Here is a 53,010-nt window from a genome sequence, read left to right on the forward strand (position 1 = left end):
GGCCCGCCTCCTGCTCGTCTTTCCGCTCGACGACGACCACGTCGTACCCCGCGTTCGCGACCGTCGCGGCGGCGTAACAGCCGGCCGTCCCCGCGCCGACGACCACCACGTCGTACGACCGCGTCCCGCCGGTCGGCCCGGTCCCAGCACCGGCCTCGCTGCTTGTCATGCCTCCCTGTGTTCGGCGAACCGGCAAAACTCTTTATGTACCCCCGGCGGACGCCCGATGCCGCCCCCGGATCCGTCGGTCCAGTGGGGGACGGAAGTGGATAAAGAGTTTTGGGGCGATGTTTCGTACCCGAAGCCATGACCGAGTACACGGTGGAGTTCATCGGGACCGGCGAGGCGATCACGGTCTCCGACAAGGAGACGATCCTGAGCCGCTGCATCGAGGAGGGCATCGCTCAGGAGTACTCCTGCCGCGTCGGGATGTGTCTCGCCTGCTCGGCGAAGATCGAGTCGGGCGAGGTCACCCAGCCCGCGGCCCGCGGCCTCACCGACGAGGAGGCCGAGTCCTACGCCCTGACCTGCATGGCCCGCCCGCAGTCCGACCTCGAGCTCGACCGCGGGAAGTACCCGCCCAGCATCGAGACGGACGCGGCGGCGGGCGACGCGGCCGCCGACGACTAGCGGTTCTCCCCGAACCACTCGACCGCGAAGTCGACCAGCGCCCGCTGCGAGCAGAGCGTCGCCGTCCCCTCGCCGACCGGGCCGGTGGTCGCGCCGCCCTCGGTTTCGAACGCCGTGCCGACCGCCGGGAAGTCGTCGGTGTCCGTCTCGATGTCGTCGTACTCGACCCAGCGGCGCTCGCCGTCCGCAAGTACCGGGCCACCGCCCGTAGTCTCGACCTTCTCGAAGTCCGCGCGGTACTCCGCGAGGTGGAGCGACGTGTTGACGTCGTGGCCGACGCCGAGCAGGAGCACCCTCCCGTCGCGGTCGTAGACGCGGGCCAGCGGCGACCCCTCGCCGAGCGGGTAGTCGAACGAGTGTCCGTCGGTGATCGCCGCCGCGTCCGGCCCGTTTGCGGCGAAGGAGAGGGTCGGGTGCCGGCTCCGGACGGTGTCGGGGTAGTTCCGGAAGCATTCGGGGACCGCCCCCACTCCCCGCGTCGGGGTGACGGCGGGGCGGTAGGCCGGCGCTTGCTCGCGGATCGTCCCGTGCCAGGACTCGGGCACCGGCGGGTTCGACCAGTTCGACGGGTCCGAGCACTGAAAGCTATGCGTCGGTGTCACGAGCGTTCCGTCGTCGCCGACGGCGGCGAGCAGGGCATCGACGACCGCGGGCGCACCGCCGGGGACCCAGCCGAGGGAGGACAGCGACGCGTGGACGATCAGGGTGTCGCCGTCCGAGATGCCGAGGTCGCGCAGATCCGACTTGATGCGGTCGGGCGTCACGGGTTCGCCCGTCCGTTCGACGACCGTTTCGTCGGTCATAGACGTGGCTCTCCACGGGCCGGCAACTGCTTTGTGGTCCCGTGGTCGGCGTTCACACCCGTCGGGGGAGTCAGCCCGCCGCGCAGTTGTTCGGCCCGAGTTCGAGTTCGAACGCCGTCCCGTCGTCGGCCGCCTCGCGGCCGAGGTTGACCGCGATCACCCGTTCGTGGTTCGCCGGGGGATCGGGCAGGTTCCCGGTGACGTGCGCGACGAACTCGTCCTCGGCCATCGACAGCGCCGGGAGCGACTCGCGGAGGTCGCCGACCGTCGCGGCGTACGCGTCGCCCGTCCGGGGTCGTGCGTCGAGTTCGTAATGTCCCGGCGCGACGACCGTGTCGTCCGGCAGCGCGAGCAGGCGGTCGTGGAGTGTCCCGTACAGCGTCCGGGCTGCCGCCTCGGGATCGGCGGTCGCCTCCAGATCGGGCCGCGCGACGGCATCGAGAAAGAGGCTGTCGCCCGTCAACACCGCGTCGTCGACGCGGAACGCGGTCATCTCGGAGGTGTGCCCCGGCGCGGCCAGCGCCGAGAGCGTCGCGTCGCCGAGTGGGAGTTCGTCGCCGTCCCCGACAAGCGTCGCGTCGAACGCCAGTCCGCGGTCCGCCGCGCCCTCGGGCAGCACCGGCTCGGCGTCAGCCGTTTCGGCGACCGCGCGCACGCCGCTGACGTGGTCCGCGTGGACGTGCGTGTCGACGGCGTAGTCGATTTCGACCCCGCGTTCCGACGCATCGTCGACGTAGCGGTCGGCGAACGCCCGGAGCGGGTCGACGACCGCCGCCCGGTCGCCGTCGTGGACGAGGTAGCCCAGACAGCCGCTGGAGGGGCGCTGGTACTGGACGACGGTCGCCGGGCCGTCGGTCGGCACCGGCTCCGCCAGGAGAACGCGCGCCCACTCGTCCATCCCGCCGGCGAGGTTCACGGCGTCGACGCCGTCCTCGCGGAGCAGTTCGGCGGCGTAGTCGCTCGCCTCGCCGCGGCCGCAGACGGCCACGACCGGCTCGGCGAGACCGTCGACGAGGTCGGCCGCGCCGCCGGTGACCTCGGCCTGCACGAAGCGGTTCTCGGGCACCTGGGCCGCGTCGACGTTCGGCCCGTCCACGCGCCACGTCTCGAACTCGTCGCGGTCGCGCACGTCGACGACGGCAACGTGCTTCCCACTCCGGATGCGGGTCGCCAGCGCCCGCGGCATGATGGTGTGGTCGTCCATGTGCAGAGGGTACGCGCCGCGGGGGCAAAAGACGGCCGCCCGGGTCAGCGCCGTCGGGCGAGCCAGACCCCCAGTGCGGCGAGTGCGACGAGCGGACCGAAGCCGGGCTGACCGCCCGAGTCCGTCGACTCGCTCGGCTCGCCGTCAGTCGGCGTCGTGCCGTCCGTCGCCGTCGTCGGTTCCGGTGCGGTAGTCGTCGTCGACGCGACGCTCGTCGACGTGGTCGTCGACTCGGCGGCCGCGACCGACACCGTGCCGGCAGCGGTCCCGTCGACGCTCACGCCGACCTCGCCCAGCTCGTCAACCGCGACCGTCGCGGTCGCGGTCCGGGTCTCGCCGGGTGGCACGGTGACCTCGGCCGTCGTTACCGCCTCACCGTCGACCGTAACGGGGAGGGCCGCCGTGCCCGACGCCTCCCCGTCGTTGGTGACGGGGACGGAGACGGCGACGCTCTCGCCGGACTCGACGGCCGTCCGGTTCAGCGACGGTTCGCCCACGTCGAGCGCGGGCCGCTCGACGGTGACTGCGAACGCCGACAGCCCCGGCGACCGGGCGCGGACGACGTACCCCTCGACCGTCTCGCGCTCGACGTCTGTGGGGAGCGCTGTCCAGTTGCCGTTCGTGTAGCGCTCGACGGTCACCGCCTCGGGGTCGGCGTCCATCGCGTCGAGTCGGTCGCGCGAGACGGTAACCGTGAACGTCACGGACTCGACGGCGTCGTCCTCGAAGTCGTGGTCGACGACGACGTAGTCGATCGGTTCGCTTCTGCCCGTGTCCGGCGCGGGCACGTCCGCCGGGACCGAGGCTGTCCCGTTCACCGTCAGGTCGTAGTTTCCGCTCTCCGCCGGAACGACCTCGACCGCGGTCACCTCGGCGGCGTCCTCGCCGTCGGGGTCGGTTCCGTTCGTCTCGTTGTCGGATCCGGTGTCGTCCGTTCCGTCGGCCACGTTCAGGTCGACTGTCACCGTCTCGTTCGGCTGTGCCGCCTGCACTTCGACCCTCGTCCCGTCGCCTTCACCGCTCGGCTCGACCGAGACCGTCGTCACCGGGTCGGGGAGGTCGCCCCCGACGCCGCCGCCACCGCCGCCGCCGCCGGTGTCGCTCGACTCGTCACTGTCGTCGCTCGTCCCGTCGTCCTCGCCCTCGTCGGACTCCCTGGCGACGCTGACTGTCCGCGGCGTCGCGCCGCCGACGGCGACGGCGCGGTCTCCGCCCTCGTCGAGGCTCACCGTCCGCTCGACGGTCCGGTGTTCGCCGGGCGCGAGCGTGACGGAAACGGTGTCGACCGTCGCCCCGTCGACCGTCACGGGCACGTCGGTCGTCGTCGCGGTGTCCCCCTGATTCCCGACGGTGGCGTTGAGTGTGACCTCGTCGCCGGCGTCGACCTCGGTCGACGAGACGGTCAGGTCCGAGGCGACGACGCGTGCGGGCTCGGGGCCTGTGAGCGCCGCCATCGAATATCGCTCGGCGACGAACGCGGTGCCGCCGCCGCTGGCCCCGAGGAGGCCGCCGAGTTGCCGTGGCTGCTCGTAGGAGTAAGTCCCGTCGACGCTCCCGTCGGTGGCGTTCAACGAGACGAGCGCCCCGCCGTCGACGATTACCTGGCCGTCGGCGGCGAAGAGCCGCATCGGCCTATCCGTCGCCGTCGGCGTGGGCCGCCACCGCTCGTCGCCGGTGGTCGCGTTCAGCGCCACTACGCCGCCCGACCCGTTGAACGTGTACACGCCGTCGCCGTCGACCGCGATCCAGTCGAGTGGATCTACCACCGGCTGAATCTGTCCGTCGCCGTCCCGCTCTACGACCGTCGCGTTCCAGACGCGTTCACCGTCCGCGGTGTCGAGTGCGGTGACGCTCGGTCCGGCCCTGGCGTACAGCCGTTCGCCGCGCCACTGAACCCGTCCGAGCGATTCGACCGACGCGTTCCACGCCCGTTCCCCGGTCGCGGCGTCGAACGCCGTCAGCGTCCCGGCGTCCGAACGGTCGGGGAACGTCGGATGCGAGACGACCAGCGCGGTCCCGTTCCGAACGCGCAACCCGACCGAATCGGCGTCGACGGAGGCGTTCCAGACGCGCTCGCCGGTGGTCGCGTTCAGCGCCGTCACGTTGCCCAGGTCGCCGGCCACGTACAGCCGCCCGTCGTGGAGTCGAACCGTGGCCTCCGAACCCTTCACTGAGCGGTTCCACAGATCCTCCTCGTCAGCGGTGGTGGCGACGACCGTCGTCATGGGTGCGTAGACCAGTCGACCGTTCCTGCGTGACTCGACTTCGCTCGACGCCGCGTACACCCGATCGCCGTCGACGATCGGCCGGGCGTAGGACGATCCCGGGCCGACACTCAGGTTCCACTCGACTTCGCCGGTCTGCTTGTCGACCGCCAGCAGGTTCGTACTCGAATCGTCGTAGTCGCCGACCGTCGTTCCGACGTACACTCGGTCGCTTGCGGTCGTAGCTGCCGGCGAGAGTTCTGACCCGGCGGCCGCTCGCCAGTCCACCTCGCCGGTCCCCGCGTCGACGGCGACGATGTCGTAGGCCAGCGGTCCGATTCGTTCCTCCGGCGGTTGCCTGAAGTCGGTGACGTACAGCGTGCCGTTGCCGGCGATGGCGAACTGCGGGTAGTACAGTTCGTCGTCAGTCGACCACCTGGGTTCGAGTTCGCCGTCGGGTACGTCGACGTCCCGGCCGTCGCCAAGGAACAGATCCAATAGCGACGCTCCGTCCCGCGGCGCGACGTACACCCGCGTCGCGCTGGCGTCGGAGAGGCCCGACCCGTTCGTCACGCGCAGCCGAACGGGCTGGTAGCCGGCGTCGCCGTACGTCATCGTGACGCGCTCGCCCCGGCGCTCGTAGTTCCCGTCGCCGTCCGTGTCCCACTCGTAGGTCAGTCCAGTTCCGGCGGCGTCCGACGAGGCGCTCGCCTCCAGTTCGACTGCCTCGCCCGCGACCGGCGTGTCGTTGACCGTGACGGCTGCCTCGACGCGCTCGCGGACGGTCACGTTGACCGTCGTCGTGTTCGTCGTCCCGGCGTCGCTCGTCAGTCGGACCCCGACTGCGTACTCCCCGGGGTGGGCGTACGTCCGGTTCAGCGTCGGGCCGGTGGCCTCGTACGTGCCGTCGCCGTCCGGGTCCCACTCGTACGTCGTGACCGTCCCGCCCGGAGCCGTCGAGGCGCTCGCGTCGAGCGTCACCTCGCGGTCCTCGACGGCCGTCGTCGCGCCGTCGACGGTGATGATCGGAACCGACTCGCCGACTGCGACCAGTTCACCGTCGCCGGTCGTGAGGTACGCCCGTTCGTCGGCGACACTTGGCTGACTGCCGCCACTCCCGACTGCGAGCGTCCCGACCGTGGTCCCGTCCGAGCGGTCGTACACTTTCAGCGTCCCCTCGTCGTTGAAGTACACCGCCTCGTCGGTCGCCGCGGGCTGGCCGATTGGGTCACTGGGATCGAAAGTGTAATTCACGGGACGTTTCCAGCGGGCCCTCCCGTCTCCGTCGTACGCAACGAGTGTCTCCTGATCGAGGCCCGTGGGAGCGATGATCATCCGTTCACCGGGCCCGTCGACGACGGCCGGTCGACCGCGGATCGGGTCATCGACGATCGTTTTGCGATCTCCCGGAGTGCCGTTTCTCAGACCTCTGAACCCGCCGGTGAGTATCCCGTTTGAGACGACTGGCGGGGTGATATAGAGCCCCCCTCGAATCCATTCCCCGACGTAGTCGCCGGACTCGCGCTCGCTCACCGACACCTCCCCCATCCCTTGGTTGTTTACGTTGGAGAAATACACCAGGTTCTCGGACACCGCGGGTGTCCGAACCGCCGTCCCCTCCGTGCCGTCGGTCTGCACCCACCGGGTTTTTCCATGGGTCGCGTTGACCGCGTGAACTTCCTGTTCCCTGCCCAGGTTCGTCGCGAAGTAGACGGTCCCGTCGGCGACTACCGGCGAACTCGTCCGCTCGTCGTAGGTCGTGTAGGTCCACGCCGGCTCGCCCGTCGCCGCGTCGAACGCCGCCAGTCCCCCCGCGTTCGTCGTGACGAACACCGTTCCGTCGGCGACGGCCGGCGTCCCGGTCGCTCGGTCGACCGTACCGATCGCTTCGGTCCACTCCACCTCGCCGGTCGTCGCGTTCAGCGCCGTCAGGTTCTCCCCGTCGGCGAGGTACGTCGTCCCGTTCAGGACGGCCGGCGGCCCCTCGACGTCCGTGTCCGCGTCGTACGACCACGCCACGCCGAGGCTCGTTTGCGGTCCCTCGACGTCGGGCGCGTAGCCGGTGCCCCGCGCGTTGTACCCGGCCATCGGCCAGCCGTCGCCGTCGTCCTCGTTGCTCGCGGCGGCCGCGTCGTCGGCCACCGCCGTTCCGACGCCGGCCCCGACCGACACCATGGCGCCCCCGACGAGCAGCACCACCACCCAGAGCGTCGCCGTTCGCCGCCCGCTGTCATTCATTTCGTACTGATGTCAGATAATCATCTCATAAATAATTGGTTGGTGCGCCGGGCTTGCCGCTGGCCACCCGCGGGCAATCTTCAATGCCCTCCCCGCCGAACGTCGGGACATGAACGCCGCCGACCTCCGCGACGCCGTCGAGGACGACAAACGGACCGAACTCGACCGGATCGGTTCGTCGAAGTTCCTGATCGCCGCGACCGAGGCCGACTTAGAAGAGGAACCGGTCCTCCGTGCGGCCGCGAACAGCGAGCACGCCGCCGCGGAGACGTTCGCCGCGTGGGCCGACGACGAGGACGACGACGCCGCGGCCGACGCCTTCGCCGCAGTCGCCGAGCAGGAGCGGGAGCATTACGACCGCGTGGGCGACCTGCTTCCCGACGACTTCGAGCCGGCCGACGGCGGCCCGATGCACGCGTACCTGCGGGACCGCGAGGACACCGTCGCCCGCGTCGCCGGCGGACTCGTGGGCCGGCCGCTGGTCAGCGTCCGGAGCCACACGCAGGTGATCAGCTTCTTCGTCAACGAGGCCGACGAGGCGACGGCGAACCTGTTCCGGGAGCTGAAAACGGAGACGAACGAGGAACTGGACCGCGGACTGGAGCTGCTCGATGATATCTGCGAGACCGAGGACGACTGGGACCGGGCGCAGTCGGTCGCGGGCTACACGATCCAGGTGGCGTACGACGACTACGCCGACGCGCTGACCGAACTCGGCGTCGACGTGAAGCCCCTCTGCTGACGGCGATTGTGGTGCTGTCGTGGCCGCCCCGCCGGGAGGCCGGACGCTCGTGCGCCGGCCGTACACGCCGAGGGCAGGGTTAATCCGTCGCGCTCGAATATCATGGTATGACCCAGCACACCACCCGTCGGCGGTTCCTCGTCGCGGCGGGGGCCGCCGGACTCGCGGGCTGTCTCGGTGGCCCACTGTCCGGCGGTCCGGGGGCCGGCTCCGACGCGCCGCCGCCGACCGCCGAAGCTGAACTCCCGGTCGAGTACGACATCGCCCAGCTCCGCGATGAGGTCACCTCCGGCGGTGTCTCGAAGGACGGGATCCCGTCCATCGACGACCCTGATTTCGAGCGCGCGGACGACGCTGATGGCCGCCTCGACGACGGGGACGTGGTGTTCGGCGTCGTCCGGGACGGCGAGGCGAAAGCGTACCCGCAGTACGTGCTGGTTCACCACGAGATCGTCAACGACGAGGTCGGCGGCGACCCGGTCAGCGTCACGTACTGCCCGCTGACCGGGACCGCCCAGGGGTTCGAGCGCGGGGAGACGACGTTCGGCGTCTCGGGCGACCTGCTCAACAGCAACCTCGTGATGTACGACCGCGGCACCGACAGCCGATGGCCGCAGATGCTCGCCACCGCGATCCGGGGGGAACTCCAGTGGGAGCGCCTCCGGGAGTTCCCCGTCGCGTGGACGACGTGGGGGCGCTGGCGCGAGGCGCACCCCGAGACGGCGGTGCTGACGGAGGACACCGGCCACGTCCGGGACTACGGCGACGACCCCTACGGGAACTACAACCCCCGAAAGGGGTACTACGAGAGCGGCCTGTCGCTGTTCCCGACGCTCGCGACGGACGACCGCCTCGACGCCAAGTCGGTCGTCGTCGGGACGCGGACGACCGACGGCGTCCTCGCGGTGCGGAAGGCGTCGCTCCGCGAGGCGGGCGTCGTCGACGCGACGGCCGACGGAACGCGCTTCCTCGGGGTTCACGACCCCGAACTGGACGTTGGATACGTGTACCGCAACCCCGACGGGGCGACGTTCGAGCGCCGTGACGGCGCGGTCGTCGGGCCGGACGGGGACGAGTACGCCCCCGCCGACCTCCCGCTGGACCGGTCCCTCTCGTACCACGCCATGTGGTTCGCGTGGGCGGGGTTCTACCCGTCGACGGCGCTCCATGACTGACGCGCTCCGACACACGGCGGCGGTGGTCCGCCTGGCGCTCGGCCGCCGTGACGGCGCAGCCGTCGCCGCGACGACCGGCCTCGCCTATCTCCTCGCGTACCTGTACGCGCTCGGCGACCTGGCGGTCCGGCCGGGTCTCGGAACGGACCTCGTCGTCGCCCGGGAGCCGCTGACGACGGCGTTCCGCCGCGTCGGTCCGGCAACGTTCGAGGCGGTCGCGCTGGTCGACGTCCACGTCGTTCGGCTGCTGTTCTCGCCCGGCAACGTCCTCGTCGGCGGCGCGCTCGCCGCGCTCGTCGGGGCGAACCTCGCGCTCACCTACCTCGCGGTGCGACAGCCGCGGGCTTGCGGACTGTCCCCGACGGCGGGTCTCGCGGCGTCGCTCCCGGCGCTGCTCTCCGGCACGGCCTGCTGTGGCCCGGTCATCCTGCTGTTGCTCGGGATCCAGGCCAGCGGCCTCCTCCTGACGGCGTTCGCGTGGCTGGTCCCGGTCGGGGGGCTGTTGCTGCTCGGGACGCTGGTGCTCGCTGGCCGACGCGTCGACCCCGCGGCTCTGGCGGCCGGGGACGCGTGACCTCGTCAGTTACTACTCTCGGCTGTAGTGGCGGTCGCGTTCGCCGACACCTCGACGGTCGAGTCCTCGCGGATCGCCGCCCAGTCCGTGATCCCCGTGACGGTGCCGTTCGCCAGGTCGACGTCGACGCTGTATCGCAGGTCGCGGCGCTCGTCCGCGCTCGGCTGCCGGACCCTGACGACCGCACGGTCCTCGACGTAGGACGGGTCGCGCTCGACGACGACCGCGTCGTCCCGGTCCTCGGCGGAGACGTTGCCGGTGAAGACGTACGTCTGGTTGCCGCTGCCGTTCGTGACGCCGTCCGCGTCGATGGTGACGTTGTAACTCCGCATCCGGTCGGCGGTCACCCGGTAGACCGGATCGACGCCGAGTTCGTACCCGTCCAGCCGGTCGAGTTTCGCACGGACGGTGGCGTTGCTTCGGGCGATCTCGACGGCGCGGTCGCGTTCGGCGGCCGAGAGCGGCCGCTCGGCTTCCGTCTCGACCGTGAAGCGGCCGGGCGCGGTCTCTTCGACCCGGATCGCGGTGACGTTCGCCGTGTTCTCGACGACCGTCACGTTCCCCGCGCCGTCCGAGAACGTGACCGAATCGCCGGCGACGACGAACTCCCCGCTCGTGCCCCCGGCCCCGATCGGTTCGGTCACGCCGACCGCGGCTCCGACCCCCGCCAGCCCGACGCCGAGCGCGGCGAGACAGAGCAGGACAGCGAGGCGCACGCGGACGTGGCTTCCCATACTGACGTGTTCGCTGCAAGCCCCAATAACCGTTCATTGGAAACGCGTTCGGAAGCAGTTGGAAACGCGTTTCACGGCGTTTCACGGCCGCTGCGGGCCGTATAGACCAACACACTGAAGTCCTATTCAGCGGATACGTTCGCGCATGGACGCCCGAGCCCTCCGGACCGCCCACCTCGTTGCAGCCGCCGTCTTCGTCGCCGCCGTGCTCGTCCTCGCCGTGCAGTTGATCACGCCCTCTCCCGTTGTGGTGTCGGTCGGCGAGAGCGGCGCGGAGACGATGCAGGTCGGCCAGTACTTCACCTACGGCGAGGTAGCGGTCGTCGCCGCGGCGGCGCTGGCCGGCGGCGCGAGCGGGACGTACCTCGTGCTGGGCGGCCGAGACACCTCATCCGCGGATCCGCAACCGGCGAGCGCGCGTGACGGGACCGCGGGGCGGCCGGCCGCCACCGGCGGAGTCGACGCCAGCGACGACGTGTCCACCGCCCGTGACGGCGGAGACGACTCGCCCGACGACCAGCCTGTCGACCTCCGCGAACGCCGGGCGGAGACGCTCGACCGGCTGGCCGGCAACGAGGCGACCGTCTTCTCGAAGCTCCTCGATGCCGACGGGGAGATCCCACAGCGTGCGCTCGTCGAGGGGACCGACCTCTCGAAGGCGACGGTCAGCCGCACGCTGGACAACCTCGAACACCGGGGGCTGGTCGAGCGCAAACGCAGCGGGATCGGCAACACGGTCCACCTGCTGGAGCGCAGATCGCGGCCGTGAAACGGTTCCGAACCGGTTCCTGAGGGGTTTCCAATAAACGGCTTTGAGGGCTTTCGCACAACGGTGTACCGCGGCGAACGGGGCGACGGTGGCGCTGGTCCCCGCCGAACCCGCGCGGACGAATCGTCACCGTCGCCCCGGCAGCCGCCACGACACCCATGCAACGACAGCTACTCACCGTCGCGGTCGCGGCGCTGCTCGCGTTCGGCGCGGGCGGCGTCGCCGCCGCGGCACCGACGAGTCCGCAGCCGGCACCCGGCGACGGGTCGGCCGCGGACGTCGCACAGCCCTCCAACCACACCGTCGAAGTCGTCGACCCGGACGACGAACTGAGCGATCGGGACGTCGAGCGTGCGTGGCGAACCGCCTGGGACCACGACGCGGTCCGGGACCACTTCGACGGCGGTCCGGTTCACTTCCACGTCGAGGCCGTCGACGGCGACCTCGAAGTGTACGTCGCGCCCGACGAGGGCGCGCCGCCCGAGGTCGTCGCCGACGTGGCTCTCGACGACGGCACCGTGACCGAGGTCGAGGAACTGAACAACGTCCGGACGGCGTCGGAGTCGGAGACGAAACAGCTCCCCGCCGTCGACCTGTTGGACGGTGAGACGACTACCCTCACGCTCGGGAACGTCTCGACCGTCGAGGTCGAGGAGGTCGACCGGTCGGTCACCCTCACGCCGGTCGAGGCGACCGACGAGCTCGACGTCTCGGTGACCAACGGGACGGTCGACGAAGTCTTCACGGTCAACGCCACCGAGGCGTAAGCGACCCGGTTCCCCCGCTTCCGCATCGGTTCGGCTCCCCACAGGGAGCGACCGCACCCGGTTGAGGCCTCGTCGAACGCCGTGAAGCATAGCTTCACGTGTTTGACTTCGATTACGCCTCGTCAAACGCCGACGGACGAGCAGCGCCCCTCAGGACTGGGCGTCCGCGTCGGTCTCGGCGACGTAGTTTCGTAGCGCCTCGTCGTCGACGGCGTCGAGCACGCGCTCGGTGCCGAGCACCTCGACCAGCTTGCGGACGCCCCGGTCGGAACGGGCCTCGATTTCGGACTCGGACCGCCGGGTCCCGAACGCCCGGTCGATGTACGCCTCCCGGAGTTCAATGAACCGGTCGTCGTCCAGGTCGTGGTCGTCGCCGACCTCGTTCTCGAACCACTCGCGCCACCGGTCGCGGTCGTCCCACTCCCCGGAGAACTCCGTCTCCGGGCGGAGCCAGTCGTAGTGCGGGGCGACGCCCTCGGGGAACCCGCGCTCCCGCCGGCGGTCCTCGATCAGACACCGGGCGACGTGGCCCCCGTTGCCGGCGGCGACGACCGCCTGCGCGCTCCGCTGGCCGGCCGGCGACGCGACGTACAGCCCCGCGACCGGCGTCCGGCCGTCCGCGTCCGGGTAGTCGGGGTCGAAGCGCTCCTCGACCTCGCCGTGGTGCTCCTGCTGCTCGAACATCGTCGGCTCGTCAAGCGCCCGGAGGTAGGAGCCGTCGTACCACGCGGCCGCGACGACGTAGTCGGCCACGACTCGGCGTCCCTCGTCGGTTTCGACCGTGAACCGCGCGTCGCCGTCCGCTCGCTCGACCGACTCGACGAGCTCCGGGACGACGGTACTGCCGACTTCCTCGACGTGGGCGTGCATCAGCTCCTGGAACGCGTCCACGTCGACGCCCGCCGGGAAGCCGAGGTAGTTCTCCAGGTACGCACACCGCGGCAACGCCGCGTTTCCGCGGTCGAACACGACCGTGTCCAGCCCGTACCGGGCGGTGAACACGCCGGCCGAGCAGCCGGCCGGGCCGCCGCCGACGATAACGACGTCGTGGTCCGCGTCGTGTGACTGTCGGTCGTCCATCGCGGATCAGAACTCCCCGGTGACGATGTCTGCGACGCGCTGGCGGTCGAACAGCTGTTCCCCGCCGAACTCGTCGGGGTAGAGGCTCCCGGCGATCCGCTCGGTCTGGAACAGGTTGATGATCGGTCCCTGATAGGTCATCCCGCCGTAGACGACATCGTCGTTCCGGACCGCCCGCAGTTCGCTCGCCACGTCGTGGTTCCGCATGTGCGACACGAAGTCGGCCTCGAACCCCGCCTCGGTCACCTCGCCCTGCTGGCGGATGGCGATCACGTCCGGGTCGACCTCCAGCAGCGTCTCGTAGTCGATCGTCCCGCGGCTGGCGTGGAAGTCCGCCACGTCGCTCTCGGCCAGCGCGCGGTCGACTCCGAGGTCCCGCCAGTGCTTGGACTGGGTGCCCGAACCGATGACGTAGGGGTAGAACGCCTCCGGCGGGACGGATTTGGGGAACAGCACCGCGACGCTGGGCCGTTCGTCCGGAAGCCGGGAGTCCACGTCCGAGAGCACCTCGTCGTGCAGTTCGGCGAACGCCTCGTAGCGTTCTTGCTCCTGGAACACCTGGGCCACCTTCTCGAACGCCTCGTACAGCGTGTACTGCTCGTAGTCGTGCCACCCGTAGCTCCCCGAGAACACCGTGTTGCCGACGAAGGGGGCGACCCGCGAGCCGACCGTATCGACGTCATCCCGGTCCCACTGGATCCGGTTTATCATGAAGTTCGGGTCGATGAGGTGGACGTCGGCGTCGATGTCGTAGAACAGTTCCCTGTCGGTGCCGTCCTGCCAGAGCTGCGTGAGTTCGCCCTTGTCCACGGAGACGCCGGGCAGTTCGTCGTAGTGGTGCGAGCCGAAGCGGCGGCGGATCCCGATCGCTTCGAGGCCGTCGGCCTGCCCGAGCGCGACGCCCATGTCGGCGTAGTCGCCAGTGTAGGGGAACCAGGTCTCCGGCGGTTCGTCGAACTCGACGGTGCCGACCGGCTCCATCGTCACGGAGTGCGGACCGGTGTCCTCGCCCGTCGCCGTCGATCCATCGTCCCCCGTCGGGTCGTCGTCGGTACCGCTGTACGACGTGCAGCCGGCCGTCGCGCCGCCGGCCACGGCGGCGGCAGTCGCCCGGAGCGTGTCGCGTCGCGTCAGATCGCGTTCGACCATGTTTTTAGGCTCACCTAAAAACTGAAAAGCCTTCCGGAACGCCGCCGTTCGACACGGTACAGCGGCAGAACGCGGTATTCGGCTGTGGAGGGCGCTTCGCTACGCTTCGTCGAACGTGTCGAATCGAAGATTCGCCGGTTCGACGCGGCTTACGGAGCCGCGTCGAACAACGTCTCGCCCTCGACCATGTGCTCCTCGACGGTGTCGAGGTCGAGCGTCAGGCCGAGACCGGGCTTTTCGGGGATCTCGATGTAGCCGTCCTCGATGACCGTCTCCTCGACGAGGTCCGACCACCAGCCGAGCTCGTAGGAGTGGTACTCGACGGCCAGCGAGTTCGGGACGGCCGTGCCGACGTGGGCCGAGGCCATCGTGGCGATCGGCGAGGAGACGTTGTGCATCGCGACCGGGATGTAGTACTGGTTCGCAACGTCGGCGACCTTTCGGGTCTCGCGCATGCCGCCGACCTTCGGGAGGTCGGGCGCGATGATGTCGACCGCCTGGTCCTCGATCAGGCGGCGCTCCTCGGTGACGCGGTAGCGGTTCTCGCCGACGGTGATCGGCGTCGTCGTGGACTTCGTGACCTCCTCCTGCACTTCGAGGTTCTCCGGCGGCACGGGGTCCTCGAGCCACCACACGTCGTAGTCCTCGATCGCCTCGGCGAGGCGCTTGGCGCTGCCGCCCGAGAACGTCCAGTGGCAGTCGAACGCCACGTCGGCGCGGTCCTTCACGCGCTCGGTCACCTTCTCGACGATCTCCGCCTTGTGGCGGATCTCGCCGGGACGGAGGTGGCGGTTCGCGCGGTCCTTCTCGAAGCCGCTCGGCACGTCGAGGTCGAACTTCAGGGCGTCGTACCCCAGTTCCTCGACGACGCGCTCGGCCTCGTCGGCGCAGGCGTCCGGGTCGGCCTCCTCCTCGGTGTGGCAGTCACAGTAGACGCGCACCTCGTCGCGGTACTTGCCGCCGAGCAGCTGGTAGGCCGGCACCTCCAGGATCTTGCCCGCGAGGTCGTGCAGCGCCACCTCGATGCCGGCGATGGCCGAGACGGTGACGCCCTCGACGGAGCCCTCGCCGGACATCTTCTGGATGAGATGCTCGTAGAGGCGGTCGATGTCGAGCGGGTTCTCGCCGATCACGAACGGCGCCATCCGCTCGATGAGTTCGGGGACGCCCGCGCCCCAGTACGCTTCGCCGGTGCCGACGACGCCGGCGTCCGTGTAGATCCGGACGAGCGTCCACGGGAAGTTCCCGTCGACCATCGTCGTCTGAACGTCCGTGATCTCCACGTCGCGGCCGCCGCCGCGCTCGCGCGTGGCGTCCATCGTCTCCGCCGACAGCTCCCGCATCGTGTACTCCGCGTTGGGGTCGTGCAGGTCCGAGTAATCGATGCCCATGATAGCCAATTCACTCACTCCACAGTAAAGCTTTGAGATACCGTTCGGGGGTGAGAGACTTCCCGCGATGCCGAAAATACTGCCGGCGCTACGCCCGCCCGTCGAGCGCGGCGAGCCGGTTCAGCGCGTACGCGACGCGGAGCATTTCGGCGCTTTTCCCGCGGTCGAACACGAGTTCGTCGGTCGAGAGGACGTGGTCGAGCGTGTCCCGCGAGGCGTGCTCCGGCGCGGCGGCGATCCCGGCGTCGTTCGCCTCGGCCCACTCCATCACGCGCAGGTCGCTCTTGCTGTCGCCCATCACCAGCGCGAACGGGTCGTCGATGCCGAGCACGTCGTAGGCCGCCTCGACGCCGGCCACCTTGTTCAGTTCGAGGCTGCCGATCTCGGCGGCGTCGGCCTCGTAGTACGCCACGTCGATGCGCTCGAACACGTCGGCGACGGCCTCGGGCACGTCGTCGGCATCGAGCGTCGGGAACTCGCCCTGCCGTTCGAGGACGCCCCGGATCTCCGGGTCCTGGGCGGCGTAGAAGGCGCGTGCCCACTCGCCGGCGTCGGCGGCGTCGCCCTCAGTATCGCCGTCATCCGGCACTACCTCGCAGGCGACGGCGTCCCCGAGCAGGTCGAGTTCGTACACCAGCCCGTCGTCGATCACGTCGCGGGCCTCCGTGCTTCCGATCTCGAAGTTGGGCTTGAGCGTGACGTTGAACTCGTTGCCCTGGAGGTGGCAGCCGTGTCGGAGGTGTTCCGGCGCGTCCGGCAGGATCCGCGAGCGTACCGCGTCGAACACGGCGACGATCTCCGGGTCCAGGTTCTCGTACAGCAACTGCTTGGTGTCGGCCCCGTGGCCGGGCGTGAACACGCCGGTCCCCGCCTCGTACACGATGCTCAGGTCCCCGGAGTGGACGATCTCCGAGCCGAGTCCCTGGATCATGAACCCCTTGACGTTCTCCAGCGTCTGGCCCGTACAGATGACGATCGGCACGCCCGCCTCGTGGAGTTCGGTCAGCAGGTGGAGCGTTTCTCGTGGGATCTCGTTGTCGGTGCTGCCGGCCGAGCGGAGCGTCTCGTCCACGTCGAGCACGAGGGCGTTCACGGCCCGCCCGTACTTCGTGTGGAGGTCGAGCGCGGTGAACGCCTGGTCGCGGGTCGCGTGGCTGGCGACCTCCGCGAACGTTTCGCCCGCGGCGAACCCCTCCCGGATCTCGTCTTTCCGGTCGGCGAGTTCGTCGCTGGCGTTCTGCCAGTGTTCCAGGGCGACCCGCGAGTCGACCGGGGGGAACACGTCGACGAACTCCTGGTACTCGCGGAGCGTCGCCGCGTCGAACTCGTCGTACAGCCGATACAGCAGGTCGTACCGTTCCATACCCGAAGGCGTCGCGGGAGCGTCATAAGCGTGGCCGAAGGCGCAACGAGGCGACGCCCGGCGATGCGGGGACGCTGCCGGTCAGTTGCCCGAGCACGAGAGTGTTTACTCAATGTAGAATAAATCTTTTGCACCCCCGGTGTGTTGGCACGCTCATGAAGGCAGTCGCAGTACGGAAAGGCGAGACCAACCCGACGATCGTCGAGAAGCCCCGTCCCGACCCGGACGCGGGCGAGGCGCTGGTACGCACGCTCCGCGTCGGCGTCGACGGGACCGACCACGAGGTGCTAAGCGGCGCACACGGCGGGTTTCCGGACGGCGAGGACCACCTCGTGCTCGGCCACGAGGCCGTCGGCGTCGTCGCGGACCCGAACGGGACCGACCTGACGGAGGGGGAGGTCGTCGTCCCGACGGTCCGGCGCGCGCCCGACGGCGGCAACGAGTACTTCGAGCGCGGCGAACCCGACATGGCCCCGGAGGGGGAGTACCACGAGCGCGGCATCGTCGGTGCCCACGGGTTCATGGCGGAGTACTTCACCAGCCCGGCGGAGTCTCTCGTCTCCATCCCGCCGGAGCTGGCCGATCTGGGGTTTCTCGTCGAACCGGTCAGCATCACCGAGAAGGCACTGGAACACGCCTACGCCGCCCGGTCGGCGTTCGACTGGCAGCCCGAGTCGGCCATGGTGCTCGGCAACGGGAGCCTCGGCCTGCTCACGCTCGCGATGTTCGAACACACCGAGGGGTTCGACCGCACCTACTGCCTCGGCCGGCGCGACCGTCCCGACCCGACCATCGACATCATCGAGGACCTCGGGGCGACGTACGTCGACTCCCGGCGGACGCCGGTGGACGAGGTGGCTGACGCTCACGAGGGGATGGATCTGGTGTACGAGGCGACCGGCTACGCGAAACACGCCTACCAGACGATCGATGCGCTCGCGCCGAACGGCGTCGGGGCGCTGCTCGGCGTCCCCGAGTCGTGGGAGTTCGAAATCGACGGCGGCAAGCTCCACAACGAGTTCGTCCTCCACAACAAGGCGCTGGTCGGCAGCGTCAACTCCCACGTCGGCCACTTCGAGTCGGCCGTCGAGACGCTCGCCGCCCTGCCGGACCCGTTCCTCGACGACCTCGTCACCGGCGTCTACGGGCTGGACGACCTCGACCGCGCGTTTGACGACGACGACACGACTATAAAAACCGCGGTCGAACTGGCCGCATATGAAAAACGTTGACGACCTGATGGAGTCGGCCGCCGAACTGGCCGACCGGGGTCTCTCGAAGGGCGAGATCGCCGACGAACTGAACGTCTCCCGCGAGACGGCGAGCTGGCTGGTCGAGCGCAGCGGCACGACCGCGACGGCCAAACCCACGTCGTCCGACGCCGATTCCGGCGGCCCCCACGACATCCACGTCGACTGGAGCGCCGTCGGCCGCGACAGCGCCCGTCTCGGCGCGGTCGGCTCCGCGATGGCCGATCTGCTCATCAAGGAGGGGGAGGAGGTCGACCTCACCATCGGCATCGAGAAGGCCGGCGCGCCGCTGGCGACGACCGTCGCGCGCGAACTCGACACCGACCTCGGGACGTACGCCCCCCGAAAGCATCAGTGGGAGGAAGGCGACATCGAGGACCTGGGCGGCACGTTCTCCCGCAACTTCGCCCAGATCCGCGACCGCGAGTGCTACGTCGTTGACGACACCATCACCAGCGGCACCACGATGACGGAGACGGTCGAGGCGATCCGCGACCAGGGCGGTGAGCCGGTCGCCTGTGTCGTGCTCGCCGACAAGCAGGGCGTCGAGGAGATAGACGGCGTCCCCGTCTACTCGCTGCTGCAGGTCATCCGCGTCGGCTCCGAGGAGCAGTGAGGCCGCCTGCTGACCGCCGCAGTCTGTGTCACTAATTCCCACGCTGTCCGGCGGAAAATCCACGTTCCGACGGCTGCGATCGAGAATAAAATAGCAGTCCATATAAGCGGCGGTGCCGTAGTTAGGGGTAAGCGATTGGCCGTCGCGGTACCTCGACAGCAGATCATCATCAGATATGTCAAACCAAGTTTATCGCCTTCACTCGACGCTCGAACTGCCACTCGAAACAGTCCACGACTTCTTCGAGGACGCGGACCTTCCGGACGCGATCGAGGATATCGACATCACGCGACGCAACAACACCCTGATCCTGAAAGCCGTCGCCGAGGACAAGAGCATCAGCAAGTACACCCCGACGGCCCAGCTGAAAGCCAGCGTCACCGAGAACCGCGTGTACGAGGAGGACCCCGAGGAGCGTCGCGCCGCCGGCCCGCAGTGGGGCGAGGAGGAGGAAGAGGAGATCGAGTCCGAACTCGTCGAGTACGCGGCGTTCAAGGGCGACCGCGAGACCGTGCTCCAGAACTCCACGCTCCAGTACGAGATGTTCCTCGTCCTCTGTGACATCGCCCGGCAAGCCGAGAAGGGGACGCTGACGGCCATCACCGAGCGCGACGACGACCTGCACGCGACCCGGATCGTCGACGGCGACGACCGCCCCGCCTCCATCGAGGTCGTCGAGGGGCCGGGGGAGAACGGCAACGGCGAGAGCGGCGTCAACTGGCGCGACAACAAGTTCATCAGCGACTGACGAGCGATCCGCGAACCGCGTCGTTCGGCATCGTGTGACACGCTACCTCGCGATCTGCCGTCGGAGTCCACTAGACTTTTACCGCTGGTAATTATATCTAATTACACGATGTCCGCAGACTTCCCCGACTACCTAGACGTCGACTACGACGAGGGCGAGGGCGAGACCCCCGCCGACTACCCGTCGATCAACCACAAGATCGAGAAGGCCATCGAGGTCACGAAGGAGGGCCTCGAACAGTACGAGAACCCCGTCGTGATGTGGACGGGCGGCAAGGACTCGACCCTGACGCTGTACTTCGTCAAGGAGGTCGCCGACCGCTTCGACCTGGAGGTGCCGCCGGTCGTGTTCATCGACCACTACCAGCACTTCGACGAGCTCATCGACTTCGTCGAGCACTGGGCCGACGAGTGGGACCTGGAGGTCATCTGGGCCCGCAACGAGGACGTCGGCGAGTACGTCGACGAGCACGGCCTCGAACCGGGCGACGACATCCCGATCGACGAGCTGTCCGAGCACAACCAGCACCACGTCCGGAACATTCTGGAGTACGAGGAAGCGGAGTTCCCGTTCCTGCTCGACACGTACGTCGGCAACCACCTGCTGAAGACCGTCGCGCTCAACGACGCCATCGAGGAGCACGACGTCGACGGCATCATCTCCGGCATCCGCTGGGACGAGCAGGAGTCCCGCGCCGACGAGACGTTCTTCTCGCCGCGCCACGACCCCGACATCTACCCGCCCCACGACCGCATCCAGACCATCCTCCAGTTCGACGAGGCCGCCGTCTGGGACGCGTTCTGGAACTTCGTGGTCCCCGACACCGTGGAGGGCTACCCCGACGAGGGCTACGTCCCCGAGACCGACGACGACCTGCCCGAGGACATCGAGCAGGAGGACATCCCGGTCTCCCCGAAGTACTTCGCCGGCTTCCGCTCGCTCGGTAGCGAGGTCTCCACCGACAAGGCCGCCGAGGAGCCCGCCTGGCAGCAGGACCTGGACAACACGACCGAGCGCGCGGGCCGCGCCCAGGACAAGGAGGACCTGATGGAGCGCCTGCGCGACCTCGGTTACATGTAAGACGAACTTTTTCCGTCTCGGGTGCGCCGCAGGCGCACCACTCGACGCAAAAACTTCGATGAAAAACCCCGGACGCTCCCTGCGGTCGCGTCCGGCGAACCGCGCTCGCTTCGCTCGCGCGGATGCTTTTCTCCGACGGCCTGCCCTTCCCCGAACGCTCGCCTGCGGCGCGTGAGAGCGCCGCACGCTCGCGCCGGCCGTAGAGGGTGTGGTGCCGCTCCCATCCATCGGTTCGGGAACCGATCCGGTGACCACATTGGTAACCACATCGGTTGCAACCAAAACGGTCGCGACAGAACAGTTGCATCGAAACGGCCGGACTACTCGGACGGTGAATCGAGAAGCGTGATCCGGGGGAGGAGCCGGTGGACGCCGGTCAGTGCGTCGCCCGGTACCGGCCGTGGGCGACGCCGATGGCGACGCAGATCAGTCCGAAGACGACCATCGATGGTGCCACCATCGTCAGCACCGTGTTGGTGGTCATCATCGGCGCGACGAGCAGGCCGCCGACGCCGGCGACGATCAGTGCGACGAACGCGACTGCGGTCTTGAGGGGATCGAGTTCCATACGCTCGGCGGTTAGGACCCGCGACCCGTAATGGTTCCGAGAGCGGCCGGGATCAGTCGATGTCGTCGATGAGCGTTTCGAGGGCGGCGACGTGTTCCTCGAACTTCTCCTCGCCGAGGTCGGTGAGCGCGTACGTCGTCTGCGGGGTGCGGTCGACGAAGGCCTTCTCGACGGAGACAGCGCCGGCGTCCTCCATCGTCCCGAGGTGGCTGGAGAGGTTCCCCTCGGTGAGGTCGAGTTCCTCCCGCAGCTCCGGGAACGTCGCCTCCCCGTGCCGGTAGAGGTAGGCGAAGATCTGGAGCCGCGTCTGCTGGTGGACGAGCTTGTCGAAGTCCATCGTCAGGTGCGTGCGAGGACGGCGTAGCTTGCGAGCGCGTAGGCGAGGTACACCCCGCCGAAGGCGGCGTAATGCCACGTCAGGAGCGCCTCGACGAACGGCATCAGGGTGCCGAGCGCGACCAGCAACGCGCCGCCCACGTAGAACGCGTAGCGGTCCCGGGCGCGGATCCGGTATGCCTTCAGCGTGTTCCCGACGACGAGATACGCCGCCCCGATCAGGACGACGATGGTCGCGAGCGTCGTGGCGCTCGCGGCGGCCCGTGGGAGGTCGGCGGCCGAGCGCTGGATGGCGATGATCGGGAACGCGACGACGTACAGGACCGCGATCTGGAGGTACGGGTTGGGGGCGTCGTCGCGCCGCCACCCGTCTCCGGTCTCGCCCACGACCCGGTTGGCGACGGCACCGCCGCCGCCCAGCAGCCCGACCCAGATGCCGGCGTGGTACCAGCCCGACAGCTCCGCGAGGAACACGTACTGGCTGAGGCCGGCGGCGACGGCGACGAGGCCGCCGAAGACGAGCCAGAGGACCGCCGCGCCCTCGTAGCGCTCCTCGAGCCCCATCGCCTCTTTGATGGTCTCGATGTCCTCGCGCAGGTCCGCCGGATCGACGTTCTCGCGTGACATGTGTGGTGGGGTGGTGGGTTGGCGACGTTTCGCCGGGGTGGGGTAAGTCGGTTGTGCTTGTCGAAGCGCCAGCGGGGAGTTCGGGCGGCCTGCGTCAGGGGAGGGCGGGCGCGTCAGCGGGGCGGGTCGCGTCGAGGTGGACGTGGTAGTTGAACAGGTCGGTGAACGTCGCGTCCGCGACGGAGACGCCGGCGGGACTGACCGCCCGCTCGACGGCGTCGACCGACGCGTCCGGGCGGATGAATCCGCGGACGTCGCCGCCCTCCTCGAACACCTCGCCGTCGACGACGAACTCGGCGAGGGCGCTCGCGGCGGCGGTGCCACGAACCCGGACGACCGACGGGACGGCGTCGAGCAGCGCCTCGGGGGCGTCGACCGCGCCGATCCGACCGTCGCGGACGAACGCGACGCGGTCCGCGAGGTCCACGTCCGCGGGCCGGTGGCTGCTGAGGACGACCGTCGCGCCCGCCTCGCGGCGCTCGCGGACGAGGTCGTGGACGCGCTCGACCATCGACACGTCGACGCCGGCGGTCGGCTCGTCGAGCAGGTACACCGGCGCGTCGACCGCGAGGACGATGGCGAGTTCGAGCTTGCGGCGCATGCCGCCGGAGTACGTCGCGACGCGGTCGTCGAGCGCGTCCGCGACGCCGAGCGCCTCGACGTAGCGCTCCCAGCGGTCGGTGAACCCGGGGTGGATCCGGCGGTAGAACGCGACGTTCTCGCGGCCGGTGAGCGACGGGACGGTCAGCGACTCCTGCCGGAGGAAGCTGGTGTACTCGCCGGGACAGTCCGAGCGCCGCCGACCGAACACCTCGATCTCGCCCTCGCTCGGCGTGATCGCCCCGGCGAGACACGACAGCAGGACGGTCTTCCCGACGCCGTTCGGGCCGAGCAGGGCGAGCGTCTCGTCCTCGCGGACCGTCAGGTCGACGCCGTCGAGGACGCCGCCGTCGCCGAACGACTTCCGGACCCCGCTGGCGCGAAGCGCCGTCGCGCCGTCCTCCGCGGGAGCGCTCATGCGACCACCCCGCGGTCGTAGACGGCGGCGCGAACGACGGCGACGCCGGTCAGCAGCGTGACTGCCCCGTAGACGGCGAGGACCGCGAGCGCGGCCGGACCGCTCGGCATCGCGGGCGGTGCCAGTCCGGCCTGTGTCCAGTCCGCCACGTCGACGAGGTGATAGGTGATGACGCGTGCGGCGAGCGTGTTCGGCAGGAGGTTGAGCAGGGCCGGGTCGCCCGCGAAGGTCGCGACCTGCGTGCCGTTGTAGCCGGTGACGAAGTACGATATCACCGCGACGCTGACCGCGACGATGTTCGCGTAGTTCTCGTCCTGCACGAGGACGGCCACGACCACCGCGAGCGTCATCCAGGTCACGGCGAAGCCGGCGAACACGGCGAGGAGGACCGGGACCGACAGCGCCGACCGGAGCGTGAACGCCGCACCCGTGGCCACGCCGACGACCAGCACCGCACCCAGCGAGAGGAGCGCGAACAGGTAGCCCGCCAGCAGGCGGCCACAGAGGTCGGCGCTCGGCGACAGCGGGAGCGAGCGGAACTGGTCGTACCGCCCGGCGTCGATGTCCTCGACGAGGTGGGTCGCGAAGGCCGACAGGCAGACGACGACCGCGCCGAAGACGCCGTAGCTGATCGCCGTGACGGCCTTCGTGACGGCGACGACGCCGGGGTCGACGCCGCTCAGGTCGAGGAACAGTTCGACGGTCAGCAGGTAGAACGCGACCGGGAAGCCGACGGACCAGAACAGCACGATCCGGTTCCGGGCGAGCACGCGGAGGTACCGTTCGGTGAACGCCCGCATCTGCCGGAGCCAGCCGCCGGCGTCGGCCGCGGGCGAGGGCGCGGACGGCGACTGCGGTATCGAGGCGGTCGGGGTTTCGTTGGGCATCCTCATTTTGCAGATCGCTCTCTCCAGACTAATACTTTGCGATGCAAATTCAGGGAAAGATTTATGTTCTACAATTCGAGCTGCGCTGTGTTCGCAACTGGTACGGGACAGAACCGAGCGAAAGCGCGAGTGTCAGACCGTCATTTCGGCCGGATCAGGTCGGCGAGCGTCACGACGCCGCCGAGCAGCCAGCCCAGCGGGACCGCGATGCCGAACCACATGCCGACGTAGCCGACGCCGGACAGCGAGTACTGCGAGCGCAGGTACTCGTTGATCCCGCCGACGTACAGCACGTTGTCGAGCAGCCAGATCGCGAGCGACTCGCTCTGGGGAAAGATCGTGTCCGCGAGGACCGGCGAGTACAGCGCCGCCACGACCGGCGGGAGGAAGATGGCGGTCATCCCGAAGGGGTAGCCGAGAAACACCGTCGTCTTCCGGCCGCCCACCCGCGAGAACACGACGGCAAGCACCGCCGAGACTGTGGCCACACCGCCGGCCGCCGCGACGGCGACGAAGCCGGTAAAGGAAAAGCGCAGTCGGGCGAACACGGTGAGCGCGCCCCACACCACGACCGACACCGCCACGACGCCGAGGATCCCGATCCGCGTCGCTGTGCCGTCGGCCTTCCGCGCGTAGAACCGCGTCATGAACCCGACGAGCGCGAGCGGGTACAGCAGGGCGACGGCGAGCATCCCGAGCGCCCCCCAGAGCCGATAGCCGACCCACCCCGTCGTCGTGTTCGGCGTCCACTTGCCCAGCACCGAGTGGGCGGACCCGCGCTGGCGCGGGAACACGATCTCCATCCAGGTTTCGTGTAGCCGCCGCAGGTCGACCGTTATCGCACGAAGGAGCCCCCCGCTTCCTGACCCGGTAGCCATATCCACGTAGACAGGATCTGCGGGTTTCAATTTTCCGGCCTGCTCGACCGTCCGAACGGCCGCCGTCCCGACCGTGGCGGCGCTACCAGGGCGCGAAGCCGGGGTCGACCTGTCGCTGTCGCTCGTCGATCCCGTCGATCGTCTCGACGTCCTCCGCGTCCAGTTCCAGCGCGAGGCTCCGCCAGTTGTCGCGGATGTGCCCCTCGCTCGTCGCCTTGGGGATCGCCGTGACGCCCTTCTCGCGGAGCCACGCGAGGCTCACCTGCGCGGGACTCGCGTCGTGCTTCTCCGCGACCGACTCGATCTCCGGCACGTCGAACACCTCGCCGCGGGCAAGCGGCGAGTACGCGACGAGGTTCACGTCCAGTTCGTCGGCGGTCGCGCGCAGCTCCGCCTGTGGGAGCAGCGGATGCATCTCGACCTGATTGGCGAAGATCGGCGCGTCACACACCTCCGTCGCCTCCCGGAGCCCTTCGGGCGTGAAGTTGCTCACGCCGACGCGCTCGATCAGGCCGTCGTCGTACAGCTTCGAGAACGCCGCCAGCGTGTCCTCGGGGTCGTACTCGTCGGCCGGCCAGTGGACGTACAGCAGGTCGACGGACTCCACGCCGAGCTTGTTCAGGCTCTCGCGGGCGGTGTGGACCACGTCGTCGTACGCGAGGTTGCTCGTCCAGATCTTCGTCGCCAGGAACACGTCGTCGCGGTCGACGTCCGCCTCGGCGATTCCCTCGCCGACGGACACCTCGTTGTCGTACGCCTGTGCGGTGTCGACGTGTCGGTACCCGGTCTCCAGGGCCGTCCGGACGCTCTCGGCGCACTGCTCGGCGTCCGTGTTCTGCCACGTTCCGAGTCCGAGCATCGGCATCTCGTCGGCTCGCGGCACGCTGTCGGGTGATAGCTGCTGCTGAGTCATCTCGCCTCCGAATTGGCCCGTGACGGCAAAAGGGGTTGTGAATCCGGCGAGCGCTCGCCGCGAGTGCGGTCGCTACCGTTCCGCGAGGCGCTGTTTCGCGAACCGGGCAAGTAGCGGCAGGTCGGAGGCGTGGATGAGCTTCGAGATGCCGCGCAGGCCACCGTCGTTGGCCTCGCTGAGCGTCTCGACGTCCATCGCGTTGAGGTCGTCCATCAGGCGGTCGTAGCGCTCGTTCGGCGCGAGGTAGAGGAGCTGGGTCATCGCCAGCCGGCGGCGCATGTCCGGCGCGACGCGGCTGTGCCAGAGCTTGTCGTAAACCGACATCGCGTCCGCCGAGGTGTCCGTCTCGCCGCCCATCAGGCAGCGGTCGGCGGTGACGGCGGCCGCCCGCGCCGACTCCATGCACTTGTGGATCCCCTCCCCCCACAGCGGGTCGAGGGTCGGCACGGTGTCGCCGATGGCCATGAAGTTGTCCGTGCTGAGGTTCGCTGGCATCTGGATGTGCGCGGAGCCGCGGTGTTGCTGTTTATCGGCGATACGCTGGGCGTCCGCGAACCGCGGGTCGGCGTCGAGCCAGTGTTCGAGGTGGTCGTCGATGTTGCGCGAGGAGTCACCGTACCGCTGGTAGCGCTCGTTCTGGATGTAACAGAGGCCGACTTTCGCGGTGTCCCCGCCCGTGTGGAAGATCCACGAGTAGCCGCCGGGGGCCAGGTCGTGGTCGAGACGCAGCATCATCGCGTCAGTGAGGTCCGCGAAGTCGGGGTGGTCGACGTCGACGCCCTCGAACTCCCACTCGATGCCGACCGCCTGGTGTTCGCGTTCGAGTCCGGTGACGCCGAGTTTCTTCGCCAGCGGCGCTGCCGGGCCGGTGGCGTCGACGACGATGTCGGCGTACACCTCCTCGTCGCCGGCGTACTGGACGCCGACGATCTCGTCGTTCTCCGTGATCGGGTTGTTCGCCCGGGCGTCGAAGCGGTATTCCGCACCGTGCTCGCGGCCCGACGCGACCAGCCACTGCTTGAACTCCGCGAACTCCAGAACGGCACCGGGCTGGGTCTGCACGAAGTGGTTGTTCGGGGACTCCAGAACGACCTCGTCGGTGTAGTTCATCACGATGTCGTCCGGGATCCCGAACGCGCCGGTCATCGACGCGAACGTGCCGGCGGTCGATTTGTTCGACTGGCGCGGGAACCCATCCTCGGGTTCGGCCTCGAGGACGAGCACGTCGTAGTCCCGCTGTGCGAGGTCCCTGGCGCACTGTGCCCCCGCCGGGCCGGCACCGGCGACGACGACGTCGTAGCGTTCAGGCATGGCAGGGGCTCTGGAACGACGCCTCGTTCAGGTTCGCTCGGTCTCCCGCGTCCGGGGACGTTCGGTTCCCCGTGCTCCCGTCCCCGAAGGCGACGTGGTCCGCCTCCCCGACGTTCCGTTCGAGTGGGGCGTGTCCGACCCCCCTGTCGGCCGCGGTCGCCGCCGCAAAACAGCCGGCGGTCCCGCCGCCCACGACGACGATGTCGTAAGTCGCTGCCATAGTTGTCGCCAGTTAACGGTCATTTCATAAAAAACAGACGGGAACGGTCGCAGCGGCGGGGGTGGGACGGGCGGAAAGTCTATACGCCAGCGGGCCACTGGCTATCAACAATGAATCACATCGGGGCGGACATGTCGACCCGGAGAGGAGTGGCGACCGTCGTGGTCGCCCTGTTGCTGGCGACGAGCGGCTGCATCGGTTTCGTCCTCGGCAACGCGCCGGCCGAGTTCACCGCCGCGAACGCGACGGCGAGCGAGGACGCGCTGGCAGAAACCGGCTACGGCCTGAACGAGTCGCGCACCGTCGTCGAGAACCGAACCCTCGACGATCTGGGCAACCGCACGGTCCGTGTCGAGGGCCACGCGAACCTCTACACGAAAAGCGACGAGTTCCTCGACCGGCGACAGCAGGTCGGGATGTTTGCCGCCGTGTCCGTGCCCGAGGTCCAGATCGCGGACCGGTCGTTCAACCCGATCAGCAACCAGTCCAACGCCGAACTGGTTGAGCGATTCCAGTCGGAGATACCGCCCGAGTACCGCGATGTCGAACTCAGTCCGGCCGGGTCGAAAACCGTCGGCGGCGTCCTCGGCCAGCAGGCCAACGTGACGCGCTTTACCGGCACGGCGGAGTTTCAGGGACGGGAGATCGAGGTGGCAGTCTACGTCACGAAGGTCAAGCAGGACGGCGACTGGGTCGTGCTGATGGGCGCACACCCGACCCAGCGCCCGGAGGAGGAGTTCAACGTCGAACTTCTGATGCAGTCGGTGGAACTGGCGGAGTAACGGCTCCGGCACACCGTTGACGGGAAAACGGAGCGACCGAGCGGGTCCTGCTGAGCGGGAATACGGTCGCAGTCAGTAGAACTCGCGGACGAGGTCCATCGCGTCCTCGGGCGCGCCGTCGGGGATCTCCGACATGTTCGCGTCGAGGCCGTGGAGGTCGCTGTAGGGAACGGAGTTCTCGTCCTCGTAGATGACGCCCTGGTACTCCTTGTCGGCGTCGAGGATCTTCTCCTTGGCCGCATCGCGGTCCGAGGGGTCGTGGTCCTCGTCGTCGAGGTCGACGATGGAGTCGCGGAAGTAGTCGTACGTGTCCACGTCGTTGAACGTCACGCACGGGCTGTACACGTTGACGAAGCCGAAGCCGTCGTGCTCGACGGCGCGCTTGACGATCTCCGTGTGACGCTGGGCGTCCGAGGAAAAGGACTGGGCGATGAACGTGCCGCCGGCCGCCAGCGCGAGCGCGAGCGGGTTGACCGGGGGCTGTTTCGGCCCCTCGGGGGTGGTGCTCGTCTCGAAGTCCTCGCGGCTGGTCGGCGACGCCTGGCCCTTCGTCAGGCCGTAGATGCGGTTGTCCATGACGACGTACGTCATGTCGACGTTCCGTCGGACGGCGTGGATGAAGTGGCCCGCGCCGATGGAGTAGCCGTCGCCGTCGCCGCCCGCGACCATCACTTCGAGGTCGGGGTTGGCGAGTTTGACGCCGGTGCCGACCGGGAGCGCACGCCCGTGGACGCCGTGGAGGGCGTACGAGTGCATGTACGTCCCGATCTTGCCCGAGCAGCCGATCCCGGCGCAGACGAACGTGTTGTCCGGGTCGTTGCCGGTCTCGGCGAGCGCTTTCATCATCCCGTTCATCGTGCCGAAGTCCCCGCATCCGGGGCACCACGTCGGCTGCTTGTCCGATTTGAAGTCGGTGAATCTAACCTCTGAGCTCATGCTGTAACCTCCGCTTCGAGTTCTGCCTTGATGTCGTCGGCCAGTTCGTCGGCCTTGAACCGCACGCCGGTGTACTTGTTCACGCGCTTCAGCCGCGTAAGGGTGTCGCGCTCCAGCAGGTCGGCGAACTGTCCCTGCTCGTTGCACTCCACCACGATGACCTCCTCGGCCGCCTCGACGGCGTCGGTGAGGTCGGGCCGCGGGAAGATGTACGGCACCGAGATGAAGCGCACGTCGACCCCCTCGTCGTCGAGGTACTCCATCGCCTCGACCATCGCGCCCTCGTTCGACCCCCACGAGATGACGAGCGTGTCGGCGTCCGCGTCGCCGTACTCGCGGTAGTCCCACGCCTCCTCGCGCTGTGCCGTCTCGACCTTGCGGTTGCGCTTGTCGACCTGTTTGACGCGCTCCTCGGTGTCCTCCGTCCGGCGGCCGAGCTCGTTGTGTTCGAGCCCGGTGGACATGTGTGCGCCGCCCTCGGTGCCCGGGAACGCACGGGGACTGACGCCGTCCGCGGCGTCGTAGTGGGGCTGGAAGCGGTCCTGCTCGTCGAGGTACTGGTCGATGTCGTCCTCGTCGACGACGTTGCCCCGTTCGACCTCGACCTCGTCCATGTCGAACTCCTCGGGCCTGAACGTCTGCTCGGTGACGGCCATCGCCAGGTCCGAGACCAGATACACCGGCAGCTGGTACTTCTCGGCGAGGTTGAACGCCTCGACCGTCTTGTGGAAACACTCCGCGATGGTCGTCGGCGCGAGGACGAACCGCGGCACCTCGCCGTGGCCGCCGTACAGGGCCATGTTGAGGTCGCCCTGCTCCTGCTTGGTCGGCATTCCGGTCGAGGGCCCCGAGCGCATCACGTCACAGATGACCAGCGGCGTCTCGCTGGTCGCGACGAGGCCGAACGTCTCGGTCATCAGGTCGATGCCCGGCCCCGAGGTAGCCGTCATCGCGCGTGCGCCCGAGCGTGCCGCGCCGAGCGCCATGTTGATCGCCGAGAGCTCGTCCTCCGCCTGGACGACGTGGCCGCCGTACTGGTCGATCCGCCCGGTGAGGTACTCCATCACGTCCGTCGCCGGGGTGATCGGGTAGCCGGCGTAGAACCGACAGCCGGCGGCGATCGCACCCATGCCGATCGCCTCGTCGCCGTTCAGCAGGACGTAGTCCTCGTCGGTCTCCTCCAGGCTGTACTCGGGGATGTCCTCGGCGTAGTGCTCTTGGACGTACTCCTGCCCGAGCCGGGCCGCCTGCTTGTTGTTCTCGACGAGCTTCTCGCCCTTGCTGGAGAACCGTTTCGCGAGCGCCTCGTCCAGGTTCTCGATGGAGAAGGAAGCGATCTCACAGGCCGCGCCGAGCGCGACGACGTTGCGCATGATGGCACCGCCGGCGTCCTCCGCCAGGGACTTCAGCGGGACGTCGACGCCGACCACGCCTTCCGGGATCTCCGCGTCCCAGGAGCGCTCGCCGTCGTAGATGACGACGCTGCCGTCGTGGAGTTCGTCGACGTTCTCGTCGATGGTGCGCTGGGTCAGCGCCACCAGAATGTCGAGTCGGTCGACGACGCTCTGTACGCGATCCGTCGACGTGCGGATCTTGTACGCGGTGTACCCCCCACGGATACGGGACGCGAAATCCTTCGATGTGAACACGTGGCGTCCCGCTCGGGAGAGCGCCTGCGCGAAGATCTTGCCGGTGGAATCGATGCCGTCGCCGGCTTCCCCACCGATCGCCCAGTTCAGGTCCTCGGCCATATTGACGTGGGAGTAGCCCCCACCAAATCAAAAGCCTTCTGAAACCCCTACCGTACAGGTCGATGATGAAAGATAGCTGGACCGACTGACCCCCCGAACGCCGGGACCAGGCCCGAAAGGAAGGCATTTGTCCCGGCCGGCGTTACCGGAGCCTATGGACGCAACTCAGGTGTCGGTCCGCGACGTTCGCTCCGTCGGTCCCGACACGGTCGCACTGCGACTGGAGACGCCGGACGAGTTCGACGCCAGGCCCGGGCAGTTCGTCCTTCTCCGGGCGACCGTCGACGGCGAAGAGGTCTCCCGTCACTACACGCTCTCCTCGCCCGACGTGGACGAGACGTTCGAGATCACGGTCGGTGTCGACCCGGACGGCGACCTCAGCCCCTGGCTCGCCGACCTGTCGCCCGGCGAGACGGTGACGGTCGAGGGACCGTTCGGGACCGTGTTCTACGAGGACACCGACGTGGTCCTGCTCGCCGGCGGCCCGGGCGTCGGTCCCGCGGTCGGCATGGCCGAGCGCGCGCTGGCCGACGGCCACGAGGTCGCGGTCGTGTACCGCGACGAAGCGCCGGCACACGAGGACCGCCTCGCGGCGCTGTCCGCCGGCGGCGCGACGGTCGTTCTCACGACCGACGACCTGGCCGCCGGCGTCGCCGAGGCGACGGGGAACGGGCAGGTGTACGTGTTCGGCTTCCGCGAGTTCGTCGACGACGCGCTGGCGGCGGTCGAGGCGGCGGGCGGCGACCCGGACGACGCGAAGGTCGAGAACTTCGGCTGACCGTTTTTCCCCCGAAACCACCGGAATGCGACGTGGTGAAAGAACGCCGGGAACTAAGTGCCGAACGGCCATTGGAAATTCTACATGTCTCTGACGGAGGAGACGCGGCGGGCGGTCAACGAGCGCGTCTCCAGGCTTCGGGAGGAGTACCAGGGGTTCAGCCTGTCGGGCGACACCGTCGAACTGCCGCGGGCGGAGTACGAACACGCCCGGGAACGGGCCCGGGCGAACCGGATCGGGAGCGCCAGCGCCTGTGTGTTCGACGGCAACCGCCTGCTTCTCGTCCGGACCCGGGAGACCGGTGACCTGTGGGGCGTTCCGGGAACGATGACCGACGACGACGAGACGCTGGAGACGGCAGCCGTCCGCGCGGTCGACGAGGCCGCCGACGTTCGCTGTTCCGTCCGTGACCTCCGTCGGGTTCGCCGTCGGCAGGTCGTGCCCGCGGACGGCGACGACCGGGCGCTGCACACCCTCTGGACGCTGTTCGACGCGTACCACGAGTCGGGGGATCCCTCCGCCGACGGCGACACCGTGACGGACGCGAAGTGGTGGTCCGCGCCGCCCGACGCGGTCCACCCGAGCGTCCAGTCCCGCGTCGAATCGTGGGCGACCGCTACGGAGACGGCTTCTCGCTGACGGGACGTCGATGACCCGGTCGTACAGTCTCCCAACTAGCCGCACGGCCGTCAGTTCGGCGGGCGACGCTCAGTGCTCGACGAACTCGACCAGCGCCCCGCCCGTCGACTTGGGGTGGAGGAAGGCGACCTCGTGGCCCCACGCGCCCGGGCGCGGTTGCTCGTCGACGAGGTCGACGCCATGGTTCTGGGCGGCGTCGAGCGCGGTCGCGATGTCGTCGGTGGCCAGTGCGACGTGGTGGATGCCCGGCCCGTTTCGGTCGAGGTAGCTGGCAACGGTCCCGTCGCCGGTCGGTTCGAGGAGTTCGAAGTAGCCGTTGCCCAGGTCGAGGAAGACGACTCGCAGGTCGTCGAGTCGCTCCTCGTGGGCGACCGGCGCGTCGAACAGGTCGGCGTACAGGTCGGCGAGCGCGTCGGCGTCGTCGGTGGCGATCCCGGCGTGGTCGAACTGCATGGGCGGACCAACGCGGACCGATCACTAAGAAGATGCGAACAGGCGACGCGTCGTCGCACGCACGGCGGTGCGTCGCGCACCCGCCTCGGCCGCCGCGCGCCCGCGGTCAGGGCACGGCGGCGCTGGCCGCGGCTTCCGATAAAAACGTGGGGCCGTTCGGTCCGGCGTCAGCCCAGCGCGCTCCCGGGGTGGTACTCCCCGAACGTGTCGCGGAGCACGTCACAGACCTCGCCGACCGTCGCGTACGCCTTCACCGCGTCGACGATGTACGGCATCACGTTCTCGTCGCCTTCGGCGGCCTCGCGGAGCGCGGCCAGCGCGGCCTCGACTGCCTCGTCGTCGCGGTCGGCCTTGACAGACTCCAGCCGATCGATCTGCCGGCGCTCGTCCTCCTCAGTCACTTCCTGGATGTCCATCTCCGGCTCCTCGTCGGTCTCGAACTCGTTGACGCCGACGATGATCCGGTCGCCGTCCTCGATCTCCTGCTGGCGCTCGAAGGCGGTGTCCTGGATCTGGCGCTGGACCCACTGCTCCTCGACCGCCCGGAGCATCCCGCCTTTCTCGTCGACCGTGTCGAGGATGTCGAACGCCTCGGCCTCGAGTTCGTCGGTGAGGCTCTCGACGTAGTAGCTCCCGGCCAGCGGGTCGATGGTGTCGGCCGCGCCGGACTCGTGGGCGAGGATCTGCTGGGTTCGCAGGGCGGTGCGCACGCTCTCCTCGGTCGGGAGCGCCAGCGCCTCGTCTTTCCCGTTGGTGTGGAGGCTCTGGGTCCCGCCGAGCACGGCGGCGAGCGCCTGGTAGCCGACCCGGACGACGTTGTTCTCGATCTGCTGGGCGGTGAGCGTCGACCCGGCGGTCTGGGTGTGGAACTTGAGCTGTTTCGATTTCGGGTCCTCCGCGCCGAACCGCTCGTCCATGATTTTCGCCCACATCCGCCGGGCGGCGCGGAACTTCGCCACCTCCTCGAAGATGTCGTTGTGCGCGTTGAAGAAAAAGGAGAGCTGGGGGGCGAAGTCGTCGACGTCCAGCCCGGTGTCGACGGCCGCCTGCACGTACTCGATGCCGTTGCCGAGCGTGAAGGCGAGTTCCTGGGCGGCGGTCGCGCCCGCCTCGCGGATGTGGTAGCCCGAGATGGAGATGGTGTTGAACTTCGGCGTCTCCGCCGCGCAGTACTCGAAGATGTCCGTGATGATCCGCATCGACGGCTCGGGCGGGTAGATGTAGGTGTTGCGCGCGACGTACTCCTTCAGCAGGTCGTTCTGGATGGTGCCGCGCAGCTCCGCGCGGTCGACGCCCTGCTCGTCGCCGACGGCGATGTACATCGCCAGCAGCACGGCGGCGGGCGCGTTGATCGTCATCGAGGTCGACACCTCGTCCAGCGGGATGCCGTCGAACACCGTCTCCATGTCGTCCAGCGTGTCGATGGCGACGCCGGACTTGCCGACCTCGCCGGCGGCCATCGCGTCGTCGGAGTCGTACCCCATCTGCGTCGGCAGGTCGAACGCCATCGACAGGCCCGTCTGCCCCTCGTCCAGCAGGTAGTGGAACCGCTCGTTGGTCTCCTCGGGCGTGCCGAAGCCGGCGTACTGGCGCATCGTCCACAGGCGGCCGCGGTAGCCCGTCGAGTAGACGCCGCGGGTGTACGGCTCCCGACCGGGGAAGCCGAGATCCTCCTCGTAGTCCATGTCGGCCACGTCGGCGGGGGTGTACAGTCGCTCGACGGTTCGACCGCCGGTGTCGGTCGTGAACTCCGCCTTGCGCTCCCCGAACCGATCGACTGTCGGCTCGACGTCTTCGGCCTCCCACTCGGCTTTCGCCTCGCGGATCGATTCGAGGTCGTCCGGGTCGAACATTATTTAAAACGAGGATTCCCGGGGACTTAATCGTTGACGGAACGCGCCGGGGGCACGGCCTCGACCAGTGCGCCGACGGTCACACGGCGTCGTCGGGGTCGTGCGTGGCCGCCATCCGGTCGGCCTCCGCGGCGTAGCGGGTCTCGGTCTCCGGGTCGTCGACGACGCCGAGTCGCTCGGACTCCACGTCGAGCGCGGCCAGCGTCTCCGGGCCCGTGCCGTCGAAACTCGTCAGCGCGCGCTCCTTCCGGAGGTAGCGCTTCCCGTCCGGCGTCGCGTACACGAGGATGATGATGTTCTGCTCGTCGTCGGAGTACGTCCGTTCGACCAGCCACACCCGCTCGGTGTCGTCCATGTGTCCCCCTACGTGGAGACCGGGCAAACGTCCACCGGTCAGTTTTTGCTTGTGGGGGCCTCACTGTCGGGTATGTCGACGCCGATCCCCGACGAGGACTCGGCCGCCACCGACGACTCGCCGATCCCGGACGACGGCGGCGACGGGAACCGCAAGCGCGCGGCGCTGTACATCGCCCCGTTCGTGGTGCTCGGGGTCGGGAACCTGTTGCTCATCCTCACCTGGGGCGTCAACCCGCTGTGGGGCTTTGCGATCCTCCCGCCGATCCTCTTTATCAGCGTCATCGGCTGGGTCGCGTTCAAGGGCGGGTTCGTCCACGAGCGCGACGACGCGGTCGACGGCGAGTACGACCACGAGAGCGCCTGGGAGTAGCGTGACCGACGGGGTGTCTCAGTACGGTTCGACATCCACGCCGAGTGACCGGAAGTCTTCGACGTTCGCGGTGAGGACCGGTTCCCCGTACGCGTCCGCGACGGCGGCGACCATCGGATCTACCTTGTCGATCCCGCTTTCGCCGTCGGCCTCCATATCCGCCTGTGCAAGCAACTCGCCCGCTCTGCGTGCCAGCGATGCGTCCTGCTCGACGACCGGATACATTCGGAGCGCGTTTCTGACCTGACGGCGCTCGTCGTCGGTTCCGAACGCCACGCCGTACGAAAGCTCCGAAACGACGGGCGACGGGATCCGCTGTACAGTTCCCCCGTCCACGAGTTCGTTCCCCTTCTCGAACGCCCCCGGCTCCCCGTCGAAGAGGTCGATGAGAAACGACGTATCGAGGATCACTCGAATCGCTCCCGGAGTTCGCGTTTTCCGTCCGACGATGTCGACCGCTTCGCCTCCAGCCGCTCACGCATCGTTTCGGCGGTGTCGGACGACAGGATACCCGCGACCTCGTCCGGATGCGGACCGCCGATGAGCCGTCGCAGCGTCTCCTCCATGGTCTCGTCGTCGCGCTTGTGTGCTCGGATGAACTCGTGGAACTCCTCGGAGACCCGCACTGATTTGCTCATCCCTGTCGTATACTCGGATCCACGGCTATATGAATGTCCGGCTGGAGCCCGCGATGAGCGCCTCCCTCCTCATTCTCCGGTGTCGTACTTGTACGACGCGCTGTCCGGGTCGATGCCGAAGTCCTCCGCCGACTCCTCTGGGTCCTCGTCCTCGTCGGGGGCCGCGCCCTTGAACCGCTGGCGGAGGCGGTCGGGCATCACGAACTCCGAGACGGACAGCAGCATGGGGACCGTATCCGGTCGTCCCTCGCGCTTCCCCTCCATGCGTGCGTGGAGCGCGTCCGGTAGCTCCCCCTCCCCGATGCGCTCGAAGCCGAACTGCGCGAGGTAGGACGGCTCGTCGACCAGCGCGTACACGAACGAGAACCCCTCGTCGCGGGCGTGTTCGACGAGGCGCTCGACGACGTGGGCCCCGACGCCCTGGTCCCGCCAGCCGTCCAGCACGCCGATGCTGGTGAGTTCGCAGACGTCGTCGTCCCCCTCGGTCTTGTGGATCCGGATCCGGCCGAAGCCGGCCTTCGTGCCGCTCTCCTCGTCCAGGGCGATCACGTAGTCGCGGGACCGGAACGCCGTCTCGTCCAGCCCCATCGCCTCCAGGTGGTCGAGCAACCACACCTCCTCCCTGTTTTTCGCATCCCGGACGTACATGAGCACGGCTTGGATCCCCGCGGTAAAAAGCGTGTGCAGTGCTCCGACCTCGGAACGTTCTTGGTTGATCCTGCAAGACTTGCCAACGTGCCCATGGAATCACTTGCCGACGTGGACGAGGTCGTCCACACGCCGAGCGAGGAGTTCGTCGAGTCAGCGAACGTCACGCAGTTCATGCGCGAGCACGGCATCGACGACTACGACGAGTTGATCCGGCGCACGACGACCGAGGTCGAGGGTGTCGAGGCCTCGGGCGTCGACTGGTTCTGGGACGAGATCGTCGACTACCTCGACGTGGACTTTTTCGAGCCGTACGATACCGTTCGTGACGACTCCGAGGGGCCGCAGTTCACCGACTGGTACCCCGGCGGGACGACGAACATCGCGCACAACACGCTCGACCGCCACGCCGCCATCGACAGCGGGACGCGCAACAGCGTCGCCTGCATCTGGGAGGGCGAACCCGGCGACGTGCGGGAGGTCACCTACCACGAACTCCACCGGCAGTCGAACAAGGTGGCGAACGCCCTCGAAGCGCGCGGCGTCGGCACCGGCGACACCGTGGGGCTGTACATGCCGATGGTGCCCGAGGTCGTCAGCATCCTCTACGGCTGTTTCAAGGTCGGCGCGATCGCGGTCCCGATCTTCTCCGGGTTCGGCGTCGACGCGACGGCGACACGCATTGAGGACAGCGAGCCGTCGGTGCTGTTCACCGGCGACGGCTTCTACCGCCGCGGCGACGAGGTGTTCCTGAAGGGGACCGCCGACGAGGCGGTCGCCGAGGCCGGCCACGTCGAGCACACGATCGTCTACGACCGCCTCGGGGCGAGCGATCCGGACGCCGACGCGTCGATCCCGTGGGACGATGACCGCGACGAGTGGTGGGCCGACGCCGTCGCGACCGCGGACGACGCGTACGAGACGAAGGAGCTCCCCGCCGACCAGGAGTCGATGCTGCTGTACTCCTCGGGGACGACCGGCCGCCCGAAGGGGATCGTCCACACCCACGCGGGCGTGCTCACGCAGTGCGCCAAGGAGATCTACTTCGGCTTCGACCACAAGGACCACGACCGCTTCTTCTGGGTCAGCGACATCGGCTGGATGATGGGGCCGTGGACGCTGATCGGCAACCATCACTTCGGCGGCACCGTGTTCATGTACGAGGGCGCGCCGGACCACCCCGAGCCGGACCGCTTCTGGGAGATGATCGACCGCCACGACCTGTCGGTGTTCGGCATTTCGCCGACGGCGATCCGCTCGCTCCGCAAGCGCGGCGACGAGTGGGTCGAGAACCACGACCTGTCGAGCCTTCGCATCCTCGGGTCGACCGGCGAGCCGTGGGACCCCGAGTCCTGGAAGTGGTTCCACGAGACGGTCGGCGGCGGCGACGCGCCGATCGTCAACATCTCCGGCGGGACGGAGATCTGTGGCTGTTTCCTCATGCCGATGCCGACCCAGCCGCTCAAGCCCTGCACGCTCGGCGGTCCCGGGCTCGGGATGGACATCGACATCGTGAACAGCGCCGGCGAGTCGGTCGCCGACGACAACGAACGGGGCTTCCTCGTCGCGCGGGACTCCTGTCCCAGCATGACGAAGTCGCTGTGGGAGGGCGACGAGCGCTACCTCGACGAGTACTGGTCGAACTGGGACGACCTCTGGGACCACGGCGACTGGGCACAGCAGGACGCGGACGGCTTCTGGTTCCTGCACGGTCGCGCCGACGACGCGCTGAACGTCGCCGGGCGGAAGGTCGGTCCCGCGGAGGTCGAGGGCGCGCTCATCGACCACGACGCGGTGAACCAGGCGGCCGCCGTCGGCGCGCCCGACGACACCACGGGCACTGCGGTCGTCGCCTACGTCATCACCGAGGACGGCGTCGACGAGACCGACGACCTGCGCGAGGAACTGCGCGCACAGGTCGGCGCGGAACTGGGCAAGCCGTTCCGCCCGCGCGAGGTGCTGTTCGTCGACGAGTTCCCCAAGACCCAGTCCGGGAAGATCATCCGCCGGGCCATCGAGGCGACGTACACCGGCGAGGACCTGGGCGACATGAGCAGCATCGAGAACCCCGACGCGCTGGACCGGATCGCCGACGCGCGGTAGGGGCGTCGACGCTCTGATTTCCACCGCGAACGCGCCACGCTACGACTCCCACTCGCGCCGCAGGACGCTGAACTGGACGCCGTCGCGGTACGCGCCGTCGACGTACCACGCGTTCCGCAGGCGCGCCTCCCGCGTGAAGCCGAGCGACTCCAGCAGGGCCTGTGATGCCTCGTTGTGGCCGAACGCGCCCGCGCTGACGCCGTGGACGGGATGCGACCGGAATATCTCGTCGACGACCAGTTCGACGGCCTCGCTGCCGTACCCTTCGCCGTGGTGTTCGGGAGCGAGCCAGTAGCCGAGCCACGCGTGCTCCCCGTCGAGATTTCGGGCGTGAACCGATCCGACGGGCGTCGTCTCGTCACCGTCGGGGTAGCCGGCGGGCGCGTCCGACTCGTCCAGACAGACGAGGAAGCCCAGCGTCCCCTCGCTCTCGGTGTCGTCCTCGATACGTTCCGCCGTTTCGGCCCCGGTCTGGTGGACTTTCATCCCGAGTGAGTGCCGGACACGGGGGTCCGTCGCGGCCGTCTGGAGGAACTCGGCGTCGTCGCGCTCCACGCTGCGGAGGACGACGCGCTCGCCGGCGGCGACGACGGGGCCGGGCATCAGCCGTCCTCCCACTCGCGGCGCAGCAGGCCGTACTGGATCTCGTCGCGGTACGCGCCGTCGACGTAGCGCGACTCCCGCTGGCGCGCTTCCTCGGTGAAGCCGAGCGACTCCAGCAGGGCGCGCGAGGCCTCGTTGAAGTCGTACGCCCCCGCGCTGATCCCGTGGATCGGGTACGAGGCGAACAGCTCGTCGACGGCGAGCCGAACCATCTCCGTCCCGTACCCCTGGCCCTGGTGTTCGGGCAGGAGCCAGTACGCCAGCCACGGTCGGTCGCCGTCGAGGTGTCGCGCGGTCGTCGCGCCGACGACGGTCGTGTCGTCCTCGTCGGGCTGGCCCGGCGGCGCGTCCGGGTCGTCGACGCAGGCGAGGTACGCGGCGACGGCGTCGGTCTCCAGCCACTCCTCCATCCCCTCCTCCTGCTCCGCCCGGCTGCTCGGGTACATCGCGCCGTACGGGAACCGGATCCGGGGATCCGTGTTCGACCGCTGGATCGTCGCGGCGTCGTCGCGCTCGACGGTCCGCAGGACGAGGCGGTCGCCGGACCTGAGGACTGGCCCGGGCATCAGCGACCCTCCCACTCCTCGTGGAGGATACCGTACTGCGTCACGTCACGGTACGCGCCCTCGACGAAGGTCACCTCGCGGTTGCGCCCCTCGTCGACGAAGCCGACCGCCTCGACGCGCTCGTGCCGCCGTTCGTCGCCCGCGACGACTTCCGTCCCGACGCTGTTCGGGTCGTACGTCCGGAACACGGTGTCGACGGCGAGTTCGAGCGCCTCGACGCCGTGCCCCTCGCCGCGGAACTCGGGGGCGACCCAGTGGACGAATCCGGGGCGGTCGCGGTCGACGTGGGTGGCGACGACCAGGCCGACCGGCGTCGCCTCGTCCTCGTCGGGGTGGTCCCAGGGGGCGTCCGGTTCGTCCACACAGGCGAGGTACGCCGCCGTGTCGCGCTCCTCGAACTCGTCCTCTAGCACGTCCTCGACCTCCGCGCAGTTCTTGTGGCCGTGCTCGTGGAAGCCGGTCCGCGCCCACGGGTCGGTGTACAGGCGCTGGACGAAATCGGCGTCGTCGCGTTCGACGGTCCGCAGGACGAGGTCGTCGCCGGTCTCGACGATGGGACCGGGCATCAGCGACCCTCCCACTCCTCCCGGAGCAGCCCGTACCACACCACGTCGACGTACTCGCCGTCGCGGAAGCGCGCGTCCCGAAGCGTCCCCTCGTGGCTGAACCCGAGGTTCTCCAGCACGCCGACCGACCCCTCGTTCGGCGCGAACGCCTGTGCCTGCAGGCCGTGGATCTCGTGGGACTCGAACGCGTAGTCGACGAGGACGCCGACGGCCTCGGTGCCGTACCCCTCGCCGTGGTACTCCGGCAGGATCCAGTAGGAGATCTCCGGCCGCGTGTGGTGGAGGTCCATCAGCGACACCTTCCCGATCGGCGTCGGGTCGTCGCCGTCCTCCAAGCAGACCAGCAGGCTGACGTTCAGCGGGTCGTCCTCGCTGCCCTCGATGTGGGCCTCCGCCTCGGCCTCGTTCTCGGGGCGGTCCAGCCCCAGCGATACGCCGACTTCCGGGTGGTTGTGGCCGCGCTGGACGAACTCGGCGTCCTCGTGTTCGACCGTGCGGAGGGTGACACGGTCGCCGCGGCGAAACACTGCTCCGGGCATGTCACCCAGATCGAAAAGGGGGCCTAAATTCCTTCCGCGGGACTGATACGCATTCGCACGCTACGGCGCGGCGTCGTCCGGGTCGATCCGCCGCGGCTCGGGGGCGTCCCCGGCCGTCACCGCGACTGTGCCCGCCGCGTCCGCGTCCGGGCTGTCCGCGTCGGGCAACACGATCGCCGCACCCGCGAGCAGCGGCGCGACGACGCCCGCGACGACGGTGCCGGGGTGCGCCAGCGGCGTGCGGAGCGCGACGCGGTCCTCGGCATTGAGGTCGTGGTCCTCGACAACTGCTTCCGCCGCCGACAGTAGGTCGCGATGGGAGTACGTCGCTCCGTCGGCCGCCAGCACGGGCGAGTCCGGGTCGCGCTCGACCGGCGGGAACGAGGGGTTCTCGCTCCACACGTCCCGGCCGAAGTGGGCGACCGCCGGATCGTCGGGTTCGTCGCCGTAGCCGATGCGGTTCGTTCCGGGCGGGACCTCGGCGGCGTCGGCGTCCGTCGCCGGATACACCACCGCCTGTGCGTCGTCGTGCGACTCGGCCGGGTCGACGAAGCGCGTCACCCCGCCGAGCATCGCCGTCCCGAGGAACGTCAACAGCGGCTGGGAGGCCCGGTCGTCGGCGGCGGCGACCGTCGCGCCCTCCCGGACGCCGTGGTGTCGCAGGAAGTTGCCCGTCTTCCAGGCCGTCGTCAGAAAGCGGTGGTAGTCGTAGGTCGCTCCCCCTGCGACCGACAGCGCCGTCGCCTCGCTCCGCCGGTCGCGGGCGACGAGGTCGTCTACCGTCTCCATGGTCGCGGCTTGGGGCCGGCAGGGAAAAAGCCCGCCGGGTCGACGACGGCCGGCTCCCGCGGGCCGCCGGTCGTCCTACAGCGAACTCTTGATCTTCTCGAAGAACCCCTGCTCGACCTCGATCTCCTCGCCGCCGGCCTCGGCAAAGGCCTCCAGCGCCTCGCGCTGCTCCTCGTTCAGGTCGTCGGGGGTGACGACCTGCACCGTGACGTGGAGGTCGCCGTGGCCGCGTCGGCGGAGGCGGGGCATCCCCTTCCCCTGCAGGCGGAACGTCTCGCCGCTCTGCGTGCCGGCCGGCACGTCGAGTTCGACCGACCCGTCCATCGTCGGCACCTCGACGGTGTCGCCGAACGTCGCCTGCGGGAAGCTGATCGCGTGCCGGTGGTGCAGGTCGTCGCCGTCGCGCTCGAACTCGGGGTGGTCCGTGATCGACACCTCGATGAGCAGGTCGCCCTTGGGGCCGCCGTTCTCGCCGGGCGCGCCCTCGCCCTCCATCCGGAGCGTCTGGCCGTCCTGGATCCCCGCCGGGATCTCGACGGAGAGCGTTGCCTCGCGACGGACCTGCCCCTCGCCGCCGCAGTCGCTGCAGGTCTCCTCGTACAGTTCGCCCTCGCCGCCGCAGCGACGACAGGTGCCGGTCTGCTGGACCCGGCCGAGCGGCGTCTGCTGGACCTGCGTGGTCTGCCCGCGGCCGTCACACTCCGGACACGTCCGGGCGTCGGTCCCGGGCGGGTGGCCCGAGCCGTCGCAGGTGTCACACCGTTCCGGGCGGCGCACGGTGACGCTTTTCTCCGCACCCTCGTACGCTTCCGCCAGGTCGATCCGGAGACGCGTCCGCAGGTCCGACCCCTGCCGGGCGCGGTTGCGGCCACCGCCGCCGCCCCCGCCGCCGAAGAACTGCTCGAAGATGTCGCCCATCCCGCCGGCACCGCCGCCCCCGCCGAACGGCCCGCCGCCGCCGAACGGGTCGCCGCCAGCGCCGCCGGCTCCGCCGCGGCCGCCGTCGAACCCGCCGCGTTTCTCGGCCTGCTCGAACCGCTCGTGGCCCATGCGGTCGTACGCCTGCCGCTTCTCCTCGTCGGTGAGCACTTCCTTTGCCTTCTTCGCCTTCTTGAACTTCTCCTCGGCGTCGGGGTCGTCGCTCACGTCCGGGTGGTACTTGCTCGCCATCTCCCGGTAGGCCCGCTGTATCTCCTCCTCGGACGCGTCCGAACTCACGCCGAGAACGTCGTAGAAATCCTCGCTCATCAGTTATGCCACAGTACTGGGTTGAACTACTTGAAAAGCTTGGCTCGGGCGCGCCTCCGACGTGGCCCCGGTCCGGCACCGTTCGGAGCGACAGGCCTTACTCCCGCCGCCCCGACGAGCCACGTATGCGCGTCCGCCTCCGCCGCGCCGCCGTGTCCCTGTACGTCCTGTGGCTCGTCGCCGTCGTCCTCCACGTCGCCGGGCGGTTCACGCCGTTCCCGACACTCCCGGGCGTCTTCGAGGGCGTCGTCGCAGGAGCGGTCGTCTTCACCGCGCTCGGCGCGGTGCAGATCGGCCGCAGAGGCGTCCGCACGTTGCGAGAACGAGCCGGCTGAATCCGGGGTCCTCCCCGGGCTGCCCGGCCGGCTCAGTCGCCGGTCGGTGACGGTCGCTCAGTCGTCGGCCGGTGCCGGCCGCTCCTCGCCGTGGACGGTGAGCAGGCGGTCGACCGCGTCGACCATCGCCTGCACGCTGGCGCTCGTGATGTCGGCGTCGCTGGCCGCAACGGCGACGCTGTGGTCGCCGCGGGTCATCTCCACCTCAACGGTGACGACGGCGTCCGTGCCGCCGGTGATCGCGTCGACGTGGTACGACTCCAGCGTGGCGTCGGCCGCCGCGCCAAGCGCCTCGCGCATCGCGGTGACGGCGGCGTCGACCGGCCCGGAGCCGGTGCCGCTGGCGACGCGCTCCTCGCCGTCGACTTCGAGGCGGACGCTCGCAGTCGGCGTGCCGCCGCCGCTGGCCGCCGTGAGGTCCAGCAGTTCGACCCGGCGCTCGCGGTCACGGCCCGTGACCTCCTCGGCGATGGCGAGCAGGTCGGCGTCCGTGACGCGCTTGCCGCGGTCGGCGATCGCTTTCACGCGCTCGACGACCTCCGTGAGGTCGTCGTCGCTCACGTCGAGGCCGTGTTCTTGGAGCGCGGCCCGCGCGCCGGCACGCCCGGTGTGCTTGCCGAGCACGATCCGGCGCTCGCGGCCCACCTTTTCGGGCGGGTACGGCTCGTACATCGCCTCGTCCTTGAGCGTCCCGTCGGTGTGGATGCCGCTCTCGTGGGTGAAGGCGTTGTCGCCGGTGACGGCCTTGTTCGGCGCGGTCTGGACGCCCGTCGTCCGGGCGACGGTCTGCCCGAGTTCGTAGAGCCGCGTCGTGTCGAGCGTCTCCACGTCGTAGGCGTGGTCCAGCGCGATGGCGACCTCCTCCAGCGCGACGTTGCCGGCGCGCTCGCCCAGTCCGTTCACCGTCGCGTGGACGAGGTCGGCCCCGGCGGCGACGCTGGCCAGCGCGTTCGTCACGCCGAGGCCGAGGTCGTCGTGGGTGTGCGCGCTCACCGGCCCGAGTTCGGCCAGCCGGGAGACCGCCTCGACGCAGCGCTCCGGTCCGGCGTGGCCGACCGTGTCCGCGAAGCAGACCCGGTCCGCGCCGGCGTCGAGGACTGCCTCCATGAGCCGTTCGAGGAAGTCGAGATCGGCCCGGGAGCCGTCCTCGCCGATCACCTCGACCCAGAGGCCGTGGTCCGTGGCGTACTCGACGAGTTCGACCGCGTCGCGGACCACCTCGTCGCGGGTGGTGTCTATCTTCGTCTCGACGTGGCGGTCGCTGGCGGGGACGACGAGGTTCACGCCGTCGACCCCGCAGTCCATCGCCAAGTCGATGTCGTTGCGGACGCCCCGCGCGAAGCTGGTGATCCGTGCGTCGAGACCGAGGTCCGTCACGCGCCGGATCGTCCGGCGCTCCCCCTCGCCCGTGCAGGCGCTCCCGGCCTCGATCGTCGAGACGTCCGCCCGGTCCAGCGCCGCGGCTATCTCCGCTTTCTCCTCGGGCGTCAGCGAGATACCCGGGGCCTGTTCGCCGTCCCGGAGCGTCGTGTCGAGAAGCTGTACGTCGGCACCGTCTGTGAGATTAGTTGATTCGGGAGGAACCCCGAATAAATCGGCCACCGGTCATGAGTAACCAGTTACTCGTTACGAGCCACGCCGGTATAAACCGTCCTTTGTGACAGATATTGCTGTCGGCCTTCAGTCGACCACTCGGACGGTGTCGCCCTCGCTGACGCCGTCCGCGCCGCCGGCCGCCAGCTCGACCACGGTGTCGGCCCTCGCGGTCGCCACGCTCCGCCACGGCGCGAGCGTCTCGACCCGGGTCACGGTTTCGCCGTCGGTCCACACCACGTCGATGGGGACGCGGACGAAGACGGTGTGGATCCCGCGGCGCTTCGCCGCCCCGAACGGGAACACCAGCGCGTAGTCCGCCGGCACCTCGCGCCGGAACATCAGGCCGCGCGCCCGGGCCAGCCACGAGTCGGCACGCTCCACGTCGCTGGCGAGCGTTCGCTCGTCACCCCCATCGGCGGGTTCGTGGACCAGTCGCACGGCCGAGTGGAGACGCGGCGGCGGCAAATGGGTTACCCTCCGCTCGCCCGCCGCCGGGTCGAAGCCCGCCCACCGCAGGCGCGGGATTGAAGCCCGTCCGCGCCGATCCACGCCCATGGAGAAGACGCCCTCCGGGACCTCCGTCGGCGTCGACGACCCGTACGAGCACGTCGAGGTCTGCGACCACCTCACCGACGACGGCCGCTGCCGGTTCGCGTTCGAGCACCCGGAGCAGGACCGCGAGTTCGCCCGCGAGCGCCGCGAGGACGAGTTCGGCTGTCCGGTCGTGGCCGACGACGGCGGCGACGGGGAGGGCGACGACTGCCCGCAGTTCCGGTCGCGCAACCACGACCGTGAGTGCGTCCGCTGCGGGCTCGAAGAGCGCCGAATGGCCCACTCCGACGAGCGGCCGCTGCTGGAGGAACACCACCTCTCCTACGCGAGCGCCGGCGAGACGCTCTCCCACGAGATCACCGTGTACCTCTGTCGCTGGTGCCACGCGAAGGTTCACGACTCGTGGGCGCGGATCACGGACGACGCCGCGCCCGACCCCGAGGCGGTCGCGGCCGCCGAGGGCCGGCGGAGCCGAGAGCAGGAAGAACTGGGGTTCGAGTCGGCCGCCGACCGGTACGACCAGTAGGTTGAAGCGCCGGGCGGCTGAACCCGGCCGTCGTGCTCCGTGAGCGCGTTCGCAGTCCGGTCTTCGTCGGTGGATTCGTGGCGTTCGCCGTGACCGTCGGCCTGTTCGTCCTCTCGACGCGGGCGGCCAGCGCATGGCTGTACGAGGCCACCGGCATCGCGGCGTTCGAGGATCCCGAGGGGCTGGGGAGCCTGTTCCTGCTCGGCGGGCCGCTCGGGGGCCTCGTCGCGGGCTACCTCGTCCGCGACGGCTGGGACTACGGCCTCCCGGCCGGCGCTCGCGCCGGCGGCTGGGGGCTCGCGGCAGTTTACCTCGCGTACGCCGCCTACCACCTCACGTACTACCTGCTCGTCGGCCTGGTGCCGCCGCCCGCCTACGACGTCGTCGTGGTGCCACTGCTGTTCGTCGGTCCCTTCCTCCCAGTTCACCTGTTCGGCGGCGCGGTCGGCGGGGTGGTCGGCGACGCCGTCGGGCGCGTGCTGGCGGGCGAACGGCTGGTCTGATCCGCCGCGCTGTGGCCGTCCGGCCTGCGCGGCGGTCGGCCCGTTCGCTATCGGAGGATGTCGTCGATCCGCCGCGGTTCGCCGTTCAGGTCCGGGTTCTTCTCGACTATCTTCAGCACCTCGTGGTCGGTCGTCTCGTGGTACTCCTTGTCGATGGCCTCCTCGATCAGCGCCTTCTCCAGGCGGAACTCGGTGCCCTCGTACACCACGTCGACGCCGGTTTCGTCGAAGGAGAGCGTCGTCATGCCGCCGGATACGCCACAGTCGAATAAAAACCCCGCGAGACGGGGTGGCTGCGGCGGCGCTGCGCCGGGCGTCTGACGCCCGTCAGACGCTCGCGAGGGGTTTATTATCGCCCAACGGCGATAGTATCACGTGCCGTTCAGTACGACGCCCCTCGACGAACTCGCCGTCCCGGACGGGACGACCGTCGAGGAGCACGACCTCGTGACCGACGGCGACGTGGTCGTCGGGAGCCGCAGTACCGTCGAGTTCGGCGTCCGGGGCCGCAACGTCCTCGCCGGCGAGGGCGTCGAGTTCGGCGGCGACATCGAGGCCGAGGGCGACTGTCGGCTGGACATGTGGTGTGACGCCGCCGGCAACGTGCTCGTCGGCGAGGACGCCTACCTCGGCGAACGCGTCCACGTCGGCGGCCAGCTGATGGTCAGCGGCGACCTGGACATCGGCGACGACGTGGAGATAGAGGAGGGGTTCGAGGCCAACGGCTGGATCGTCATCCGCAACCCGATGCCGACGATCGTCTTCCTCTTCGTCTACCTCTCTCAGCTCCTCCGGATCGGCGAGGACGAGGCCGCACAGGAGCTGGTCGGCGAGGTGTTCGACGACGGCGACCCCGAACACGAGCCGCTGGTGATCCCCAACTCCGCGACGGTGAGCGACGACGCCTGGCGCGTCTCCACGCCCGCGACGATCGGCGACGGCTGCCGGATCCACGGCAACATCCGCGCCGAGGAGATAACCGTCGGCGAGGACAACAACGTGTTCGGCAGCCTGCGCGCCCGCGGCGACATCCACGTCGGGCAGGGCACCCGGATCCACGGCGACGTGACGACCCGCAACGGGCAGGTCGAACTCGCGCCGGACGCCGAGGTGCTCGGCGACGTCTCCTGTGGCTCGCTCGAACTCGCCGACGGCGCGGCCGTCGACGGGACGATGCGGGCGAGCGGCGAGATCCGGATGTTCCGGCCCGACGGCCGCGAAGTCGAGTAGCGAGCGCGTTCCTACGACTCCGAATTGACGAGTTCGAACAGCCCGTCGAACTCCTCGGGGAGGTTGTCCCGCACGTCCGCCAGCTCCCCGCCCGGAACGCTCTCGCCGGCGACGGCCACCACGACCTTCGCGTAGTAGTTCGCGTCCGACCTGTCGACGTTCGCGCGCTCCGCGACCCGGTCGAGGAACTCGTCCCAGTCGAACCGCTGGCCGGAGTCGGCCGACTCGACGTACCAGTCTATCTCCATCGGGAGCGGGCTCGCCAGGTCCGTCGCCTCGCCCTCGGGGAGGCGTTCGCCGAGCGTCGTCAGAACCGCCCGACAGGCACGGACAGCCTCGCCCTGTCGCCCGAGTTCGAGCCGGTGCTGGACCGCGCCGATGAACTCGCTGTAATCCATTGGTCTCCCCCACCGGACGCACGACGAACGCGGACAAAAGCGGGCGGGGAACCTCTCGGCCGGCCGACGTCAGCGACGGACCGATGCGACCTTCGATCGCCGGTCGCGGCGCTGCCGGCGGTCGGGTACGGACGACTTCAGAGAAAGTGTGACGCTGCCGACGCGGCGGGTATCAGGCCGGGGCGATAGCGCCCTCGGCCTCCAGCAGCTCCTTGTAGCGGTTGCGGATGGTAACTTCGCTGATATCGGCCACGTCGCTGACCTCGCGCTGGGTGATCTGCTCGTTGGTGAGCAGCGGCGCGGCGTAGACGGCGGCGGCCGCGAGGCCGACCGGCGACTTGCCGCTGTGGACGCCCTCCTCCTTCGCGTTCTTCAGCAGCTCGCGGGCGCGACGCTCGGCCTCGTCCGAGATGTCGAGGTCGCTGGCGAAACGGCCGACGTAGCTCTCGGGGTCGGCCGGCTGGACCTCCAGCCCCAGCTCGCGGACGATGTAGCGGTACGTCCGCTTGAACTCCTGGTCGTCGATCCGGCTGACGTTGGCCACCTCGTCGATGCTGCGCGGCGTGCCGGCCTGCCGGGCGGCGGCGTACAGCGAGGACGTTGCGACGCCCTCGATGGAGCGACCGGGCAGGAGGTCCTCCTCGAGCGCGCGGCGGTAGATGACGCTTGCCGTCTCGCGGACGTTCTCGGGGAGCCCGAGCGCGGAGGCCATGCGGTCGATCTCGCCGAGCGCCTGCTTCAGGTTTCGCTCCTGGGAGTCGCGGGTGCGGAACCGCTCGTTCCAGGTGCGCAGGCGCTGCATCTTCTGGCGCTGGCGCGAGGACAGGGAGTTGCCGTAGGCGTCCTTGTCCTGCCAGCCGATGTTGGTCGAGAGGCCCTCGTCGTGCATCATCTTCGTCGTCGGCGCGCCGACGCGGGACTTCTCGTCTTTCTCCTTGGCGTCGAACGCGCGCCACTCGGGCCCGCGGTCTATCTCGTCCTCCTCGACGACGAGGCCACACTCGGTACAGATGGTCTCGCCGCCCTCGGCGACGAGGTCGCCGCCACATTCGGGGCAGACGCGCTCCTGCTCCTGCTCTCGCTCGTCCGTTTTCTCCTCTGTTCGTTCGGGGGCCGTTACGCTCCCCTGCTCGGTCGTTCGGATGCTCGTATCAGTCATTGGTATCACCGTGAGAGGGCGAGGACTACCGGTGGGGAAAAACCCGAAGAAGCCCGGAAGCCACGTCTTCCTGTGTCTGTACACACGACCGACAGCTACTTAAACCTTTCGCCGGTATTGCGCTGGTAGTGCAATTATCAGTTCCTGTCGTCCCCGCGAAAACCTCCGGATTTCGGGGTACCGATCCCCCAAAATCGGCCGTCATTCGGCCGGTGTGAGGCGACGCGGTATTGCTCTCCATGTACATTAGTGATTGACAACCGTTCACACCCGACGGCGGACCGAAAGGCAGTTTTCGCCGTCGGCGGTACACCCCCTATGCTCTCCCTCGCGCTTGCCGGGAAGCCAAACGCCGGCAAGTCCACGTTCTACACCGCCGCGACCCGGGCCGACGTCGACATGGCGAACTACCCCTTCACCACCATCGACGCGAACCGCGGGGTCAGCCACGCCCGGACGGACTGCCCTTGCCTCACTCGCGAGGAACGCTGTGGCGGCGACCGCTGTCGCGACGGCACGCGCTACGTCCCGATCGAACTGCTCGACGTCGCCGGCCTCGTCCCCGGCGCACACGAAGGGAAGGGGCTGGGCAACCAGTTCCTCGACGAACTGACCAACGCCGACGCGATCATCAACGTCGTCGACGCCAGCGGCGCGACGAACGCGGAGGGCGAACCCGTCGAGGTCGGCGAGCACGACCCGATGGACGACATCGACTTCGTCGAGGAGGAGATGGACCTCTGGCTCGCGGGCATCGTCGACCGCAACTGGGAGTCGGTGACGCGCAAGTCCCGCTCGCCCGATTTCGACATCGACGAGGCGCTCGCGGAGATGCTCACCGGCTTCGGCGCGACGGAGGCCGACGTGGCCGCCAGCCTCCGGTCGCTCGAATACCCCGACGACCCCCAGCAGTGGACCGACGAGCATCGCGAGGAACTCGCCCGCGACGTGCGCCGCCGCACCAAGCCGATCGTGGTCGCCGCGAACAAGATCGACGTGGCCCCCGAAGAGAACGTCGAGCGCCTGCTCGACCTGGACAAGCCCGTCGTCCCGACGACCGCCGAGGGCGAACTCGCGCTCCGCAACGCGGCCGACGCGGGCGCGGTCGACTACGACCCCGGCGACGCGGACTTCGACATCGTCGGCGACGTGAGCGACCAGCAGCGCGACGCGCTGGAGGGCCTCCGCGAGACCATGACCGAGTACGGCGGCACCGGCGTTCAGGCCGCACTCAACGAGGCCGTCTACGGCCTGCTCGACCGCGTCACCGCCTACCCCGTACAGGACGCGGGCAAGTGGACCGACGCCTCGGGCGACGTGCTCCCCGACGCCTTCCTGCTCCCCCGCGGGTCGACGCCGGTCGATCTCGCCTACGCCGTCCACAGCGACATCGGCGACGGCTACCTCCACGCGGTCAACGGCCGGACGGACCGCGAGGTCGGCGAGGGGTACGAACTGGAGGAGGGCGACGTGATCAAGATCGTCAGCACGGCGACGTAGAGCCGGCCGACCGACGCCGGTGGGCCGACGGCTATCCGAGACGGATCCCGAACTCCGTTTCCAGCACGTCGTCCCACGCCGCCGAATCAACGTCGTGCGTCCGCTCGTCGCCGCGCTCGACGCGAGTCAGCGCCTCCGGCTGCAGCTTCTTGTACCCGCGCTCGGTCGCCAGCGAGACGACCGGATCCCCGGTGAACGGCGACTCCGGCGCGGTCGCGAGGTAGTCGCAACTGGCCTCGAAGTACGCCGTCGCGCGGTGGCGGTCGTCGAACACGTAGCGGACGCGCCAGTCGTCGGCCCCGGGCGGGCGCTGCTGGACCGCGAAGTCGGAGTCGGGCCGGTCGCTCTCCCGGACGCGCCACGCGACGCCGGCGGCGTCGTCCACGACCGTGCCGTCGAGGGGGAGCGGGCGGCGCATCGGCGGCGTGCCGAGCCCCACGTCGACGACGTAGCGGCGGTCGAGCGAGACGACGTGCGTGAGATGGTTCGCGGGCGGGCCGGCGTCGCCGTCGCTCCCGACGACCATCGCGGGGACGCGGGCGGCGTCGAACCCGAGCGCGTCGAGCAGGCGGCCGAACGCGCCGTTGAGTTCGTAGCAGAAGCCGCCGCGTTCGCGCTCGACGACCTTTCGGTAGCAGGTCGCGGGGTCGACCGTGACGCCCGCGCCGCCGCAGTCGGCGTGGGGGTGGCCGGCGACGGCGAGCGTCTCGAACGGCACGGAGCGGACGTGGGCGGACTGGAGGGCCGCGAGCGTTTCACGGGTGGGAGGACGGTCGGCGGCCGGGTCGCGACCGATCCGTTCGAGGTAGCGGTCGCGGTCCATGGCTACTCGCCGGGCGCGCCCGCGACGGGGCCGGGCCGGTCCGATCGCCGGGCGGCCAGCTCCGGGTACTCCTCGACGCCGGCGTACTCGGCCATCTCCCGGCCCAGTTCCCGGACGCGGTCGCGGACCGCGTCGTCGCGGATGCCGTCCGTGCCGACCGTCGAGGAGGCGTTCGGGATGCCGACTTCGAGGGGGTGTGTCCACGCGTTCAGCGTCCGGCAGACGGCCCGGAGATGCGCCAGTGCGGGCTTGGGGTAGCTGCCGCCGGCGACCTCCAGCAGGCCGACGAGTTTGCCGCCGAACTCGTCGCGGCCGAGGTGGTCGAGCGCGTTCTTCAGGTGGCCGGCGTACGAGCCGTGGTAGTTCGGCGTGCCGAGGACGACGGCATCGGCTGCCGCCACGGTGTCCGAGAGGGATTCGACGTCGGCGGGGGTCGGGGCGTCGGGGTCCAGCGGCGGCAGGTCGTACTCCCGGAGGTCGACCAGTTCCGTCGTCGCGCCGGCCGCGTCGGCGACGTTGAGCGCCGCGCGGAGGGCGACTCGCGTCCGGCTCGCGTCGCGGCGGCTGCCGCAGACCGCCACGACGTGGGTGTCGCGTTCCATCGTGTCCCTCACTTACGGGTACACCCACTAAAGCACACGCTGAACGCGATTTTCGTAGCGTTTCTTACACGTCCGCCACACCTGTCGGTCCGGTTACGGAAGCGCGCTCCCGGAAACCGTCTTGGTCCCCGCGGGGGAACGGGAGGGCATGAGCGACCGGATCCCGGCCGTCGGCATCGGCACCTACGAGAACACGGACCCCGAGGTCTGCGCGGAGAGCGTCGCGACCGCGCTCGACGCGGGCTACCGCCACGTCGACACGGCCGAGATGTACGGCAACGAGGCGGCCGTCGGGGAGGGGATCGCCCGCGCCGACGTAGACCGCGAGGACGTCTTCGTGGCGACGAAGATCGACACCGAGAACCTCGCGTACGACGACGCCCTGGCGAGTGCCGAGGGCTGTCTCGACCGCCTCGGCCTCGACGCCGTCGACCTGCTGTACGTCCACTGGCCGATCCGGACGTACGACCCCGACGACACGCTCGCGGCGTTCGACGAACTGTACGACCGCGGCGTGGTTCGGCACGTCGGCCTGTCGAACTTCAGGCCGGACCAGCTGGACGAGGCGCTCGACCGCCTCGACGCGCCGCTTTTCGCCCACCAGGTCGAGTGCCACCCCTTGCTCCCGCAGGACTACCTGCGGGCGCACGCCGACGAACACGGCTACCGCCTCGTCGCGTACTCGCCGCTGGCGAAGGGGCGGGTCACCGAGGTGCCGGAACTGGTCGAGATAGCCGAGGAACACGACGCGACGGCCGCGCAGGTGAGCCTCGCGTGGCTGCTGGCCCGCGACGTCGCGGTCATCCCGAAGTCGTCGTCGCCCGAGCGCATCCGGGAGAACCTCGCGGCGCGGAACCTGACGCTCGGCGACGACGAACTGGCCCGGATCGAC

60 protein-coding genes (2 of these 60 cut by a window edge) are annotated in these 53,010 nt (G+C 69.3%); 21 read left to right on the top strand and 39 right to left on the bottom strand.

Going from position 1 to position 53,010, the window contains the following annotated elements; genetic code table 11:
* Nucleotides 1-169, bottom strand: partial view of a geranylgeranyl reductase family protein gene (locus D8896_RS09665; RefSeq protein WP_121821886.1) — the beginning only. 1,241 nt of this gene lie to the left of the window's left edge; only the first 169 of its 1,410 coding nucleotides appear in the window; its start codon is at nt 167-169; its stop codon lies beyond the left edge, outside the window.
* A 137-nt stretch (nt 170-306) separates the two neighbouring features.
* Between D8896_RS09665 and D8896_RS09670 the strand changes: the two genes are divergently transcribed.
* The gene (locus tag D8896_RS09670; protein ID WP_121821887.1) at nt 307-630 is read left to right on the top strand and encodes a 2Fe-2S iron-sulfur cluster-binding protein; all 324 of its coding nucleotides are present in this window, start codon (nt 307-309) and stop codon (nt 628-630) included.
* Here the strand turns inward: D8896_RS09670 and D8896_RS09675 are convergent.
* From D8896_RS09675 to D8896_RS09685, 3 genes are all read right to left on the bottom strand, one after another.
* Nucleotides 627-1,433: an aminoglycoside N(3)-acetyltransferase gene (locus tag D8896_RS09675; RefSeq protein ID WP_121821888.1), complete on the bottom strand. Its 807-nt coding sequence runs from the start codon at nt 1,431-1,433 to the stop codon at nt 627-629. The genes D8896_RS09670 and D8896_RS09675 overlap by 4 nt on opposite strands.
* Nucleotides 1,434-1,503: 70 nt before the next feature.
* Nucleotides 1,504-2,637: an MBL fold metallo-hydrolase gene (locus D8896_RS09680; RefSeq protein ID WP_121821889.1), complete on the bottom strand. Its 1,134-nt coding sequence runs from the start codon at nt 2,635-2,637 to the stop codon at nt 1,504-1,506.
* Between the two features lie 44 nt (nt 2,638-2,681).
* A complete protein-coding gene (locus D8896_RS09685; protein ID WP_121821890.1) occupies nt 2,682-7,079 on the bottom strand; it encodes an outer membrane protein assembly factor BamB family protein in 4,398 nt (1,465 codons plus the stop codon).
* A 109-nt stretch (nt 7,080-7,188) separates the two neighbouring features.
* Between D8896_RS09685 and D8896_RS09690 the strand changes: the two genes are divergently transcribed.
* The 3 genes from D8896_RS09690 (at nt 7,189) to D8896_RS09700 (ending at nt 9,570) form a co-directional block, all read left to right on the top strand.
* On the top strand, nt 7,189-7,821 hold the full coding sequence (locus D8896_RS09690) for a rubrerythrin family protein (protein WP_121821891.1): 633 nt from the start codon (nt 7,189-7,191) through the stop codon (nt 7,819-7,821).
* Nucleotides 7,822-7,928: 107 nt separating this feature from the next.
* Entirely contained in the window at nt 7,929-8,996 is a 1,068-nt protein-coding gene (locus D8896_RS09695; RefSeq protein WP_121821892.1) for a DUF3179 domain-containing protein, read from the top strand.
* Nucleotides 8,989-9,570, top strand: a complete 582-nt coding sequence (locus D8896_RS09700) for a hypothetical protein (protein ID WP_121821893.1) — start codon at nt 8,989-8,991, stop codon at nt 9,568-9,570. Before D8896_RS09695 ends, D8896_RS09700 begins: the two co-directional genes overlap by 8 nt.
* Before the next feature lie 5 nt (nt 9,571-9,575).
* Here D8896_RS09700 and D8896_RS09705 read toward each other — a convergent pair whose 3' ends face one another.
* Nucleotides 9,576-10,304 (bottom strand): hypothetical protein, encoded by a 729-nt coding sequence (locus D8896_RS09705; protein ID WP_121821894.1) that lies wholly within the window; start codon nt 10,302-10,304, stop codon nt 9,576-9,578.
* A gap of 145 nt (nt 10,305-10,449) precedes the next feature.
* Here D8896_RS09705 and D8896_RS09710 point away from each other — a divergent pair, with 145 nt between their 5' ends.
* A complete protein-coding gene (locus tag D8896_RS09710) occupies nt 10,450-11,073 on the top strand; it encodes a helix-turn-helix transcriptional regulator (protein ID WP_121821895.1) in 624 nt (207 codons plus the stop codon).
* Nucleotides 11,074-11,231: 158 nt separating this feature from the next.
* The gene (locus D8896_RS09715) at nt 11,232-11,840 is read left to right on the top strand and encodes a hypothetical protein (RefSeq protein ID WP_121821896.1); all 609 of its coding nucleotides are present in this window, start codon (nt 11,232-11,234) and stop codon (nt 11,838-11,840) included.
* 150 nt (nt 11,841-11,990) lie between these two features.
* Here D8896_RS09715 and D8896_RS09720 read toward each other — a convergent pair whose 3' ends face one another.
* The 4 genes from D8896_RS09720 to D8896_RS09735 all read right to left on the bottom strand — a co-directional run bounded on the left by D8896_RS09720 (nt 11,991) and on the right by D8896_RS09735 (nt 16,823).
* Nucleotides 11,991-12,920 carry an NAD(P)/FAD-dependent oxidoreductase gene (locus D8896_RS09720; protein WP_121821897.1) on the bottom strand — a complete coding sequence of 310 codons (930 nt, stop codon included), beginning with the start codon at nt 12,918-12,920 and terminating at the stop codon, nt 11,991-11,993.
* A 6-nt stretch (nt 12,921-12,926) separates the two neighbouring features.
* Complete coding sequence (locus D8896_RS09725; protein ID WP_121821898.1) at nt 12,927-14,069, bottom strand: ABC transporter substrate-binding protein; 1,143 nt, start codon at nt 14,067-14,069, stop codon at nt 12,927-12,929.
* A 149-nt stretch (nt 14,070-14,218) separates the two neighbouring features.
* Nucleotides 14,219-15,460, bottom strand: a complete 1,242-nt coding sequence (locus tag D8896_RS09730; RefSeq protein WP_121821899.1) for a mandelate racemase/muconate lactonizing enzyme family protein — start codon at nt 15,458-15,460, stop codon at nt 14,219-14,221.
* Nucleotides 15,461-15,548: 88 nt separating this feature from the next.
* Complete coding sequence (locus tag D8896_RS09735; protein WP_121821900.1) at nt 15,549-16,823, bottom strand: HAD family hydrolase; 1,275 nt, start codon at nt 16,821-16,823, stop codon at nt 15,549-15,551.
* 155 nt (nt 16,824-16,978) lie between these two features.
* Between D8896_RS09735 and D8896_RS09740 the strand changes: the two genes are divergently transcribed.
* The 4 genes from D8896_RS09740 to D8896_RS09755 all read left to right on the top strand — a co-directional run bounded on the left by D8896_RS09740 (nt 16,979) and on the right by D8896_RS09755 (nt 20,517).
* Nucleotides 16,979-18,055 (top strand): glucose 1-dehydrogenase, encoded by a 1,077-nt coding sequence (locus D8896_RS09740; RefSeq protein WP_121821901.1) that lies wholly within the window; start codon nt 16,979-16,981, stop codon nt 18,053-18,055.
* Entirely contained in the window at nt 18,042-18,689 is a 648-nt protein-coding gene (gene gfcR, locus D8896_RS09745; RefSeq protein WP_121821902.1) for a transcriptional regulator GfcR, read from the top strand. The genes D8896_RS09740 and gfcR overlap by 14 nt, the downstream gene beginning before the upstream one ends.
* A gap of 175 nt (nt 18,690-18,864) precedes the next feature.
* Nucleotides 18,865-19,437 (top strand): DUF7110 family protein, encoded by a 573-nt coding sequence (locus D8896_RS09750; RefSeq protein WP_121821903.1) that lies wholly within the window; start codon nt 18,865-18,867, stop codon nt 19,435-19,437.
* 108 nt (nt 19,438-19,545) lie between these two features.
* Nucleotides 19,546-20,517, top strand: a complete 972-nt coding sequence (locus tag D8896_RS09755; RefSeq protein WP_121821904.1) for a phosphoadenosine phosphosulfate reductase family protein — start codon at nt 19,546-19,548, stop codon at nt 20,515-20,517.
* 376 nt (nt 20,518-20,893) lie between these two features.
* On the opposite strand, the gene D8896_RS09760 is transcribed toward D8896_RS09755, so the two are convergent.
* The 9 genes from D8896_RS09760 to D8896_RS09800 all read right to left on the bottom strand — a co-directional run bounded on the left by D8896_RS09760 (nt 20,894) and on the right by D8896_RS09800 (nt 27,275).
* A complete protein-coding gene (locus D8896_RS09760; RefSeq protein ID WP_121821905.1) occupies nt 20,894-21,085 on the bottom strand; it encodes a DUF7333 family protein in 192 nt (63 codons plus the stop codon).
* 52 nt (nt 21,086-21,137) lie between these two features.
* On the bottom strand, nt 21,138-21,422 hold the full coding sequence (locus tag D8896_RS09765; RefSeq protein ID WP_121821906.1) for a winged helix-turn-helix domain-containing protein: 285 nt from the start codon (nt 21,420-21,422) through the stop codon (nt 21,138-21,140).
* A 2-nt stretch (nt 21,423-21,424) separates the two neighbouring features.
* On the bottom strand, nt 21,425-22,048 hold the full coding sequence (locus D8896_RS19365; RefSeq protein ID WP_162991523.1) for a hypothetical protein: 624 nt from the start codon (nt 22,046-22,048) through the stop codon (nt 21,425-21,427).
* A 94-nt stretch (nt 22,049-22,142) separates the two neighbouring features.
* Nucleotides 22,143-23,066 carry an ABC transporter ATP-binding protein gene (locus D8896_RS09775; protein ID WP_121821907.1) on the bottom strand — a complete coding sequence of 308 codons (924 nt, stop codon included), beginning with the start codon at nt 23,064-23,066 and terminating at the stop codon, nt 22,143-22,145.
* Entirely contained in the window at nt 23,063-23,953 is an 891-nt protein-coding gene (locus D8896_RS09780; RefSeq protein ID WP_121821908.1) for an ABC transporter permease, read from the bottom strand. Before D8896_RS09780 ends, D8896_RS09775 begins: the two co-directional genes overlap by 4 nt.
* Before the next feature lie 140 nt (nt 23,954-24,093).
* Complete coding sequence (locus D8896_RS09785; protein WP_121821909.1) at nt 24,094-24,831, bottom strand: hypothetical protein; 738 nt, start codon at nt 24,829-24,831, stop codon at nt 24,094-24,096.
* An 82-nt stretch (nt 24,832-24,913) separates the two neighbouring features.
* Entirely contained in the window at nt 24,914-25,744 is an 831-nt protein-coding gene (locus D8896_RS09790; protein ID WP_121821910.1) for an aldo/keto reductase, read from the bottom strand.
* 72 nt (nt 25,745-25,816) lie between these two features.
* Entirely contained in the window at nt 25,817-27,055 is a 1,239-nt protein-coding gene (locus D8896_RS09795; protein ID WP_121821911.1) for a digeranylgeranylglycerophospholipid reductase, read from the bottom strand.
* Entirely contained in the window at nt 27,048-27,275 is a 228-nt protein-coding gene (locus tag D8896_RS09800; RefSeq protein WP_121821912.1) for an FAD-binding protein, read from the bottom strand. Before D8896_RS09800 ends, D8896_RS09795 begins: the two co-directional genes overlap by 8 nt.
* A 110-nt stretch (nt 27,276-27,385) precedes the next feature.
* Here D8896_RS09800 and D8896_RS09805 point away from each other — a divergent pair, with 110 nt between their 5' ends.
* The gene (locus D8896_RS09805; RefSeq protein WP_121821913.1) at nt 27,386-28,057 is read left to right on the top strand and encodes a DUF6517 family protein; all 672 of its coding nucleotides are present in this window, start codon (nt 27,386-27,388) and stop codon (nt 28,055-28,057) included.
* Nucleotides 28,058-28,129: 72 nt separating this feature from the next.
* On the opposite strand, the gene D8896_RS09810 is transcribed toward D8896_RS09805, so the two are convergent.
* Nucleotides 28,130-28,993, bottom strand: coding sequence for a 2-oxoacid:ferredoxin oxidoreductase subunit beta (locus tag D8896_RS09810; RefSeq protein WP_121821914.1), 864 nt, complete (start codon nt 28,991-28,993; stop codon nt 28,130-28,132).
* Nucleotides 28,990-30,744, bottom strand: a complete 1,755-nt coding sequence (locus D8896_RS09815; RefSeq protein ID WP_121821915.1) for a 2-oxoacid:acceptor oxidoreductase subunit alpha — start codon at nt 30,742-30,744, stop codon at nt 28,990-28,992. The genes D8896_RS09810 and D8896_RS09815 overlap by 4 nt, the downstream gene beginning before the upstream one ends.
* A 154-nt stretch (nt 30,745-30,898) precedes the next feature.
* On the opposite strand from D8896_RS09815, the gene D8896_RS09820 reads away from it, so the two are divergent.
* Together D8896_RS09820 and D8896_RS09825 are read left to right on the top strand one after the other, a co-directional pair.
* Nucleotides 30,899-31,522, top strand: a complete 624-nt coding sequence (locus D8896_RS09820; protein ID WP_121821916.1) for a ferredoxin--NADP reductase — start codon at nt 30,899-30,901, stop codon at nt 31,520-31,522.
* An 84-nt stretch (nt 31,523-31,606) separates the two neighbouring features.
* Nucleotides 31,607-32,161 (top strand): NUDIX hydrolase, encoded by a 555-nt coding sequence (locus D8896_RS09825; protein ID WP_121821917.1) that lies wholly within the window; start codon nt 31,607-31,609, stop codon nt 32,159-32,161.
* A 69-nt stretch (nt 32,162-32,230) separates the two neighbouring features.
* Here D8896_RS09825 and mce read toward each other — a convergent pair whose 3' ends face one another.
* The 3 genes from mce to D8896_RS09840 form a co-directional block, all read right to left on the bottom strand.
* Nucleotides 32,231-32,614, bottom strand: a complete 384-nt coding sequence (mce, locus tag D8896_RS09830) for a methylmalonyl-CoA epimerase (protein WP_121821918.1) — start codon at nt 32,612-32,614, stop codon at nt 32,231-32,233.
* A gap of 167 nt (nt 32,615-32,781) precedes the next feature.
* Nucleotides 32,782-34,467, bottom strand: coding sequence for an acyl-CoA mutase large subunit family protein (locus tag D8896_RS09835; RefSeq protein ID WP_121821919.1), 1,686 nt, complete (start codon nt 34,465-34,467; stop codon nt 32,782-32,784).
* A 79-nt stretch (nt 34,468-34,546) separates the two neighbouring features.
* Nucleotides 34,547-34,822 (bottom strand): hypothetical protein, encoded by a 276-nt coding sequence (locus D8896_RS09840; protein ID WP_121821920.1) that lies wholly within the window; start codon nt 34,820-34,822, stop codon nt 34,547-34,549.
* Nucleotides 34,823-34,894: 72 nt separating this feature from the next.
* Between D8896_RS09840 and D8896_RS09845 the strand changes: the two genes are divergently transcribed.
* Complete coding sequence (locus D8896_RS09845; protein WP_162991524.1) at nt 34,895-35,194, top strand: hypothetical protein; 300 nt, start codon at nt 34,895-34,897, stop codon at nt 35,192-35,194.
* Nucleotides 35,195-35,212: 18 nt separating this feature from the next.
* Here D8896_RS09845 and D8896_RS09850 read toward each other — a convergent pair whose 3' ends face one another.
* The 3 genes from D8896_RS09850 to D8896_RS09860 all read right to left on the bottom strand — a co-directional run bounded on the left by D8896_RS09850 (nt 35,213) and on the right by D8896_RS09860 (nt 36,480).
* On the bottom strand, nt 35,213-35,605 hold the full coding sequence (locus D8896_RS09850; protein WP_121821921.1) for a PIN domain-containing protein: 393 nt from the start codon (nt 35,603-35,605) through the stop codon (nt 35,213-35,215).
* The gene (locus D8896_RS09855; RefSeq protein WP_121821922.1) at nt 35,602-35,832 is read right to left on the bottom strand and encodes a hypothetical protein; all 231 of its coding nucleotides are present in this window, start codon (nt 35,830-35,832) and stop codon (nt 35,602-35,604) included. The genes D8896_RS09850 and D8896_RS09855 overlap by 4 nt, the downstream gene beginning before the upstream one ends.
* Before the next feature lie 69 nt (nt 35,833-35,901).
* Complete coding sequence (locus tag D8896_RS09860) at nt 35,902-36,480, bottom strand: GNAT family N-acetyltransferase (RefSeq protein WP_121821923.1); 579 nt, start codon at nt 36,478-36,480, stop codon at nt 35,902-35,904.
* Between the two features lie 93 nt (nt 36,481-36,573).
* Here D8896_RS09860 and D8896_RS09865 point away from each other — a divergent pair, with 93 nt between their 5' ends.
* Nucleotides 36,574-38,583, top strand: coding sequence for an AMP-binding protein (locus D8896_RS09865; RefSeq protein ID WP_121821924.1), 2,010 nt, complete (start codon nt 36,574-36,576; stop codon nt 38,581-38,583).
* Between the two features lie 39 nt (nt 38,584-38,622).
* Here the strand turns inward: D8896_RS09865 and D8896_RS09870 are convergent, their stop codons facing one another.
* The 6 genes from D8896_RS09870 to dnaJ form a co-directional block, all read right to left on the bottom strand.
* Nucleotides 38,623-39,186 (bottom strand): GNAT family N-acetyltransferase, encoded by a 564-nt coding sequence (locus D8896_RS09870; protein WP_121821925.1) that lies wholly within the window; start codon nt 39,184-39,186, stop codon nt 38,623-38,625.
* On the bottom strand, nt 39,186-39,752 hold the full coding sequence (locus D8896_RS09875) for a GNAT family N-acetyltransferase (RefSeq protein WP_121821926.1): 567 nt from the start codon (nt 39,750-39,752) through the stop codon (nt 39,186-39,188). The genes D8896_RS09870 and D8896_RS09875 overlap by 1 nt, the downstream gene beginning before the upstream one ends.
* A complete protein-coding gene (locus D8896_RS09880; protein ID WP_121821927.1) occupies nt 39,752-40,318 on the bottom strand; it encodes a GNAT family N-acetyltransferase in 567 nt (188 codons plus the stop codon). Before D8896_RS09880 ends, D8896_RS09875 begins: the two co-directional genes overlap by 1 nt.
* Complete coding sequence (locus D8896_RS09885) at nt 40,318-40,857, bottom strand: GNAT family N-acetyltransferase (protein ID WP_121821928.1); 540 nt, start codon at nt 40,855-40,857, stop codon at nt 40,318-40,320. The genes D8896_RS09880 and D8896_RS09885 overlap by 1 nt, the downstream gene beginning before the upstream one ends.
* 60 nt (nt 40,858-40,917) lie before the next feature.
* Nucleotides 40,918-41,646, bottom strand: a complete 729-nt coding sequence (locus tag D8896_RS09890; RefSeq protein ID WP_121821929.1) for an acyl-CoA synthetase family protein — start codon at nt 41,644-41,646, stop codon at nt 40,918-40,920.
* 75 nt (nt 41,647-41,721) lie between these two features.
* Nucleotides 41,722-42,894 (bottom strand): molecular chaperone DnaJ, encoded by a 1,173-nt coding sequence (gene dnaJ, locus D8896_RS09895; protein ID WP_121821930.1) that lies wholly within the window; start codon nt 42,892-42,894, stop codon nt 41,722-41,724.
* Nucleotides 42,895-43,019: 125 nt separating this feature from the next.
* Here dnaJ and D8896_RS09900 point away from each other — a divergent pair, with 125 nt between their 5' ends.
* Complete coding sequence (locus tag D8896_RS09900) at nt 43,020-43,229, top strand: hypothetical protein (RefSeq protein WP_121821931.1); 210 nt, start codon at nt 43,020-43,022, stop codon at nt 43,227-43,229.
* A 57-nt stretch (nt 43,230-43,286) separates the two neighbouring features.
* On the opposite strand, the gene D8896_RS09905 is transcribed toward D8896_RS09900, so the two are convergent.
* Both D8896_RS09905 and D8896_RS09910 read right to left on the bottom strand, forming a co-directional pair.
* Nucleotides 43,287-44,831 carry a (R)-citramalate synthase gene (locus tag D8896_RS09905; protein WP_121821932.1) on the bottom strand — a complete coding sequence of 515 codons (1,545 nt, stop codon included), beginning with the start codon at nt 44,829-44,831 and terminating at the stop codon, nt 43,287-43,289.
* Nucleotides 44,832-44,909: 78 nt separating this feature from the next.
* On the bottom strand, nt 44,910-45,263 hold the full coding sequence (locus tag D8896_RS09910) for a DUF192 domain-containing protein (protein ID WP_121821933.1): 354 nt from the start codon (nt 45,261-45,263) through the stop codon (nt 44,910-44,912).
* Nucleotides 45,264-45,378: 115 nt separating this feature from the next.
* Between D8896_RS09910 and D8896_RS09915 the strand changes: the two genes are divergently transcribed.
* Both D8896_RS09915 and D8896_RS09920 read left to right on the top strand, forming a co-directional pair.
* Nucleotides 45,379-45,903 carry a DUF7097 family protein gene (locus D8896_RS09915; RefSeq protein WP_121821934.1) on the top strand — a complete coding sequence of 175 codons (525 nt, stop codon included), beginning with the start codon at nt 45,379-45,381 and terminating at the stop codon, nt 45,901-45,903.
* Between the two features lie 77 nt (nt 45,904-45,980).
* Entirely contained in the window at nt 45,981-46,406 is a 426-nt protein-coding gene (locus tag D8896_RS09920; protein WP_162991525.1) for a hypothetical protein, read from the top strand.
* Nucleotides 46,407-46,453: 47 nt separating this feature from the next.
* Here the strand turns inward: D8896_RS09920 and D8896_RS09925 are convergent, their stop codons facing one another.
* Complete coding sequence (locus D8896_RS09925; protein ID WP_121821936.1) at nt 46,454-46,651, bottom strand: DUF5800 family protein; 198 nt, start codon at nt 46,649-46,651, stop codon at nt 46,454-46,456.
* Nucleotides 46,652-46,781: 130 nt separating this feature from the next.
* Here D8896_RS09925 and D8896_RS09930 point away from each other — a divergent pair, with 130 nt between their 5' ends.
* Nucleotides 46,782-47,636, top strand: a complete 855-nt coding sequence (locus tag D8896_RS09930; RefSeq protein ID WP_121821937.1) for a polymer-forming cytoskeletal protein — start codon at nt 46,782-46,784, stop codon at nt 47,634-47,636.
* Between the two features lie 11 nt (nt 47,637-47,647).
* On the opposite strand, the gene D8896_RS09935 is transcribed toward D8896_RS09930, so the two are convergent.
* Complete coding sequence (locus D8896_RS09935; protein ID WP_121821938.1) at nt 47,648-48,034, bottom strand: DUF2267 domain-containing protein; 387 nt, start codon at nt 48,032-48,034, stop codon at nt 47,648-47,650.
* Between the two features lie 172 nt (nt 48,035-48,206).
* Nucleotides 48,207-49,193 (bottom strand): transcription initiation factor IIB, encoded by a 987-nt coding sequence (locus D8896_RS09940; RefSeq protein WP_121821939.1) that lies wholly within the window; start codon nt 49,191-49,193, stop codon nt 48,207-48,209.
* Nucleotides 49,194-49,511: 318 nt separating this feature from the next.
* Between D8896_RS09940 and D8896_RS09945 the strand changes: the two genes are divergently transcribed.
* On the top strand, nt 49,512-50,693 hold the full coding sequence (locus tag D8896_RS09945; protein WP_121821940.1) for a redox-regulated ATPase YchF: 1,182 nt from the start codon (nt 49,512-49,514) through the stop codon (nt 50,691-50,693).
* A gap of 31 nt (nt 50,694-50,724) precedes the next feature.
* Here D8896_RS09945 and D8896_RS09950 read toward each other — a convergent pair whose 3' ends face one another.
* A complete protein-coding gene (locus D8896_RS09950) occupies nt 50,725-51,516 on the bottom strand; it encodes an arylamine N-acetyltransferase family protein (RefSeq protein WP_121821941.1) in 792 nt (263 codons plus the stop codon).
* A gap of 2 nt (nt 51,517-51,518) precedes the next feature.
* Nucleotides 51,519-52,118: an NADPH-dependent FMN reductase gene (locus D8896_RS09955; RefSeq protein ID WP_121821942.1), complete on the bottom strand. Its 600-nt coding sequence runs from the start codon at nt 52,116-52,118 to the stop codon at nt 51,519-51,521.
* A 148-nt stretch (nt 52,119-52,266) separates the two neighbouring features.
* Here D8896_RS09955 and D8896_RS09960 point away from each other — a divergent pair, with 148 nt between their 5' ends.
* Nucleotides 52,267-53,010 carry the 5' portion of an aldo/keto reductase gene (locus D8896_RS09960; protein ID WP_121821943.1) on the top strand. 54 nt of this gene lie beyond the right edge of the window, so the window shows 744 of its 798 coding nt (coding positions 1-744); it begins with the start codon at nt 52,267-52,269; its stop codon lies off the right edge, out of view.

The organism is Halostella salina, from assembly GCF_003675855.1.
GTDB classification, from domain to species: Archaea; Halobacteriota; Halobacteria; order Halobacteriales; family Natronoarchaeaceae; genus Halostella; species Halostella salina.

What these genes read in the sequence shown, in the direction of transcription:
- D8896_RS09755 (WP_121821904.1), top strand. Translation starts at nt 19,546, where the DNA reads ATGTCCGCAGACTTCCCCGACTACCTAGACGTCGACTACGACGAGGGC.
- D8896_RS09825 (WP_121821917.1), top strand. Translation starts at nt 31,607, where the DNA reads ATGTCTCTGACGGAGGAGACGCGGCGGGCGGTCAACGAGCGCGTCTCC.
- D8896_RS09875 (WP_121821926.1), bottom strand. Translation starts at nt 39,752, where the DNA reads ATGCCCGGGCCAGTCCTCAGGTCCGGCGACCGCCTCGTCCTGCGGACC.
- D8896_RS09795 (WP_121821911.1), bottom strand. Translation starts at nt 27,055, where the DNA reads ATGCCTGAACGCTACGACGTCGTCGTCGCCGGTGCCGGCCCGGCGGGG.
- D8896_RS09955 (WP_121821942.1), bottom strand. Translation starts at nt 52,118, where the DNA reads ATGGAACGCGACACCCACGTCGTGGCGGTCTGCGGCAGCCGCCGCGAC.
- D8896_RS09805 (WP_121821913.1), top strand. Translation starts at nt 27,386, where the DNA reads ATGAATCACATCGGGGCGGACATGTCGACCCGGAGAGGAGTGGCGACC.
- D8896_RS09760 (WP_121821905.1), bottom strand. Translation starts at nt 21,085, where the DNA reads ATGGAACTCGATCCCCTCAAGACCGCAGTCGCGTTCGTCGCACTGATC.
- D8896_RS09815 (WP_121821915.1), bottom strand. Translation starts at nt 30,744, where the DNA reads ATGGCCGAGGACCTGAACTGGGCGATCGGTGGGGAAGCCGGCGACGGC.
- D8896_RS09940 (WP_121821939.1), bottom strand. Translation starts at nt 49,193, where the DNA reads ATGACTGATACGAGCATCCGAACGACCGAGCAGGGGAGCGTAACGGCC.
- gfcR (WP_121821902.1), top strand. Translation starts at nt 18,042, where the DNA reads ATGAAAAACGTTGACGACCTGATGGAGTCGGCCGCCGAACTGGCCGAC.
- D8896_RS09780 (WP_121821908.1), bottom strand. Translation starts at nt 23,953, where the DNA reads ATGCCCAACGAAACCCCGACCGCCTCGATACCGCAGTCGCCGTCCGCG.
- D8896_RS09915 (WP_121821934.1), top strand. Translation starts at nt 45,379, where the DNA reads ATGGAGAAGACGCCCTCCGGGACCTCCGTCGGCGTCGACGACCCGTAC.
- D8896_RS09670 (WP_121821887.1), top strand. Translation starts at nt 307, where the DNA reads ATGACCGAGTACACGGTGGAGTTCATCGGGACCGGCGAGGCGATCACG.
- D8896_RS09775 (WP_121821907.1), bottom strand. Translation starts at nt 23,066, where the DNA reads ATGAGCGCTCCCGCGGAGGACGGCGCGACGGCGCTTCGCGCCAGCGGG.
- D8896_RS09810 (WP_121821914.1), bottom strand. Translation starts at nt 28,993, where the DNA reads ATGAGCTCAGAGGTTAGATTCACCGACTTCAAATCGGACAAGCAGCCG.
- D8896_RS09740 (WP_121821901.1), top strand. Translation starts at nt 16,979, where the DNA reads ATGAAGGCAGTCGCAGTACGGAAAGGCGAGACCAACCCGACGATCGTC.
- D8896_RS09820 (WP_121821916.1), top strand. Translation starts at nt 30,899, where the DNA reads ATGGACGCAACTCAGGTGTCGGTCCGCGACGTTCGCTCCGTCGGTCCC.
- D8896_RS09730 (WP_121821899.1), bottom strand. Translation starts at nt 15,460, where the DNA reads ATGGGCATCGATTACTCGGACCTGCACGACCCCAACGCGGAGTACACG.
- dnaJ (WP_121821930.1), bottom strand. Translation starts at nt 42,894, where the DNA reads ATGAGCGAGGATTTCTACGACGTTCTCGGCGTGAGTTCGGACGCGTCC.
- D8896_RS09885 (WP_121821928.1), bottom strand. Translation starts at nt 40,857, where the DNA reads ATGCCCGGAGCAGTGTTTCGCCGCGGCGACCGTGTCACCCTCCGCACG.
- D8896_RS09880 (WP_121821927.1), bottom strand. Translation starts at nt 40,318, where the DNA reads ATGCCCGGTCCCATCGTCGAGACCGGCGACGACCTCGTCCTGCGGACC.
- D8896_RS09925 (WP_121821936.1), bottom strand. Translation starts at nt 46,651, where the DNA reads ATGACGACGCTCTCCTTCGACGAAACCGGCGTCGACGTGGTGTACGAG.
- D8896_RS09935 (WP_121821938.1), bottom strand. Translation starts at nt 48,034, where the DNA reads ATGGATTACAGCGAGTTCATCGGCGCGGTCCAGCACCGGCTCGAACTC.
- D8896_RS09790 (WP_121821910.1), bottom strand. Translation starts at nt 25,744, where the DNA reads ATGACTCAGCAGCAGCTATCACCCGACAGCGTGCCGCGAGCCGACGAG.
- D8896_RS09720 (WP_121821897.1), bottom strand. Translation starts at nt 12,920, where the DNA reads ATGGACGACCGACAGTCACACGACGCGGACCACGACGTCGTTATCGTC.
- D8896_RS09845 (WP_162991524.1), top strand. Translation starts at nt 34,895, where the DNA reads ATGTCGACGCCGATCCCCGACGAGGACTCGGCCGCCACCGACGACTCG.
- D8896_RS09855 (WP_121821922.1), bottom strand. Translation starts at nt 35,832, where the DNA reads ATGAGCAAATCAGTGCGGGTCTCCGAGGAGTTCCACGAGTTCATCCGA.
- D8896_RS09675 (WP_121821888.1), bottom strand. Translation starts at nt 1,433, where the DNA reads ATGACCGACGAAACGGTCGTCGAACGGACGGGCGAACCCGTGACGCCC.
- D8896_RS09700 (WP_121821893.1), top strand. Translation starts at nt 8,989, where the DNA reads ATGACTGACGCGCTCCGACACACGGCGGCGGTGGTCCGCCTGGCGCTC.
- D8896_RS09870 (WP_121821925.1), bottom strand. Translation starts at nt 39,186, where the DNA reads ATGCCCGGCCCCGTCGTCGCCGCCGGCGAGCGCGTCGTCCTCCGCAGC.
- D8896_RS09695 (WP_121821892.1), top strand. Translation starts at nt 7,929, where the DNA reads ATGACCCAGCACACCACCCGTCGGCGGTTCCTCGTCGCGGCGGGGGCC.
- D8896_RS09835 (WP_121821919.1), bottom strand. Translation starts at nt 34,467, where the DNA reads ATGTTCGACCCGGACGACCTCGAATCGATCCGCGAGGCGAAAGCCGAG.
- D8896_RS09685 (WP_121821890.1), bottom strand. Translation starts at nt 7,079, where the DNA reads ATGAATGACAGCGGGCGGCGAACGGCGACGCTCTGGGTGGTGGTGCTG.
- D8896_RS09715 (WP_121821896.1), top strand. Translation starts at nt 11,232, where the DNA reads ATGCAACGACAGCTACTCACCGTCGCGGTCGCGGCGCTGCTCGCGTTC.
- D8896_RS09680 (WP_121821889.1), bottom strand. Translation starts at nt 2,637, where the DNA reads ATGGACGACCACACCATCATGCCGCGGGCGCTGGCGACCCGCATCCGG.
- D8896_RS09785 (WP_121821909.1), bottom strand. Translation starts at nt 24,831, where the DNA reads ATGGCTACCGGGTCAGGAAGCGGGGGGCTCCTTCGTGCGATAACGGTC.
- D8896_RS09890 (WP_121821929.1), bottom strand. Translation starts at nt 41,646, where the DNA reads ATGGAGACGGTAGACGACCTCGTCGCCCGCGACCGGCGGAGCGAGGCG.
- D8896_RS09865 (WP_121821924.1), top strand. Translation starts at nt 36,574, where the DNA reads ATGGAATCACTTGCCGACGTGGACGAGGTCGTCCACACGCCGAGCGAG.
- D8896_RS09900 (WP_121821931.1), top strand. Translation starts at nt 43,020, where the DNA reads ATGCGCGTCCGCCTCCGCCGCGCCGCCGTGTCCCTGTACGTCCTGTGG.
- D8896_RS09840 (WP_121821920.1), bottom strand. Translation starts at nt 34,822, where the DNA reads ATGGACGACACCGAGCGGGTGTGGCTGGTCGAACGGACGTACTCCGAC.
- D8896_RS19365 (WP_162991523.1), bottom strand. Translation starts at nt 22,048, where the DNA reads ATGTCACGCGAGAACGTCGATCCGGCGGACCTGCGCGAGGACATCGAG.
- D8896_RS09860 (WP_121821923.1), bottom strand. Translation starts at nt 36,480, where the DNA reads ATGTACGTCCGGGATGCGAAAAACAGGGAGGAGGTGTGGTTGCTCGAC.
- D8896_RS09725 (WP_121821898.1), bottom strand. Translation starts at nt 14,069, where the DNA reads ATGGTCGAACGCGATCTGACGCGACGCGACACGCTCCGGGCGACTGCC.
- D8896_RS09705 (WP_121821894.1), bottom strand. Translation starts at nt 10,304, where the DNA reads ATGGGAAGCCACGTCCGCGTGCGCCTCGCTGTCCTGCTCTGTCTCGCC.
- D8896_RS09800 (WP_121821912.1), bottom strand. Translation starts at nt 27,275, where the DNA reads ATGGCAGCGACTTACGACATCGTCGTCGTGGGCGGCGGGACCGCCGGC.
- D8896_RS09765 (WP_121821906.1), bottom strand. Translation starts at nt 21,422, where the DNA reads ATGGACTTCGACAAGCTCGTCCACCAGCAGACGCGGCTCCAGATCTTC.
- D8896_RS09735 (WP_121821900.1), bottom strand. Translation starts at nt 16,823, where the DNA reads ATGGAACGGTACGACCTGCTGTATCGGCTGTACGACGAGTTCGACGCG.
- D8896_RS09950 (WP_121821941.1), bottom strand. Translation starts at nt 51,516, where the DNA reads ATGGACCGCGACCGCTACCTCGAACGGATCGGTCGCGACCCGGCCGCC.
- mce (WP_121821918.1), bottom strand. Translation starts at nt 32,614, where the DNA reads ATGCAGTTCGACCACGCCGGGATCGCCACCGACGACGCCGACGCGCTC.
- D8896_RS09945 (WP_121821940.1), top strand. Translation starts at nt 49,512, where the DNA reads ATGCTCTCCCTCGCGCTTGCCGGGAAGCCAAACGCCGGCAAGTCCACG.
- D8896_RS09690 (WP_121821891.1), top strand. Translation starts at nt 7,189, where the DNA reads ATGAACGCCGCCGACCTCCGCGACGCCGTCGAGGACGACAAACGGACC.
- D8896_RS09710 (WP_121821895.1), top strand. Translation starts at nt 10,450, where the DNA reads ATGGACGCCCGAGCCCTCCGGACCGCCCACCTCGTTGCAGCCGCCGTC.
- D8896_RS09750 (WP_121821903.1), top strand. Translation starts at nt 18,865, where the DNA reads ATGTCAAACCAAGTTTATCGCCTTCACTCGACGCTCGAACTGCCACTC.